This window comes from Bradyrhizobium sp. AUGA SZCCT0283 (genome assembly GCF_018130385.1).
GTDB lineage: Bacteria > Pseudomonadota > Alphaproteobacteria > Rhizobiales > Xanthobacteraceae > Bradyrhizobium.
In genome coordinates this window covers 1-57,671 of sequence record NZ_JAFCLU010000036.1, presented here as the reverse complement: position 1 = coordinate 57,671, position 57,671 = coordinate 1, and the positions used below count along the sequence as shown (strand labels likewise).

Below are 57,671 nucleotides of genomic sequence, written 5' to 3'. Positions count from 1 at the left end.
GAATGTCCGCTCTTGGCACGAACCGGACATGCCGGGGCGGTCCGACGACGTCTGCTGTTGAGGGTAGAACGGACATGCCGTTCAAGCGAGCCAACTTCCGACTTTGACCCAAGCCTGACATCGGTGTCATACGAGGGCCCACCTATTTCGTTCGATTTGCCGCGGGATTACCAACCTCACCATCACGCGAGAAGTCCTGCTTTGCGGAGACCTTTGGCGAACATGGCGAGGTCCTCCGCTCGGCGAAATGGTGCTAAATCTCCGAGATTGGAGGCGTGCAAGTCGGGATCACATTCGAGCGCCCGTGCCATACCTCTATGTGCTGGCTCAAGCCGCCCGGCGAGGGCGCTGCTGGCTGCGAAAATGCAAATTGCCAGCAAGAAAGTTGGCTCGCCCATTGCCTTTTCCGCCCATGACGCCGCCACGTCATAGCGGCTAGCAAGAAAATGAGCGTAAGCCGCGGCTCCTTGCATGCCGGACAGGGAAGGATCGAGCGGGCTTAGACGCATAGCATGCGCAACGTGATCAAGTGCGAGGTCCGGCTCACCTCTAAAAACTCTCAACCAAGCACTGAGCATCCAAGCTTGAGCCAAGTTGGGATTGATCGCCAGCCCCCGATCCATGAAATTCGCGGCGTCATCGAACTCATGGGCTACATGGGCGAGAGCATATCCACCCATACACAGCGCTACCGGGTCGTCTGCTCCTAGATGCACTGCCTTCCGGGCCAGCCGCATCGCTTCCGCGCTCTCTTTCGCGCGCTCGATCATCCAGCCATTCGCCATGCGCCGCATGTAGCACCACGCGGCCATGCCATAGGCTGAGGCTAGATCGGGGTCGAGCTCGATCGCCTTGCAAAAGAGCTGGAGCGCTTCGCTGTTCGCGTCCTTGGTCCACTGATGAAAGGTCGCCAGCCCACGCAGGTAATAGTCATATGCATCCAGGTTCTCGGTCGGTTTGCGCCTAGCCCGCTTGATCTCTTCGTGCTGCAGCATCGGGGCGATTGCACCAACGACGCTGGCGGTTACACGGTCCTGCAGATCGAACATATCTTCGAGCGCACCCTCAAAACGGTCTGCCCAGAGATGTGCCCTGGTTTCGGCATCGATAAGCTGACCCGCGATCCTCATGCGATTTCCGGCCTTGCGCACGCTGCCTTCGAGTACGTAGCGCACACCAAGCTCGCAGCCGATCTGCTTCACGTCCACGGCCCGGCCTTTGTAAGTGAAACTCGAATTGCGTGCGATCACAAACAGCCAACGAAAGCGCGACAAGGCCATCGTGATGTCCTCCACGACGCCATCAGCGAAATATTCCTGTTCCGGATCTGCACTGAGATTCTGGAAGGGAAGCACGGCAATCGACGGTTTATCGGGGAGGGTTAATGCGGGTCTTTGTCTTGCTGCCGTAACGCGATCCGTAACGTTGAAAGCGCGGACTGGCCGCGCAATATTCTTAAGGCGCTGCTCGCCCAAATCGACGAACTCGGCCGCGATCTTACCCTGGACCTGATCGTAGGCTGAAGCAGAGATGCAGATACCGCCCGGTTCTGCAATGCCCTCAAGCCGTGCCGCAATATTGACGCCGTCACCAAAAATGTCGTGCGGCTCAACAATCACGTCGCCGATATTAATGCCGATACGGAAACGAAGGCGCCTGTCTTCAGCGTCTCCGATTGTAAGTTCACAAATACGGGTCTGGAACTGCATAGAAGCTCGAACCGCTTCGACCGCGCTCGGAAACTCTGCCAAGAACCCGTCGCCGGTGTTCTTGACGATGCGGCCGCCGTGTTCCGCGATTGCCGGCTCGACGCCGCCCGCGAGGAGCGCTGTCAGCTTGGCATGCGTGGCCTCTTCGTCATTGTGCATCAGACGCGAGTACCCAGCCACGTCTGCGGCCAATATAGCCGACAGCCTGCGCTCGACCCGGACTGGCCGCTCTTGCACCATGGCCAACAATCCAACCTAGACACCATTGTACAATGGATCACATGTGATGCCCATCCAGGCTGACGTCGGTTATTGGGCCCAAAGCTGACCTGAAGTGTATCCATCCGAGCTAAGCCGCGGACAGTGGACCACCGATTTCACCGCTTGAGGGGTTCGGGGTTTTCCTTGTGTATTCTGATTAGCTCGATCAGGTTTTCGATGCCGAAGTCGGTGAACGCCATGACGCCGTCGTCACCCATGCCATAAACCCAGATGACGCCGTCCTCTGTGTCCATTCCGTTGGCCACGCCCCAGAGCCAGTCCTCGTCTTCGCCGAGGTCGTTTGCGACGCGTCCGATTGTGAAGACGGCATGAACTTTGTTGACGTGCATGGCTATGCCGCCTGAGCGGAGGACGTCGATGTGGTAGGCGTCCAGTTCCACGGCAAAAAATCGTGCAGCCGGCTTTGCGGCACGTCGGCAATGCGAGCGAGGAGGTCGGCCGACCTCAATCATTAAAGCCCAGCCGCCGGCTCCCCGTCTGTTCCGTTGTGACACAAATCGAAGCGGCTCGCGGTTTCTGCGCGACAATAGGCGGGATCAAGGATCGGCCGTCGCTCGCGTGCTTCTTTGGTTGATGGGAACGTCCCACCCAGTCCGCGATTATCTTAGCGGCGACGGAATCTTCGCGAGGAGCGGGACAGTCCCGGCAAAGGCCATGCGGTGTAACGCCCGCATGGCCTTTGTCTTGTGGGCCATTCTTCCTGAGGAACTAGCGGCCTTCATGTGGACTTGAATCCGCCGGCCAGTCTCCAAGCTGGCCTGGCACGGTCCTGCCGATAAGTCCCCAAGCCCCCTGAAAGGCGGGACCGTGCTCCAACCTGGAGCAATCATAATGCCCGAACCGAGCAAACAAGAGATCGAGGCGCGAGCGTATAAACTCTGGGAGCAAGCAGGCCGACCCGAAAATCGGGAAGCTGAATTCTGGCAGTTGGCTGAACAGGAGTTGCGCAATGAGGACAAATCCTCGCCAACGCGCACTCCTGACACGCTGTGACGCTGTCTAGCTGGTGCCTAGAGCCGTCCAGGGACACGTTGAGGCCCTCAGCTCTGAGGCTCTCGTGTGATTGCCGCACCCATCAAAACGCATGTGCGAGCCGTTCTAAGTCACGGTAGGCCTATCCAAAGTCCAACGCTATCAGGCCGCCTCGGAGATTTGCTGAGTGGTAGTGTAGAGGCGTTTCTCAAGGTCGGCGACCGTGACGATCAGGTTGTCGCGCCGGGACGTCAGCGTCCTTGCCAGGACCGAATAGAGCGGGTCAGCCTTATCGAAAATCCGCACGCGATCCTCCTTGGTGCAAATGTCGATACGTAGGACCTGGATCGTTTGCTTGAGATCCTCGACCATGGACCTGATCACGGCGGCTTGTCTTGAAGTGGTAATCCCTGAATGACGCAGCTTGTTCACTGGCGTTCTCCAAAAATGGCTTGTTTCGACACAACGGATCGGCTCCAAATGCCCTTAGGTTATTGATCGCAAGAAGCTTGCCAAGCTGCGGATTAATCGTCTGAGGTCACCCTGATCGTGACCTTAAGGCCGTCGCTAGGGAATTCAGCGTCGGCTTTTTCGTAGGAGAGCCCCGATGAACTATCAGGCCTTCACGAATGACAGCCTCACGATGATGTACGCTGCCGTCCGTGGTGCTTTGGCTGCCGATGACGCGGCCGAACGCCAGGGCGGCGAACCCATGTTCAAGGTCCGCGATACGCCAGAATGGAAGAAACACGCAGCGGACTTGGAATCCGAAATGCTTAGACGGGGCATGGTGTTCGAGATCATCGATTGGGCTGAGGGACAAGGATCTCTGCCGCTTTAGAGTTTCCGGGGCGCGGGCTTCGGTCCCGCGTCCTAAAGTGGAGCTTTCAGCTTTGGCACGACTGGCTTCTTGCGCTCGGTCACGTACTGCCATAGCTGCTGGCCTGTTGACTGAGCGCTCTGGGCCACGCGCTGGACAATGCCGTCCCTGGTGGGCTCTAACCACAGGGCGGCAGCGAGGATGATAACCGCTCCGACTACAAGGACCGCAATGTCGAGCCTGAGCCACTTCGGTATGCGCTTCGCAGGTTCGGTCATGACTTAAGCCCTCCCGCGCCCCTGCATTTTCCGACGGGCCCAGGCAAGGTGCTGTGATCTAGTTCACGAATTCGGGAAAAAATGGCAATTGGCCCGCCGGCCTACGCTGGCGTCGATTGACCGGCACCACGCGCCCCGCGAACCGAACCCGCATCGGCGGCCCTTTGCCATGCTCTAGGAGTCATTGGTCTCTCTTCAGCTTGTGCTTGCCCCAACGATGACTTTTGCGTTCGGGATTAAAGACCCGTTCGACGTGACGATTCAACGATCCAAGCTGCTGCCGGCGGGTCAAACGAACCCGCCTGGCGCCAATCGCAGGCTTCACAGCTGCGTCATCGTCGAGACGTGAAGCTGTGGCCTCCCGCCGCGCCGCGAGCCGGTTCGAGGTTGCTCGCTTGCAGTGCCGCGCGCCTCTCAACCGTGGCGTGATTGAACAGTTCGAGCACCAGACCAAAGGCCGCCAGTTCCTCTTCCTCGATGGCGCCGTCATCGTAGCATTCGAGCGTTTCACCGATGATGGCGTCGACCTCGCGCTGCATCGCCAGCAGCTCCTGGTTGGATTCCGCGGTGCGTGCGGTGGAAACCATGGCCAGGATTCTCTTGCGATGGCTGGTGTTTTCGCCCCTTTCATCCCGATTCAAATAGTGACGCAGCCAGGCGCCGGCCGAACCGACCCCGGAGAGAAGCAGGAGCGCAAACCAGAAGTAATCGCCGTACCTGTCAAGGAAGGTGCGTTCGGTGCCGTCGATGACGGCTGCGGCTCCGCGATGTACCGGCAGCTCGGCGTTTTTCTCGGTGTCCGGCTTGGTGATGTGCGCAGCGCGAGGCACTTGCCGGGCAATCGCCTGACGGATGGCGAATAGTTGCCGGAAGAATGCTGCGACCGTCGTTTCAGACAAAGCCTTTCGCGCCACGATCAGGTGGCTGACGCTGACCGTCTCGACCTTGTCATCCGGCCAGGCCGGATTCGCATTGAAGACGCTGGGTGGAATTTCCTCGGATTCATAACGCGGGTGCTTCAGGGCGATGGCTTCCGATGCCTCGATCGCGAGAAACTTCGGCTCGCCTCGCGCGCGGGCCGTCGCGGCGATGGCATCGGAGGTGATTTTGCTGTCGAGCGGACCGACCGCCATGAATGCATCGAGGGTCGGGTCGCGCGCCAGATCCTCGATTTGGTCCGTGCCAAATTGCGTAACCGCGACCTTGTCCGCCTCCACGCCGGAGGCGTTCAGGATGACCCGCAGCAACGCGGCGTTCGCCGGCGTCCGGCCGATCACGCCGACCCTGTGCCCTGCGAGATCGGCGATCTCCTTGATTTTCGGCGCGGGCTTTCTTTTGGAGCTCTTGCCCGCAAGTCCGGAAGGCGACCACAGCACAACGAAGTTGTTGCGCACGATGGCGACGGTCTGCGCGTCGGCCGGCATCTCCAGATCGCCACGACCGACTGCAACGTCGGCCTTGCCAGCACCAAGCAGGGCGAGGGCTTCGACCGCGCCGTCGGTCCTGATCGGAGACAGCCTGATCGTCCTACTTTCGCTGGCGAAGGCCTCGGACATCGCCTGAATCACTTTCTGATCGTCGCTTCCCGGCGGTCCGACGGCAATCCGGAGAGTGACCGGCTGCAACGCATAATACAGTGCGCCCGCTGCGCCGCCAAAAATAAGAAATCCAACCGCCAAGACCAGCAGTAAGGTATTGCTCCTTCTCCGCTGTCGGCGGGCTGCGTCACTGGTCTCATTTGTACCATCGGACGAGGACATTGCCGCTGCCAGTCGGAGATCAAAAAGCGCTTACTGTTTTGCAGGAATACCACGTTTCCAACGATAACGTCGGAGCAGGCCCCTAGTTTCAAGGAGGAAAACCACCTGGCGGGCGTCGTGTTTGACGGCGGGACATCGACCCGGAGCGATACCGGGCTTCCACGATGTCTCCTAAGTCCCCAGGCTGTGTGAAAACTCAGACGCTGAAATTGCGCGTAGAATTTCCATCGCGATTATGGCGGTTCTGGGCTGGACGGAATTCGCGATCGCGCTGGCCCCCAACGAGCCCGACGGATACCGTGCACTCGGCTGTATTCTTCTTTCGCGCACCGAGTACGATCAAGCGAAGGACGCGGTGAAGCGGGCGATTGAAATCAACCCGAGCGACGCCAGTAACCTAGCGGTATGGGGGTCGGTGCAGTCCTTCTCGGGCGAGGTCGGCGGAGCGACCGAATCGCTCGAGCTGGCCCTCAAGCTCGATCCCATGCTCGAACCGAAATTCGTGTCGCCTATTATCTCGCGCATCGCCACGAGGCCGCGCTCCTAGGCACGATCATAAAGAGATGGCATCACAAACAGATGGCGCACGTTTTATGGCAGCAGCGCTGTCTTGAAGTCGCTTCGCGACTGCACCATGTTGGGGTCGTCGATGAGACGCGTAGGACTTATCGACATCACGGTAGGCAACGCGACGCGCCTCGGCGCATCGCAACGTTCCGCCACGCGACGCTGCGCGTCGCAACACATCGCTACGCAACGCTTGAGCCGCTGGGGAAGCCCGGCGGCTCGCGCGCGTTTGGCGCGAACGGTCCCCCTCAATCGCCTGTGGCTCCGAGACGCCTACTGCAGCCAGCCGGAGGCTGAAACCGAGGAGATCTGACCACGAGGGCGCGAGCTAGACTAGTCCCGCGCCGCCCGACCCGCCTTACTTCGATGGGTGCAAATCGCCTTGAACCCAGCGTCCAAGGCCCTTGGACTTCGTGGGGTCTTCAAACGCGGCAAAGTTCGTAAGTACCTGATTGCAGACAGCGCATTCAAACGTTTGCAAGTCGACGCTCCGGGTGCGTGCTGGCTCGATGCTAACGAGCATCATCTGGGCCTTGCACTTCGGACAGGCAGGGCGCTCAATTGCAGCGAATGGAATGACGGACGAGAGGCGTTGAGATTGGGGCATGATGCTCCCCTCGAAAGGCGGGAGCGCAACACTCTCTGTCACCGGTAATGCCTAGTAGGCTGAGCGGTGATTGCGCCTGAGGGATCTCTAACGCGAGTTAATCCGCAGATATTTAGAAGGAAGGTAAGCGCCCCGCGGAAATTGCGAAACCGGAAGCTCCCGCCCGATGCGGTGGGCGTCCGCCGCCAGGTGCCAGTCTGGGTCCTGTGGCAACGGCGCGGGGAAATGAAACGGGAGAGTTCTGTCCATGATCGAGGGGATCAGCGCGGTCACACTCGGCACCCACGAAATGCCACGAGCCGTCCGATTCTACCGGACGCTGGGGTTTGAGGTCCTGCATGGCGGCGAAGATCGGTCATTCACCAGCTTTCGAGCGGGAACAAGCTATCTCAACCTCATCACCCAGCCTACCGAGCGGCGCTGGTCCTGGTGGGGGCGGGTAATCTTCTACGTTGCCGATGTTGACGCACTTTACGACCGTGCCCTCGCAGCGGGATACGAGCCAGCTACCGTGCCCCACGATGCCGAATGGGATGAGCGCTTCTTCCACTTAGTTGACCCCGACGGCCACGAACTCAGTTTCGCTCAGCCTTTGCTTCCGGTTTCCGTCCAATAGCGGATCGAAGCGGCAAAGCGCTCGACCTTGATCAGGAAGTCGGCGAACTTGCCGAGACGCACGGCCATCACCCTGACATCAGCTTCGGCTCGGGCTATGCTGCTGTCTCTCGAGCAAAGATCAAGGATGGCAACGAACGGTCGCATCGTTACCGTGTTCGGCGGAGCCGGTTTTCTCGGCCGCCGCATCGTGCGGCATCTGCGCGATCGCGAATTTCCAGTCCGGATCGCGTCAAGGCATCCCGATCGGGGGCACAGTCAGCTTGGACGTGATGATCCGCAACTTCGATCCGTCTACGCCGATATTCACGACGAACGGTCTGTCGCGGATGCGCTTGCCGGCGCTTACGCCGTTGTAAACACGGTCAGCCTTTACGTCGAACACGGGCAGGAGACGTTTCATTCCGTACATGTCGAGTCCGCCGAACGTGTAGCGGCCCAAGCGCACCGGGCCGGAGTCAAACGGCTCGTTCACATTTCAGGAATCGGCGCCGACCCCGCGTCTCAATCACGGTACATCCGAACGCGCGGTGAAGGTGAACTCGTGGTCGCGGCTGCTTTCGCCGACGCACATATCATCCGACCGGCCGTCATGTTCGGACCGGACGATGCGTTTCTCATCACCATTCTCAACCTTCTCCGCCGGCTCCCAATCTATCCGATGTTCGGCCGCGGCTTGATGAGACTGCAGCCAGTGTATGTGGAAGATGTGGCGGAGGCGATTGCTCGGATCATCGAGCGAGCCGAGGCGCAACCGGGGATCTTCGAGTGTGGTGGCCCTCGCGCCTACTCTTACGAGGAATTTGTCGGAGTCGTCGCGCGCCAAGCCGGCCTTGCGCCCATCCTCATTCCAATCCCGTTTGTCGTTTGGCGCGCACTGGCATGGGCTTCCGAAATACTCCCGGACCCACTTCTCACGCGTAATCAGGTGGAGCTGATGGAGATCGATACCGTGTCGTCGCCGGAGATGCCTGGCTTCGTTGAACTTGGGATTTCGCCGCATTCGGTTGAGGCAATGCTCCAGGAGATGCTGTCAAAGTACGGATGAATAGGGCCCATCGGTTAACACCCTTCAGATGGCGGGTTCGCGCGCCACACTCGCGCTACATGATGTCCACTTCTGGCGGCGCAAAGCGGACCTTCGCTAAGCGGCTGACGTCGGTTAAGTTCCCAGGAAGAGACATGGCGCGCGCGGCTTGACTGTGAGTAGGTCGCGACGGTCGAAGTGCTACGCGACGTGGCTGACGAGCGCAGACCGTGACAGACGCAAGCTCTTGAAGATCGCCGGCGGCTGGAGGATAATTCCTACTGGACGGCGCGTCGCTCCGCAGTCCGCGCGAGGATGCCGGAGGCATCCAGTACAGGCCTTAATTGCCGTCACGATCCGCTCGGCCAAGCCCCACGTTCCGACCTCATGCGGCTGCTGCGCCTCAGCCCCGTCCGGATGCAAGGACTGTTGCAGCTTGGTACGCCGGCCGCAGCGTCGGCGGCCTCCGCTTGGTGACCGTCGCGGCCACCGACCACCAGACGGTCCCCGACGCTTTAGGGCGGGCGGTGGATTTGAGAAGTCAACCCATTGGTCGAGGGAGGATGTGCTATGAGAGCCTCGCCAGACTATTCGCGTCGTCGCTTCCTTCATGCCGGCGCGGCCGGCGCAGCAGCAACCGTTGTCGCCGCGGCGACAACGCCCGTTCGTGCGGCCGCCGAGGCGGGCATGCAACCGCCACCCTCGACGGCGACGGCGCCGCGGATTCTGCGCAAGCCACCGCTACCTGAATTGGAGCGCATCGCCAAGTCCTACAACTTGGCTCTCAGCCGCGACGATCTGACGTCGTTCCGCAACCTCATGGACGGTGTGCTCGCGTCGTACCGTCGCCTAGACCAGTTCGCGGAGCCGACATTGGCGGTGAAGTACCCGCGGAACGCGGGGTTCCGTCCAGGTGCCTCGGACAATCGGCTCAACGCTTGGTACTGGAGGTGCTCGATCAAAGGCGCAACGTCGGGGCCTCTCGCGGGCAAGAAAATCGCCATCAAAGACAATGTGTGCGTCGCCGGCATCCCGATGATGAACGGTTCCAACGTGCTGGAGGGCTACGTCCCCGACGTGGACGCGACCATTGTGACCCGCATCCTCGATGCCGGTGGAGAGATCATTGGCAAGTCCGTCTGTGAGCATCTTTGCTTCTCAGGCGGCAGCCATACCTCCGACACCGGGCCCGTGCTCAATCCGCACGATCCGAAGCGATCTGCCGGAGGCTCCTCCAGTGGCAGTGCCGCGCTCGTCGTCGCCGGCGAGTGCGACATGGCCATCGGCGGCGACCAGGGAGGGTCGATCCGAATTCCCGCCGGTTGGTGCGGAGCGGTTGGCCACAAGCCCACCCAGGGGCTTGTGCCATACACGGGTGTCTTCCCGATCGAATTAACGCTTGATCACACCGGGCCCATCGCCCGTACCGCCGGCGATGCCGCCCGGCTTCTCGAGGTGCTTGCCGGGGCCGATGGACTCGATCCGCGCCAACCGGCAGGACTGCGTACGGAAGAGTACACCAAGCAGCTCACCGGACACGCCCGCGGCCTGCGGGTCGGGATCGTCACGGAAGGATTTGGCTGGCCCAATTCCGAGCCCGATGTCGACGCCATGGTACGCGAGGCGGCGCAGCGCTTGGCGCGAGCGGGGGCAACCGTGAGCGAGGTATCGATCCCCCTGCACCGCGATGGCATCCATATCTGGAACGCGATCGCCGTCGAGGGCGCCACGATGCTGATGGTCGCCGGCAACAGCATGGGAACCAACTGGAAGGGGCACTACACAACATCGCTCCTGGATTTCTACGGCCGGAGCCGGCGGGTGCGCGCCAACGACCTTTCGGAGACCGTCAAGCTCGTCATCCTGCTCGGCCAGTACATGCAGGACAACTACCAGGGCCGCTACTATGCCAAGGCCCAAAACCTCGCGCGCGTGTTGCGCGCCGCCTACGACGAGGCGCTCAACGGCGTCGATCTCCTGCTCATGCCGACGTTACCTTTGAAGGCCACGCTACTCCCGGCCCCGGACGCGAGCCGCGAGGACTACGTTGCGCGGGCACTCGAGATGATTTCCAACACTTGCCCGTTCGACGTCACTGGCCATCCTGCGGCCTCGGTTCCGGCAGGCATGTCGGCAGGGCTCCCTGTTGGGATGATGCTGATCGGACGCCATTGGGAGGACGGCACCGTGTTGCGTGCGGCTGACGCGTTCCAGATCGTCGGGTAGGCGGCAGCAGCGAATTGCCGGCTAACGGCACCGCTGGGGTCCAAGGTTCGGAAACAGGAGGCCCGCGAGCCGGCGAGCGACGCGGGCTGCCCTGACATCGATGCCAGGCTCGTCTGCCGACGCGGAGTCGGGGCCTCGTGCCGGGATCATGAGGAGGTCAGGCCATGGAGATCGAACGTACTACATTCGGCACCATCACGATTGACAGGAAGACTTATGAACACGACGTGATCATTCGTTTGTCCGGCGAAGTGGCAAGGCGGAAGAAGAAACTGTCGAAGAAGTACTACGGCACCTCGCATGTCCTCTCGAAGGACGAAGCGAAGTTCGTCTTTGAGGACGGATGCGAGCAGCTAGTTCGATGTCCAGTTCGAAGCGTCCGGAAACGAACGGGCCGTTCGCTCGGGGCTCGAGGTGCTCAAGCCGCGCGGCATTCTGATCCAGCTCGGCCTCAGCGGCGATGTCTCGATTCCGCAGAACCTGGTCGTGGCCAAGGAAATCGAAATGCGCGGGACCTTTCGCTTCCATGAAGAGTTCGGCATGGTGTCGACCTCATCAACCAGAAGAGAGTGGATCTAACGCCGCTGCTGACCGCCATCTTTGAACTGGAGGAGGCGATACACGCTTTCGAAGTCGCAGGAGATCGCAGCCGATCCATGAAGGTTCAGCTAAGTTTCTGAAGACGGAAGACATTCGTAAGCGAATCCTGATCAGCCGCTTGCCGGTATTCTCGCCGCGATAAAGACCGGCGATCGCTCCCGGCGCGTGTTCGATGCCTTCCAGTATGTCTCAGGCGGGAATCCCTCGGGGAGCGTTGTGCTGGGCTTCGCGGCCACGGTCAGCGCGTTCTTTCGGGAAGGCTGCTGCTGTCGGAGTATGGGATCTATATCCAGCCCATCAATTATCCGACGGTACCGCGAGGCCTTGAGCGCTCCGGATCACGCCGTCGCCGTACCACGACGACGTCCTGATCGGTCGTCTCGCCGAAGCCCTCGTTGCTGTCTGGGACCGGCTCGGACCTGTGCAGGCCGATCAGGTTGTCGCCGTCGAATAATCCGAAGCCGAGAATCGGCGTTGCGCGCTGGGCTTAGAGCGCGCTGCAGGCGGGCTGGTGGTTCTCAGGAATGGCCGATCGCCGCGATTTGTGCGGTGGCATTCCCTATTGCAGTGCAAAATGGCGGGTCTGCAGACTTTCCGCGCGCTCAGCAATGCCTGCAGGCGGAATCGCCGCGAAGTTTGTGCTTCCACAAAGACGGGGCGGGCAGGTCGTGGACTAAATTTAAAATGGAGAACGCTCATGCCAGTTGGCTCCGACGATCTGGTGAACGACGTCATGAATGACTGGCCGGCGACAATCCGTGTCTTTCTCGATTTCAAGATGGGGTGTGTTGGCTGTCCGATTGCTTGCTTCCACACCGTGGACGACGCGTGCAGGGAGCATCACGTCGATCGTGATGCTTTCCTGAAGGCGCTGATCGAAGTTGTTGAATCACCTTAAGAGGCTGTTCCACGAAATCGTGCCTTTCGCTCTAGCAAATTGATCTACGTCAAATCTTTTCCTGCACAGGCGGTAGTCTTTAAGGTGCAGGCAATGAAGCAGGCGGAGGTACACTACTCAGGGATTGAAACCATGAAAGCTCCGACGCTGGATGATCTGAAAGCCGCTTCACAGACGACCGTGCTCTGCGGTCTCAACCCGCGGACGGTCCAGACCCTTCTTGCGCCGGCAACTGTCGTCGAACTCGAACCCGGCGATGCCCTGTTCCGGCAAGGCGAGCCGGCAGCGGCGTTCTTCATCGTCATCGATGGCTGGGTCAAGCTGTACCGAATCACGCCCGCCGGCGACGAAGCGGTTCTTCACGTTCTGACCAAGGGCGAGAGCTTTGCCGAGGCGGTCGCCTTCGCAGGCGGCCGCTATCCTGCCACGGCTTCCGCCGCCACCAATTCGCGGGTTGTGCTGATACCCGCGCACCATGTGGTGAATTGCATTCGCGAGATGCCGGACATCGCCATCGCAATGATTGCTTCGACGTCGCAGCATCTTCACCGGCTGGTTCAGCGCGTCGAGCAGCTTTCGGCGCAAAGCGGTTTGCAGCGCGTCGCCGAGTTCCTCGCCGCTTTGTGCCCGAACATGAACGGGTCCTGCAGGATTTCGCTGCCTTACGACAAGTCCCTGATCGCCGGGCGGCTTGGGCTCAAGCCGGAGTCGCTGTCGCGCGTGTTCGCGAAACTTCGATTGGTCGGCGTGGACGTGCGTGCATCCGACGTCGTCGTCAGCGAGGTCGCGCAGCTTCGCAGTCTGATCGCCAGCGATCGAATTAAGGCCCGCGGCGGGCTGAATGGAAAGCATCGGCTTGCCGAGGACCGTTCTCAGCATCCCTTGTCGTGAACCGCGAAGCGATCAGCGCAGCAATGATTTGATCATTGGCAAGACGCTGGCGCGCCACTCGGCTGCACCAAAGCGCTGTTCCACGATCTTGTGGTCGGCGACGACCAGCCACAGCGGCACGCCGTCGCTGCGCCGCAGGCTGTCGCGATAGATGCGGAGTTCATCCGGCCAGTTTTCGTCTTTCAGGACGTCGTGAAGGTGCGGTGACTTGACCTCCCGATAGGTAATTCGCGGGAATTCCGCAGATGCAAGGAACGCGGCGCCTTCGCCATTTTGCCAGGCGCGACAGGGCGCGCAATCCTCGGCGCCGACGTACAGCACCGTGACGCCTGCGTCGCGCGCGGGCTTGGCGGCATGATCTGCCCACATCATCGCCATGATCGCTGCGATCGCAACGACGATGCCCGCAGCGAAGATCGCTCGACGAAAGCTCGCAGGACGGCGTGCCGGTCCAGCGACGAGCCGAATTTCAGACATGTCGAATTATTTCTGTTGGCGGTCCGCTCGTCCTTGACCGCGGTCAAGGATGCGACGGGTGCGCGCCAGATAAATTTGAATCCTTTACTGGAAGGTCCGAGGGGTACCGCCATGCCGCCTACCGAACAGCTTCCGAGTTCCGAGCGCATGCCGATGATGCAGCGGATTCTCGACAATCCATTCCTGCTTCTGTTCCTCGGCGTAACGCTTCCGACGGTTCTCTATCTGATCTGGGGCGTAATGGAAATCGCCTCGGTCCCCTTGGCGAAATGAAGACTGCAAGTTGCACCCACCCGCGCTGAGGCGTGAATCCTTTTGAGAAGGGGAGATCGACATGGCCGTCACACCGCCCGAACAACGAATTTGGTGGAACGAGCCTATCGAGAGGGTCGAGCTGGTCTGGGTCATAATTGCCTTTCTGTGGGGCCTGTTCATGTTCGGATTCATGATCGCGTGGCACTTCATCGGTCAGCAAAATCTCAGCAAGGAAGCCTACCGCATCGCGCCGTCGGCCTATGAAGCGAAGGTCGACGAGTTCGCCAAGAAATTCCAGGTGCGCGAGGAGCAGGGCATACCGGTGGTCAAGCCCCAGGCGGGAACCGATGTCTATCTGCTCGGCCGGCTGTGGCAATGGTGGCCGATTCTCGAGCTGGAGAAGGGTGTCAGCTACCGGATCCATCTTTCATCGATCGACTGGCTGCACGGCTTCTCGCTGCAACCCGTCAATATCAACATTCAGGTTCATCCGGGTTACGAGCACGTGATTTCGCTGACCCCGACCCAGAGCGGCGAGTTCGGTATCATCTGCAACGAATTTTGCGGGATCGGACATCACACCATGACCGGAAAGATTTACGTCACGGAACAGAAACGGGCGGAGGCCGAAGCGCGCCTCCCCGGCGGGAGGTAGGCTCATGACCGCAGAAACCGTCATTGGTGCCGTGCCTGCGCAGGCGGAGTTTCGTGCCTGCCAGTATACCGGCCTGAAAGTCGATACCGCGGCGCAGGCGCTGATCAAGGCAAATGCGGTGGCTGCGGTGGTGTTTCTCGCCATCGGCGGCCTGATGGGCCTGTTGGTCGCGCTGACACGCTGGCCGGCGGTGCATCTGCTTCCGGCCGACTGGTTTTATCTGATCCTGACCGGGCACGGCGCCAACGTGCTGTTGTTCTGGATCATCTTCTTCGAAATCGCCGTGCTCTATTTCGCTTCCGCGATCCTGCTCAATTCGCGGATTGCGGCGCCAAAGCTCGCCTGGGTCGGCTTCGTGATGATGGTCGTCGGCGCGATCGCGACCAATGTCGCCGTGCTCCAGGGCGATTCCAGCGTGATGTTCACCTCGTATCCGCCGATGAAGGCCCAGCCGCACTTCTATCTCGGTCTCATTCTGTTCGCGGTCGGCGCCCTGATCGGCTGCGCGATCTTCTTCGCGACGCTCGCGATCGCGAAAGAAGAAAGGACCTACGATGGATCGATTCCACTGGTGACCTTCGGCGCGCTGACCGCCGCGATCATCGCGGTGTTCACGATCGCCTCGGGCGCCATCATCCTGATCCCGACCTGGCTGTGGTCGCTCGGCCTGATCTCCGACATAGATCCCTTGATGTACAGGGTGGTGTGGTGGGCGATGGGCCATTCCTCGCAGCAGATCAACGTTTCGGCGCATGTATCGCTCTGGTATCTGACTGCAGCACTTCTGGTCGGCGCCAAGCCCTTGAGCGAAAAGGTGAGCCGCACAGCTTTCTTCATGTACATTCTCTTTTTGCAGCTCGCTTCCGCGCACCATTTGCTTGCCGACCCGGCACTGGATGCGAGCTGGAAGATCGTCAATACCAGCTACATGATGTATCTGGCGGTACTCGGCTCGATGGTTCATGGATTGACCGTGCCGGGCGCGATCGAAGCGGCGCAGCGGAGGAACGGCTTCAATCGCGGCGTGTTTGAATGGCTGCGCAAGGCGCCGTGGGGTCATCCGGCTTTCGCCGGCATGTTCCTCTCGCTTGTTTTCTTCGGCTTCATCGGCGGCATTTCCGGCGTCGTGCTGGGCACCGAACAGCTCAACGTGCTGATGCACAATACGATCTACGTGCCGGGACACTTTCACGGCACCGTGGTGGCCGGGACGACGCTCGCCTTCATGGGCGCGACCTACCTCGTATTGCCCCTGGTGTTCGAACGCGAAATCCTCTGGCCGAAACTTGCCAAGATGCAGCCCTATCTGTTCGGGATCGGCGCCGCCGGCATCTCGCTGTTCATGATGGGGGCGGGCACGCTCGGTGTCCCCCGCCGGCACTGGGATATCACCTTCAGCGACGCCAGTCTGGGATTCGCCCATTCTGCGGGCGCGTTCTTGATGATGGGCCTCAACGGCATCTTCGCGATCATCGCGGCGATCGGCGGCATCATCTTCATACTGGTTGTCGTGGGAACGGTATTCTTTGGCGAGAAGATCACAGCCGGTCACAAATTGACATTCCCGCTGCACGCCGGTGGCGGCGCAGTGGCTTCGCACTATGGCAGCGAGAAGGCGCCAAAGCTTCCGGGCACAGTGATTCTGGTCGCGATCTTCTTTGTCTGCTTCGTCCTCTATTACTTCATCAACTGGAAATATTTGTCGGAACTCTGGCTGTTTCGTTGACTGCCGTCGATCCACAGGGAGGAAACCACATGCGCGCCGCGGTCGGGATGACCATCTCGCTCCTGAAGCTCAGGATCGGCGTCGCGATTGCGGCGAGTGCGCTCGCCGGCATCGCGGTCGCGAGCGGGCCGGGGTTGGCGTGGTGGCAGATCGTGGGCCTCGCGCTGGCGATCCTGGGCGCGTCGGGCGCGGCAGGCGCCTTCAACCACTATTATGAGCGTGACGTCGACCGGCTGATGCGGCGCACCCGCGCGCGCCCGTTCGCGAGCGGAACGTTCAAGCCAAGCCCGTGGTGGCTGGTCGGATTCCTCGGACTGCTCGCGGCATCGCTCGGGCTTGCCTCGGTCACCGCAGGCAACGTTGCGGCGGCCTATGTCTTCCTCGGCGCCTTCACCTACGGCATCGTCTATACGGTCTGGCTGAAGCGCCGCAGCACCTGGAACATCGTGGTCGGCGGCCTTGCCGGAAGTTTCGCGGTGCTGGCCGGAGCGGCGGCTGTCGATCCGTCGCCGCAGGTAATCCCGACCGTGCTGGCGGTTGCACTGTTCCTGTGGACGCCGCCGCATTTCTGGAGCCTCGCGGCGGCCAAGGGACAGGACTACGCCAAGGCCGGCATCCCGATGTTGCCGGTGGTGGTCCCGGCCTATGCATGGACATTGGCGATCCTCGTCCACGCGGTGGCGCTTGCCGTGGTCTCGCTGGTGCCGCTGTGGTTCGGCGAAGGGCTGCTCTACGGGCTCGGTGCCGGAATCGGCGGCGGCTATTTCGTCTGGAAGAGCGTGAAGCTGTATCGCGCCCCTTCCAAGCAGAACGCGATGGCGAATTTTCTCGCTTCGCTGGTGCAACTAGCGCTCTTGATCGCCGGCGCGCTGCTCGCCAGCGTCGTCAGGCATTGGTTATGACCACGGGGCGCGTTGCGGCATGCGCGGTGACCGCGCTCGCTTGTTTGTTCGCTGCGCCGGTTTTCGCCGCGCCGGCGTCGCCGCAGCTCGATCCCGCGGCAACGATCGCCAAGGGAACGCAGGCGCTTGGACACGCCATCGGCGGCCATACGTTGGTCGACATGAATGGAGCGTCATTGGCGTTGCGCGACTACCGCGGCAAGCCGCTGGTGATCAGCTTGGTCTACACCGCCTGCAGTTCGGTTTGCCCGCCGACCACCCAGCATGTCATCGACGCCGTGAACGAGGCGGGACGGATGATCGGACTGGACCGCTTCAACGTGCTCACGGTTGGCTTCGACGCGCGCAACGATACGCCAGCGCGGCTGACCCAGTTCGCATCGACCCAGGGCATCAGATCGCCGAACTGGCGGGTGGCCAGCGCTGATGCAGCGACCATCGAAGCGCTGCTGGGCGACCTCGGCTTCAGTTATCGCGCCGTGGCCGGCGGCTTCGATCATTTGACGCAGACCACGATCGTTGACCGCGAGGGCAAGGTATACCGCCACGTCTATGGCGAGGATTTTCCACTTCAGATGTTCATGGAGCCGCTGAAGGACGTCGTATACGGCACCACGACCTCGTTTTCGTTCCGCGGAATTGTGGACCGCATCAAGTTCATCTGCACCGCCTACGATCCCGGCGCCGGCCGCTACCGTATCGATTTCGGGCTGGTATTCGGCGGCGTGATCGCGGCTTTCTCTCTCCTCGTCATGGGCGGCCTCATTCTGCGGGAATGGTTTCGCTCGGCGCACGCATGAGCGGCCGGGGCCGAATGAAACGGAGAGCAATGTGATCGGCGCCATCCGCAGCGGGCTTCGGGCAGGATTTTCGCTGATCGAGCGGCCGTTCGAGCGCCTGTTCACGCCGCAGCTAAATCCGCTGGCGCAGCTCGGCGCGCTCGGGTTCTTCTTCTTCTGGATCGTTGCGGTGAGCGGGACCTACCTGTTCATCTTCTTCGACACCGGCATCGAGCGGGCCTATCAATCGGTCGAACATCTGACCCGGGATTACTGGTTCCATGCCGGGGTCATGCGCAGCTTTCACCGCTATGCGTCGGACCTGATGGTGGTGATGGTGGTGGTCCACCTGCTGCGCGAATTCTCCCTCGATCATTATCGCGGCGTTCGCTGGTTCTCCTGGATTACCGGCCTGCCGATTATCTGGCTGCTCTACGCCTCGGGGATTACCGGCTACTGGCTGGTCTGGGACAAGCTTGCCCAGTATGTCGCGATCGTCTCGTCGGAGCTTCTGGATTGGCTGCCGATTTTCGGGGAGCCGATTGCGCGCAATTTCATTTCCACCGGCACGCTCACCAGCCGCTTCTTCTCGCTGATGGTGTTCATGCATGTGGCGGTGCCGTTGTTCCTGCTCTTCATCATGTGGATACATATCCTCCGCATCTCGCGGCCGAAGATGAATCCGCCGCGGACGCTCGCGCTGTTGTCGCTGGCGGCATTGCTCGCGGTATCGATCTGGAAACCGGCGCTGTCGCAGGGCCACGCCGATCTGGCGAAGGTGCCGGCCGAAGTCGGTCTCGACTGGTTCTATCTGCCGCTCTATCCGCTGACCAACATCTGGGGCAACGGCGCGGTCTGGGCCTTTCTCGGCGCGTTCTCGCTGATGATCGCACTGATGCCATGGCTGCCGCCATTGCGGCGGGCGAAGGCGGCGCGGATCGATCTGGCGCACTGCAATGGCTGCGCGCGATGTGCCGAGGATTGCCCTTACGAGGCCATTCGCATGGTGCGTCGCACCGACGACCTCCCGTTTCCGACCCAGGCGGAGGTCAATCCGTCGCTCTGCGTGTCCTGCGGCATCTGTGTCGGCGCTTGCCCTTCTTCGACGCCGTTCCGCCGCTCGGAGGATCTCAAGACCGGTATAGATCTGCCTGACTACTCGCTGAAGGAATTGCGCGAGCGGGTCATCGCCGCCGCCGGAACGCTGACGAAGCCGGGCCGCGTGCTAGTGCTCGCCTGCGAACACGGCGCCGCCGGCGGGCGTCTCGATGGAACGGTCGTCATGCCCTGTGTCGCGATGATGCCGCCGTCGCTGATCGACTTCGTCCTCAGCCGCGACCTCGCCGACGGCGTGGCGGTGGCGGGCTGCGCGGAAAGCGCCTGTTACAACCGCCTCGGCATTCAATGGACGGAGCAGCGTTTTGCCGGGCAGCGCGATCCCTATTTGCGCAAGCGGGTTCCGCGCGACCGGATTGCCACGATCTGGGCTTCCGCGCTCGAGGTGACCAAAGCCCAATCCGCGATTGCATCATTCGCGGCCACCATCGCCGGCCTGCCGCCGCTGCGGCTGCGTTCGCCGCTGCCGGTGAGTTCCCTCTCCAGGCCCGGCAAGGATCGTGAGCCCGCCGAAGTGAAGGGGGATTCATGACGAGGGGGCTGCGGTTGGCAGGTCAGTTCGTGGTCATTGCAGCGCTGTTCGCCGGTGTGGCGTGGCTGTCCGATCGGCCGGTCTACCGGCAAATCCCCGAGGGGGCCGGCATGATGATGCTGACTTTCGTGCATGGCGCAGACCGCAAGGGGGAATGCCGCAGGCTGTCCCCCGAGGAAATCGCCAAGCTGGCGCCGAACATGCGCCGGGTGCAGGATTGCCCGCGGGTACGCCGGTCCCTCTATGTCGAACTCGATATCGATGGCCGCAAGATCTATGCTGCGGACCTTGCGCCGACCGGGATTGCGGGCGATGGCCCGTCGCGGGTCTATCAGCGTTTCGTGATGCCGGCCGGGAAATACGATGTCGCGGTGCGCATGCGCGACACCGCGCGGGCCGATGGCTTCGATCACGAGCGCCGTGGCACGATCGACTTCGCGCCTAGCCAGATGTTCGTCATCGATTACCGGCCGGAGAGCGGCGAGTTCATCTTTCGCTGAGGGTAACATCATGGGCCTGCTGCATTGGGAGAGCCGCTACAGCGTCGGGATCGCCGCCGTCGATCACGAGCACCGGGAACTCATCGAACTCATCAATCGTCTTTACGACAAGGCAACGTCGGAAGGATCGAAGGACGCCGTTGTCGATTTCTTCGGCGATCTGTTTAAGGCGATCTCGGCGCATTTTGCGCTCGAGGAGCGTTTCATGCGCGAACGCAGCTACGACCAGTTGGTTCAGCACAAGAACGATCATGAGCGTCTGCTGGACGAGATACGTGACATCATGGAGGATTTTGAAGCCAGTGCCGGGTTCGATGAACGTTTGCTTGCGCAACGGCTCGATGCGTGGTTCTCCCGGCATTTCGAGACCCATGACGCGAGGCTGCACAGCGCGCTCGGGACGCATCCCGAGTGAGAAACGGGTTTTCCGGACTCCGGTTAATCAAAACCGGATAGGTGACATCCAGCAAAAGGAGACGGTAATGTTGAAGAAGCTTATGATTGCGATGGCGGTCTTGGTCGTATCGGCGGGCGTTGCTGGCGCACAGGACGTGACCGCCGGTGCAACCGCGTTCAAGAAGTGCGTCTCCTGTCATGATGTCGGACCCACGGCGAAGAACAAGGTCGGCCCGGTATTGAACGGTATCGATGCTCGCAAATCCGGAACGGTGGCCGGGTACAACTATTCCGATGCCAACAAGGGCTCCGGCATCACCTGGAACGAGGAAGCCTTCCTCGATTACATCAAGGATCCCAAGGCCAAGATCCCGAACACTAAGATGGTGTTCGCCGGCATCAAGAACGAGGCCGAGGCAAAGAATCTCTGGGCCTACCTCAAGCAGTACGACGGCGACGGCAAGACCAAGTAACCGGCGTGTCACTGCGGTGGATAGATTTCAGCCGACGGTCCCCCCGACCGGCGGCGAAATCCATCGCCGTTCGCATTGGTCGTGGTCGGTAGCCCATATCACCGTTCCTGCAAATCGAGGCAGCAGAGCTTCGATTTCCTCCGATGAAGCGACATAGAAGGCTGTCGACAGCGCATCGGCGACCGCTGCCGAACGATGATGCACCGTGATTTGTTTCCAGTGTGTGGCGCTGCGGCCGTTGCGCGGGTCGAACAGATGATGCGCCGCGCCGGATGCGCCGAGTACGCAGCCTGAGCCTTCCGATGTTGCAAGCGCGCCGTCGGTCAGTGCGAACGGCGCGGCATTGGTGCGGGCGACCAGCCATGGCGCGCCGTCCTGGCGTGCACCGATCGCGCGCTGCTCGCCGAGATCGACGAAAACATGCCGCAAGCCGCGTGAATACAGCAGGTCCGCGATCCGGTCGGTGACATACCCCTGGCCGAGGCCGTTGAGCGTGAGGCGCTGATCTGCTCCGGTACGGATCGTGTCTGGCTCGAGCAGAATTCGGCGCCAGTTGACTGCCGCACGCGCCCTGTCAATGACCCCCTCGGGGGGAAGACCGGCATCGGGTGCCACGGCAAACCAATCCACATGAGCTTCCCACAACGCCTGCACGCTGGGGTCGAACAGGCCGCCGCTGCGGTCGGCGATATCAAGCGCGAGCGCCAGCGCGCGGCGCAGGTCGCCGCTCGGTGAATGCAGCACCTTGTCCCGGTTCAGGCGCCGCAATTCTGAACTGTCGCGGAACAGACTCAAGGCATCTTCGAGACGATCGATTTCCGCGGCAGCGGCGGCAATGCGGCTTCGGGCGGTCTGTGGATCAATCCCGTTGAGCAGGATGGTGGCGTCTGCCCCCATCGCTGTGCCGTTCCAGGCGTAGTCGGCCTCAAGGGGTCGAGCAGGGCCGGTCACGGCGCTGGCTGCAGCCGCTGCGAAAATCGTGATGACGCGGCGTCGCGTCGGAGCGTCAGGTCGCATCGCCGGCTCCTGTCGATCGCACATTGGCGCTGTTCGGAACTGGCGCAGTCACCAGCGGTTGGCGCCGCGCCGTGCGCCGCTTCAGATGCATGCAGACGTCATGATCGAAGTAGTTTGCTTGGCATTTCAGGCAGTAGATGCACTCGTTGGGGTTGATCTGCCCGAGCGGATGAATCGCCTGAACGGTGCAGGTTCGCGCACAGACATGACATTCGGCGCCGCATTCGCGGTAACGCTTGAGCCACTCGAACATGCGCATGCGCGCCGGGATCGCCAGCGCTGCGCCGAGCGGACAAAGATAGCGACAGTAGAACCGTTCGATGAACAGTCCGGCCAATAGCAGGATCCCCGCATAGAGTACGAACGGCCATTCACGGAGGAATTTCATCGTGATCGCAGTCTTGAACGGCTCCACTTCGGCGAACTGGAACGCCGTGATGATCGAGCGCAGCGAAATCGCCAGGATACCGACGAAAGCCACGTATTTGATCATCCAGAGCCGCTCGTGCAGTCCGAAGGGAATTTCGATCTGCCTGATGCCGAGCCGCCGCGCGAGCTGGTTGGTTAGTTCCTGCAAAGTCCCGAACGGGCAAAGCCAGCCGCAAAATACGCCGCGTCCCCAGAACAGTATGCTGATCGCGACGAAGCTCCAGAGCAGGAACACCATCGGGTCGAGCAGGAATAGCTCCCAGCGGAATCCCGACAACAAGGCATGAATGAAGGTTAGGACATGGACGACCGACAGCTGCGCGTTGGCGATCAGGCCAAGGAAGACGAAGGTCAGCAGCAGATAGCCCGTGCGCAAGCGGTAATAGAGGCGGCCGTGCGCGATCACCGTATCCTGGAAGATCAGGATGCCGCCGAGCAAGGCAAGCATCGCGCCAAGTACGCCGATTTCGTAACGTCGGGCCCACCAGATATCCTGCCATAGCGGCACCTGGTCAGGCGTGGACTGCGCGGCCTTGTCCGGTAGTACCGTCGCCGGCGCTACCACCGGTGCGATCAGATAGCGATCGGGTATGCGGTAATCCAGCGACACCACCGCCGGGCCAGCCGCGGCCGCGGGAGTGCCGAGATCGAGATCGAGCCGGAACGGCCTGGTCGAATCGAAGCCGCTCGTTCGCGCGATACGAAACAGCGCGATCTCGCGCAGTTCGGGCGCGCCCGCCGCCCGCAGCGCTTCGACCGGCGTATGATCGGCCGGCTTCAGACGGATCGTCCGGCCGCCCTGAATGATTTCGATGCGATTGAACGAATCGGATCGGCGCCATTCGGCACCCTTGAAAGAATAGAGGCCGGTCGCGCCGATCAGGACGAGATCGTCGTCGGGGCCGATCTTGGCCAGTTCACTCTCGTAGATGCGCTGCCCCAACAGGCTTTCGCCGATCGGCGGCGGCGTGGCGAGCGCCAGCCAGAGATCGATGAACGGCTTGTCCGGTTCATCGTCTTTGGTGCCGAGCAGTTTCGCCGCGTCACTTCGGGAGACCAGCATCCGTTGCACCGCGCCCTCGGCGAGCAGGGACGGCCAGGAAGACCGGCGCAGGGTTTCGCGGTCGAGCCGCGCCACATTTTTCGCTGCACTGCTTCGGCTGCGCCAGATCATCCGGGCCGAGCGGACGATGGCATCGCGAATGACGGTGCTTGTAATGGTCGCGCCCGCCACGGCGTGCGGGCCGCGCGCAAGGTCATTGGTCTGCTTGAGCCCGGCGCTGGCGCGGATATCGAATCCCTTGAAGCCCGCCACATAGGCGGCGAGCGCGTCGCGCGGAATGCCGATCACAAGGATCGGCTCCTCGTGGGCCACAATCTGGGCGCCGGCAATGATGCCCTCGGGCGTGATCGCGGCGACGATATCGAGCGGGCGGCCGGCATAACCTACCGAACCGGAAACCTCGTAGGTCGAGAACGCATGGCCGAGGATGCGGCCGTCGGCGCCGCGGACGATGGCGGCGCGCGGAGTTCCCTGCGGCTGCTCAATCGTCGCGGAACTGTCCGACGAAAAAAATTGTCGGGCAATTCCAAGGTCGGCGGCTCGGGCGCCCCCGCTCGCCATCAGCACCAGCGATACGAAAATGCGCAACATCCAGCGCGTCTTAGAGAGCCTGCTCACGATGACGTTGCTTCGCATGGTTTCGGATGAGGCAGTTTTTGGCCACGGCCGCATTGAGCTATGTCAAACCGCGACAAACCGCGTCCTTAACCGCGGTCAAGGCAACGCATCCGCGGCATGGAGCATAAGGCCTGCACCGAGATTCACGCGGAGGGGATGCAATGCGACGTCACGCTTATGTGCATGCAATGCTCAAGGGCGGTATCATCGCCGCGAGTATCGTCTATTTTGGCTCGACCGTGCTTGGACAGGCGCAGCAGCAACCCGCCAAGCCAGCGCCCGCGGATCTCCAGCAGCACAAGACCACACCGGGCGGTCAGTATCAGCCGAGCCTGGATACGCTCGGCGGCAAGGCCACCGAACAGCCCGGCACCAAGCCCGGCGATCCCGTGCTCAGCAAGGCGGAGTTCGACAAGGCCAACCAGATCTATTTCGAACGTTGCGCGGGCTGTCACGGCGTGCTGCGCAAGGGCGCGACCGGCAAACCGCTGACGCCCGACCTCACCAAGAAGCTCGGCTTCGACTATCTGCGCGACTTCATCACCTACGGATCTCCCGGCGGCATGCCGAACTGGGGTACCTCCGGCGACCTTCAGGCCACTGACATCGAGCTGATGGCTCGCTATTTGCTCAATGATCCGGCGCAGCCGCCGGAATTCGGGCTCAAGGAGATCAAGGAGAGCTGGAAGGTTCTGGTACCGGTCGCGCAGCGGCCGACCAAGCAAATGAACAAGCTCGACATCGATAACCTGTTCGCGGTGACGCTGCGCGACGCAGGTGAAGTCGCTCTGATCGATGGCACGACCAAGAAGATCGAGCTCATTCTGAAGACGGGTTATGCGGTGCACATCTCGCGGATGTCGGCCTCCGGGCGGTACCTGTTCACGGTGGGTCGCGACTCCAAGATCAACCTCGTTGATCTCTGGATGGATCCGCCACAAACCGTGGCTGAACTGAAGGTCGGCACCGAGGCGCGCTCGATCGAGACCTCCAAGTTCAAGGGCTACGAGGACAAGTACGCGATCGCCGGTGCCTACTGGCCGCCGCAATATGTCATCATGGACGGCGTGACGCTGGAGCCGTTCAAGGTCGTCTCGACGCGCGGCATGACCTACGACACCCAGGAATATCACCCGGAGCCGCGCGTCGCCTCGATCGTGGCCTCGCACTACAATCCGGAATTCGTCGTCAACATCAAGGAGACCGGCCAGATATTGCTCGTCAACTTCAAGGACATCAAGAATTTGAAAGTGACGGCGATCGAAGCCGAACGCTTCCTGCATGACGGCGGTTTTGACAAGACTGGACGCTACTTCCTGGTGGCGGCGAACGCTCGGCATAAGATCGCGATCGTCGATACCAAGGAGGACAAGCTGGTCAGCGTGATCGAGTCGGGTGGCCAGACCCCGCATCCCGGACGCGGCGCCAATCTGCTGCATCCGAAATACGGTCCGGTCTGGGCGACCAGCCATCTCGGCAACGAGACGATTTCCTTCATCGGGACCGATCCGGAAAAGCACAAGGCAAACGCCTGGAAGGTCGTGCAGACGGTCGACGGCCAGGGCGGCGGGTCGCTGTTCATCAAGACGCATCCGAAGTCGGAAAACCTCTACGTCGATACGCCGCTCAATACCGATGCCGAAATCTCCTCATCGGTCGCGGTGTTCAAGATCAAGGATCTCGCCAAGGAGAAACCCGAATACAAGGTGCTTCCGATCGGCCAATGGTCCGGGATCTCGGAAGGCGCGCGCCGTGTCGTGCAGGGCGAATTCAACAAGGACGGCAACGAGGTCTGGTTCTCGGTCTGGAACAACAAGGCCCAGGAATCGGCGATCGTCGTGGTCGATGACAAAACGTTGGCCCTGAAGACAGTCATCCGCGACAAACGGCTGGTAACGCCGACTGGCAAGTTCAACGTCCATAACACGCGTAACGACGTCTATTGAGGACCTGACGACAACGAGGCGGCGCGGCAAGCAAGCTTGCCGTGCCGCCTCGACGCAAGAGCCGAAACTCAAAAGTCAAAACCGGGCGGAGCGCGCATGAGCGTTGGAAAAGTCTACCTGGTCGGGGCAGGCCCGGGCGATCCCGAACTGCTTACCTTGAAGGCGGCGCGGGTGATACGGGAGGCCGACGTGGTCGTGTACGATCGCCTGGTACCCGACAGTATTCTCGCCACGATCGGGGAAGGCGCGGCCCGGATCAATGTCGGCAAGCAGGCAAGCTTTCATCCGGTGCCGCAGGAAGAGATCAACGAAATGCTGGTGCGGCTCGGTCGCGCCGGCCGAACCGTGGTGCGGCTCAAGGGCGGCGACCCCTTCATTTTCGGGCGCGGCTCCGAGGAGGCGGCCGAACTCGAGCGCGCTGGTATTCCCTACGAGGTCATCCCCGGCATCACCGCGGCGCAAGGGTGTGCCGCGTCGGCGCGAATTCCGCTGACCCATCGTGGGCTTGCGACAGGCGTCCGCTACGTCACCGGCCATCGCAAGGCAAACGAGCCGCTGGATCTGGACTGGGCAACGTTGGCCGATTCCGAAACCACGCTCGTTGTCTACATGGGGCTGGCTAATATCGAGGAGATCGCTGGCAACCTTATCGCCAACGGATTGCCGCCGGACACCCCGGTGCTTGCGGTGTGTCAAGGCACGACCCCGCAGGAGCAGCGAATATGCGCTTGGCTCTCCGCACTTCCCGCGGTGGCCCAGGAGGCAGGCTTTGCCGGTCCCGTTCTGTTCATCATCGGTCGGGTCGCAGCGATCGCCATGCACCGCAATGAGGACGTCGATGCAAGGGACTCCCGCGCGATCTCGGTTGTGGCCTAACGCGGCGCTGGCGTTGATCGCGATGATAGCGCCTGCCACGGCCGGAGAGACCGCGCCAGATCCGGTGAAATTGGCCGATCTGGTGCGGCAGGACTGCGGCTCATGCCACGGGCTGACCCTGAAGGGGGGACTCGGAAAGCCGCTGACCGTCGATCAACTCAGGTCGTGGGATCGCGACCAACTCGTCCACATCATTCTCGACGGCATCCCGGGCACGCCGATGCCGCCATGGCGTCCGCTGCTGTCGGAGCTCGATGCGCGCTGGATCGCCGACCGGCTCAAGCAAGGAACTCTGCCATGATGGTCGTCGCGCGATGGCTTGCTGCACTGTTGGTATTGACGATTCCGGTAACCGGATTTGCCGAAGGATTGCGCGGTACCGGCAATCTCGGCTTGGTCATCGAGCGCGCGAAAGGTTCGGTGCTGATCGTCGATACCAGCGCACGGCAGACGATCGGTCGCGTCGAGGGCGTCGGCGATCTTTCGCACGCGTCGGTCGTGTTCTCGCCGGATCAGCGCTACGGCTATGTATTCGGACGCGACGGCGCACTGACCAGGATTGATCTGCTCACCGCGTCGATAGCCGGGCGTGTGGTCCAGGCGGGAAATTCGATCGGTGGCGCCATTTCCGATGACGGCGAGCTGATCGCGGTCTCGAACTACGAACCGGGCGGGGTGCGTGTATTCGACGCCAAAACGCTGGCGCTCGTCGCGGACATTCCCGCCACTGGCGCCGACGGCAAGGCTTCGAAGACTGTCGGCCTCGTCGATCTGCCGGGGCGCCGTTTTGCATTTGCGCTCTATAACGCCGGCGAGATCTGGATCGCGGATCTTTCCACGGTCGAGACCCCGGCCATCACCAGACTGACGGGCGTCGGCAAGCTGCCCTATGACGGCAACGTCACGCCCGACGGCCGGCATTACCTGGCCGGCCTGTTCGGAGAGGATGGCGTGGTACATGTCGACATGTGGCAGTCACCGCTGAAAGCCGAGCGAATCCTTGACCATTACGGGCACGGCGAGGAGCCGATGCCGGTATACAAGATGCCGCACCTCGAAGGTTGGGCGGCAATCGGTGACAGGTTGCTGCTTCCCGCGGTTGGTCGCCATGAACTGATCGCTGTGGATACGCGAAGCTTTGCCGAGGCCGGCCGCATTGCTACCCACGGTCAGCCCGTGTTCGCGGTAGCGCGCCCCGACGGCCGCCATGTTTGGGTCAATTTCGCGCACCCGCTCAATGACACGATCGACATCGTCGATACGCTGACGCTGAAAGTGATCCACCGCTTCGCGCCGGGACCTGCGGTGCTGCATATGGAATTCACGCCGCGCGGAAACGAGGTCTGGGTCTCGCTGCGCGACGCCGACCGCGTCGAAATTTACGACGCTGCGACCTTCGCGAAAAAGGGCGAGATCTCCGCGCAAAAGCCTTCCGGCATTTTCTTCACAGCGCGCGCAATGAGGATTGGACAATGAGCCCGGATCCCGTCGAACTGTCGCTGGTTGATCGCTGGCAGCATAATTTCCCGCTCGTCGATAAACCCTTCGAAGTCGTTGGCCGCTCGGCGGCGCTCAACGAACGCGAAGCCATTGGAGTTTTTCGTCGCTTGCGCGAGATCGGCGTAATCTCACGCATTGGAGCGGTGGTCCGGCCGAACACCATCGGCACAAGCACATTGGCGGCGCTGCAGGTTCCTCCCGAACGGCTGGAAGAGGTGGCGGCGATCGTCAGTCGCGAGCCGCTCGTCACACATAACTACGAGCGAACCCATGCGCTGAACCTGTGGTTCGTGATCGCCGGCGCTGATGCCAACGCGATCGCCGCGACGAACGAGAGCATCAGGCATCAGACCGGGCTGGAGGCGATCGATCTGCCGATGCTGAAGGCTTACCATCTCGGTCTCGGCTTTCCGTTGGGCACGGTGCGTCCCTCGATGCGGAAGGCCACCGATCCGTGCGGAGACTACCATCCCGATCCGCGTGATCGCCGCATCCTTGCGGCAATCCAGGACGGCTTGACATTGGTCGAGCAGCCATATCGCGCGGTCGCCGAGCAACTCGACCTCAATCAGGCCGAAATCATCGACCGGCTCGACCATCTTGCCGCGGCCGGCGTCGTCACGCGCTTTGGCTGCGTCGTGCGCCATGACAAGCTCGGCTTCAACTCCAATGCCATGGCGGTGTGGGACGTGCCGGATGACATGGTCGATTCCGTCGCGGCCAGTTTCACGCGCAATCCGCACGTCACCCTGTGCTACCGCAGGCCGCGGCACCTGCCGCTATGGCCTTACAATATCTTTTGCATGATCCACGCCAAGGCGAGGCACGAGGCCTTCGCCGTCATCGATGAAATCAATCTCTTGGCCGATACCGGCTTGAACAGGCAGGCGGTGCTGTTTTCGACGCGCCGCTTCAAGCAGCGCGGCGCGGTGTTCTCCGATGCCAGGCAAGGATTGAATTGATGCCCGTCATCAGTCCCACCGAGAAGGCGATCATCAACGGTCTGCAAGGCGGATTTCCGCTGACGCCGCGCCCGTTCCGCGATGCCGGCGCGACGCTCGGATTGAGCGAAGGCGAACTGCTCGAAGGCGTCCGCGATCTGGTCGGAACGGGGCAGTTGAGCCGCTTCGGACCGCTGTGGAACGCGGAAATGCTTGGCGGCGATGTCTGTCTCGCGGCCATCGCCGTGCCGCCGGAGCGGTTCGACGAGGTGGCGAAACTGGTCAACGCCCACCCCGAAATTTCGCAGAATTACGAGCGCAGTCACGCGCTCAACATGTGGTTCGTCGTGTCGGCCGAAGACCCGCGCCGCATCGCGCGGGTTATTTCCGAAATCGAAGCGGAAACGGGCCTTGGCGTGCATGCCATGCCGAAGATGCACGAATTCTTTGTCGGATTCCGCGTGGAGGTGTAGGGATGCTCGATGCCATCGACCGCAGGATCGTAGCGGCTACGCAAGCCGGCCTTCCCCTGGTGCGGGAGCCCTATCGGGCGATCGCCGAAAAGCTCGACCTCGATCAGGCCGAGGTCATCACCCGCCTGAAACGGTTGCTCGATGCGGGCGCGATCCGGCGGATCGGCGCGATTCCCAATCATTACGCGCTCGGCTTTACGGCCAACGGCATGTCGGTGTGGGACGTCGAGGACGAGGCGGTTGCCGGGATCGGCACCAGGATCGGCGCGCTCGACGAGGTAACCCATTGCTATGAGCGCCCGCGCCATCTGCCGCTGTGGCCGTACAACCTGTTCGCGATGGTGCACGGCCAAACGCGGGACGAGGTCAGGGACAAGGTCCAGCGCATTGCGCGATTGATTGGCCCTGCCGCGCGCTCGCACGACGTCCTGTTTTCAACCCGGATCTTGAAGAAGACCGGATTGCGCATCGCTGCGTGAACGCCAGACGCCAAGGGAGCGCCGCAAGATGTTTCGCCTTAGCCATTACCTGCACGAACTGCATGCGCCGACGCCGCTCGGCCTGGGCCATAAGCCGCCCGGCCCGGTGGTTATCTGGAACCTGATCCGGCGCTGCAACTTGACCTGCAAGCATTGCTACTCGATTTCGGGCGACGTCGACTTTCCCGGCGAGCTGTCGACGCCGGAAGTCTTCTCCGTCATGGATGACCTCAAGGCGTTTCACGTTCCAGTCCTGATCCTGTCAGGTGGCGAACCCCTGATGCGATGTGACATCTTCGAAATTTCAGAACGCGCCAAGGCCATGAAGTTCTATGTCGGGCTCTCCAGCAACGGCACCTTGGTGGACGCTCCGCTCGCCGACCGCATCCGCGGTATCGGTTACGACTATGTCGGAATTTCGCTCGACGGTATCGGCGACACCCATGACCGCTTCCGCCGCAAGGTCGGGGCCTACGACGAGGCGCTCGGCGGGCTGCGGCTGTTACGCGACCGCGGCATCAAGGTCGGCGTGCGTTTCACGATGACGGAGGACACTGCCGCGGAGCTGCCGCGGATGCTGGACCTGGTGGAGCGCGAGGGCTTTCACAAATTCTATCTGTCACATCTGGTGTATGCCGGCCGCGGCAACAAGAACCGCGGCGACGATGCGATGTGGCAGACGACGCGAGATGCCATGGACATGGTGATCGATCGCGCCTGGCGATGGGTGCAAAACGGCAGCGAGATGGAAATTGTTACCGGTAACAACGACGCCGACGCGGTCTATCTGCTGCAGTGGGCTGCACGTATCATGCCGCAGGCGGTGGAAGATTTGCGCACGCGGCTGGTGCAGTGGGGCGGCAATTCCTCCGGCGTCAACGTCGCCAATATCGACAATCTCGGCAACGTACATCCGGACACGATGTGGTGGCACTACACCCTCGGCAACGTCAAGGCGCGGCCGTTCTCGTCGATCTGGAGCGACCTGTCCGATCCGATCATGGCTGGGCTGAAGCAGAAGCCGCGCGCTATCGGCGGACGCTGCGGCCAGTGCGCCTATTTCGACGTCTGCAACGGCAACACAAGGGTGCGCGCCATGCGCATCACCGGCGATCCCTGGGCGGAGGACCCCGGTTGCTATCTCAACGATGCCGAAATCGGGCTCGCCCAGCCGGTCGAGCGCGTGATGGTCAGCGCCTACCGCGGAGCACGCCATGAAGCGCAGCTTTCGCTCTGAGTTGGCCGGCGCGCTGCTGGCCGCGATCGGATTTTGTGTTCCGGCGGCGGCGGATCCGGACGCCGTCAGGCTATTCGCTGACCACTGCGCGGCGTGTCACGGCGCTGACCGGCTCGGCGGGCAGGGGCCGGCGCTGCTGCCGGAAAATCTCGGCCGCCTGATGGGGCCGCGGGCGGCAGCCGTCATCGCTGAGGGCCGTACCGCCACGCAGATGCCGGGCTTTGGCGCCAAACTGGACAAGGACGAGATCGCCGCGCTGGCCGCCCATATCGCGAAGCCACTGCCGCAGATACCTGCCTGGGGAACTGCGAAGATTGCCGCAAGCCGCGTCATCCATGCCATGGCGCCGGCGCTCGACCGGCCGCGCTTCGAGGCCGATCCGTTGAACCTGTTCGTCGTGGTCGAGACCGGCGACCACCATGCCACCATCCTTGACGGAGACCGTTTTGAGCCCCTGGCGCGGTTTCCGACCCGCTTCGCGCTGCATGGCGGACCGAAATTTACCCCCGACGGCCGCTACGTCTTCTTCATGTCGCGCGATGGCTGGGTCAGCAAATATGATCTCTGGACCCTGACCATGCTGTCCGAGGTGCGCGCCGGCATCAATTCGCGCAATATCGCGATTTCCCGCGACGGCAAGCATATAGCCGTCGCGAATTATTTGCCGCACAGCCTCGTGATGTTGTCGACCGACGACCTGTCGGTCGAGAAAATCTTCGAGGCAAAGGACAAAAACGGAAACTCCTCACGGGTGTCGGCGGTGTACCAGGCGCCGCCGCGCGACAGCTTTATCGCAGCACTGAAGGACGTGCCGGAAATCTGGGAGATTGCAACCGACCCGAATGCGCCGCCGGTTTATCCGGGTCTCGTGCATTCGCATGAGAAGGGCATGATCGAGGCTTTGCCCTCGTCGCAGGGGCTGTTCGCGCTGCGGCGGATCGAGGTCCCTGAACCGCTCGACGACTTCTTCTTCGATCCGCCTTACCGCAATCTGGTTGGCTCCGCCCGGGAGGGCAAGGCGATCGTGGTCAATCTCACCGTAGGCCGCGATATCAAGCAGCTTTCGTTGCCAGGCCTGCCGCACTTGGGTTCGGGAATTTCCTGGACCTGGAACGGGCGACCGGTGATGGCGACCCCTCATTTGAAGGAGGGCAAGATCAGCGTGCTGGACATGCAGGACTGGTCCCTGATCAAGGTGATCGACACGCCGGGGCCGGGCTTCTTCATGCGCAGCCATGAGAATTCGCCCTATGCCTGGACCGATGCCATGATGGGTGCGAAGAAGGATACGATGTCGATCATCGACAAGCGTACCCTCGAGATCGTTCGTACCGTGACTCCTGCGCCGGGCAAGACCGCTGCGCATGTCGAATTCGACAAGAACGGGCGTTACGTGCTGGTTTCGATCTGGGAGAACGAGGGCGCCCTGGTAATTTACGATGCCGTCACCTTTGCCGAGATCAAGCGCATTCCGATGTCGCGGCCGTCAGGCAAGTATAATGTATGGAACAAGATCAACTTTTCCGACGGGACCAGTCATTGAGCGCAAAGGATAACGCCGCCGAAGTTGCACTACTGATTGCGGCCCATGGCGAACGGAGCCCGAACGCCACCAACGAAGGCGTCAAGCGGATCGCGCGCGCGGTGTCTGCCTACGGACTGGTTTCAGAAGTGGCCGTTGGCTTCATCAACGGCGTGCCGACCATCGGCGAGGCGTTCGCCGCCCTGGCAGCCCCCAGGGTCATCGTCTATCCGCTGTTCGCGTCGAGCGGTTACTTCACCCGCGACCGGCTGGTTCAATTGCTAGACGTGGCCAATGAGGAGGGCCGCGATGTCGATGTGCTGCCGCCACTCGGTCTCGATCCCCGATTTCCCGATCTGGTGCTAGACCGCGCCGCCATCGTCGCGCGCGAAGAGCGCTTTGCGCTGGACGCGTCGACCCTCATCCTACTGGCCCATGGCTCGCGGCGGAATTCGGCTTCACGCGAGGCCACCGAACAGGTTGCTCGCGCTATCGAACATCGTGCAGTCTTTCGAAGCGTCGGCATCGCCCTGCTGGAGGAGCGACCTTTCCTGGATGAGGCTATGGCACTAGTTCAAGGTCCTGCCGTCGTGGTCGGGATGTTCTCCGGCGAAGGCATGCACGGCGCCAGCGATGCTCCGAGACTGATCGCAGAACTAAACCGCAACGACATCGTCTATGCCGGCGCAATCGGCGGCGTAGTGGGGGTCGACGATCTGGTCGCGGGTTCAGTTACAGAAGCCGTCCGAAGGGTGGCTCCCGACGCTCGCGATGGACCGACAACATCATGAGGCCTGTGCCGTTCGCTTGCTGGCGCGCAGGCGACCAGCGCTCGATTTGCCCCTGCGATGAGTAAAGCGTCGTCGACCTCGATCCCAAGATATCGAACGGTGCTCTCTAGTCCGGCTGCGCGATCCAACTTCATCATGCGGCTCACGCTCTATTGAGACGCCTCCTGAACTAGGCTGACGTTGCGGCGCGCATGATCTTGTCCGCGACGCCTTTGATCACTACGGACCTCGTTGCCAAGGCTCACACCTATTTCGATTGAATGTGCATCGTACTCGGTGTTTTCATCGCTCTGACGTTGCGATGTGAATGGTGAAAGGCTCGAGCGAAAATCTACGTTGCCGGACCCGAACGCGTCGATTTTCAGAACGCAACTCAGTGAAGGTCGTCGTGTGTGTGCACTCGGGCTTTCGTGTGCGCCATGTGTGCACTGAGAATGCAGATGTGATGATTTGGCTTCTAATCGGAGGGGATATGGCTCTAGAAAGATCAACGTACGGAGGCTCGCTCGCGCCAGATTTGCCATTTTGGCGACCCAGTCAGGCGGTAATTCGCCGACATGCTGGTGCGCGAAGGGCAGAGCCGGGGCAAGCTCGGTGACCCAATTCGGTGGCGGAATTCCATATAGTTTGGTGATGATCGCGTAGGAGGCTGGAGCGGCCAGATCACTGACCAGATCTATCCTTCGCGCGGAGGCCGTTCGGCGCAGCGCTGTGTCCGAAGCGGATTCGGCTATCTCATGTAAACGGACGGCCAATCGCCCTCATTCGACAAGTCTTTGGCATAGAGCGCTTTCATGTCTTCTCGGCCTTCATTCTGATCGGGTGATAGAACGAGCGGCACACCATTGGGCCACCGTCCGACAAATTAATGCCGGCAAGCTTCGTAGGCTCGCCGCCCTTGGCCTGGATGTACCAGGTCTGGCTTCTGATCTCGCTCCTGCTGGGACCGCACGCGTCTTTCTCCACCCTGCAGGAATTCATAACGGTGGTTCTCACGACCAAAGAAGGCCTACTGTTCCTCGCCATCGGCAACGCGGTCGGCGCGCTGTTGTCGCTGAGCCTTTTCTCGCTGACGGTGGTGTCGTTCCCACTTTTGCTCGAGCGTGAGGCTGATTTCGTCAGCGCCATGGTGACCAGCGTGCGAGCGGTGGTGACGAGCCCCTTGCCGATGATCGGCTGGGCCGCGGTCATTGCGATGCTGCTGGTTGTCTCGGCGCTGCCGTACTTTCTGGGCCTCGTGGTGATACTGCCGTGCTCGGCCATGCGACCTGGCACTTGTACAGGCGGATCGTGGAGCCATTGCCGGTTTAACTCCCGGTCAATCCGGTCGCGCGTTAGCCAAAAGAGGCTACCCCGCCGGGCTTCTCAGATTGGTCGATGAGGTGATGAAGAGCATTCTGTTCGCTTCGACGCATGAGTCTGAAATTGGCACCTTTGAGACATGCCCGCCTATCCTGAGCATGTCCGTTCACCAGGGTAGACCGGAAGTCGCCGTGGTCCAGCCAAACCGACGCGTTTGACCCAAAGCGGTCCTTGCGGATCGGATCATCCATCGAGAGTTTGAGTCCTGTTTACCGATCGTTAATTATTTAGATCGAATCCTAGTAAGAGCGGATCAGCAACTTCCAGGCCCGGGCGACAAACGGCTGTCGCTTCATTCGGAGAACGCAGATGACTTTGCGGGGCACAGTACGCCAGCCAACTACGTGGGCGTTGGCAGTGAGCCTGTTGGTGTGGAGCGTCAGCCCGACCAGAGCGGAGAACGGTCAGATTGCAGCCGGGATTGCCGGCGGACTGATCGGGGGTGCCTTGATCGGAGGTGCTTTGGCCAGTCGTCCGGTCTACGCGCCGCCACCGCCGCCGGTCTACTATTATCCAGCGCCTGTTGTAGTGGAAGAGCCAATTTGCCGGATCGCGCGCCGAAGCTATTGGGACGGATATGGCTACAGAATACGGGAAGTCCGCGTCTGCGACTGAATCTCCTTCGTTGCGCCAACGAAGTGATCGACATACCCGCAGTGGCCCCAAGCCGAGGACAGTACGGACTTCGCATCAGCGATCCTTCGACCGCCGCTTGTGACCCGAAGCTGTCGTCACAACGCTCGCTGGGAAGCGAGCGTTGTGGTCAATCACGTCCATTTGCCCACATGTGGGAGCCTCACGGCGCAGGTCAGGCCGAAGCTTGATCGATCGGCCAAATGCTCCCGCGTCCTAACCCACATAATCGATCCAGGACGAATCGACGATCACGTACTCAGCTGGGAACCAATAGTAGTAATCAGTCAGATCGTCATAGACCCAATAGCCGTAGTAGTAGATGTCGGCTTGTGCGAGTTGCATGCTCGCAAGCGTTATGCCAGGGGGCGTGTCGGCCAACTTTTGACGTGACCTCACTTTCTTAACCTGCATTCCAGCGGCGGTAACGGAGGTGACCTTGCCGTTGCTCACTTCGGCAAAGACATCAGCTTTCTTCCCAGTCGTATGGATCTTGTGCTTGCCATTCTTTTTGATTTTTTCGCCAAGAAGGTCTTTTCCGTTGAGATGATGTTTCTCCTTCGCGAAGGCGATGCGAGACGCGTCGATCGTGGTGGCTGTCGCGATCAGTCCCAGTGCGAGACGCCGATTGATCATCGAACTTGCTCCCTTTGGAAATCAGCAACGATTTTGCGCCTACAACGTCGTCAGGAATTTCCTGCAGCCGTTGTGACCACTACAGCTTTGAACATTTGGACTGAACCCCTGGTGAATGGGCCGGCCACAGATAAGCTCCAAAGGTCTCCAATTACCGACATATCCCGCTCCCGCCCGGTGGTGATTCGGTTTAGGGGTACAGGCAAAGGTCTCGTTTGAGCAGCTACCGTTAGTTTGCTCTCGTACCGAAAGAAAACGTCCGGTCTTGGCACGTTTGAGACATGCCGATGGACTCTCAGAATGTCTGTATATCGGGGTAGACCGGAAGTGATGGGCGCACGGTTAAAACGACGCTTCTTACCACAAGCGGGCATGCTTTTAGCTCGCTATGCTTGGACCGAGCCCAAGCCCGTTTCTCAACTCGTGGCCTATTTCGCCGGACACGGCGCCCCGGCCGCGTCCCATTGCTTTAGAAACTCGACCACCTGAGCGACGGAATGGGGCGCCGGCTCCCGCCCGGGTCCCGGCGTCCATCCCCAGTGCACCAGCGGCTCGTCCTCGATGTGCTTTGCGACCGCGGCGATGGTGCGGTTGCCATTGCGCGCTGGATCCTTGATCTGGGAGCAGATCTCGGCGCTCGACTTGCCGAACCATTGCATCGTGACCGGCGCCAGCAACCATTCATGAGCGCCAGGCGGGCCATGCGGCAATTGCGAGTTCTGGAGGGCATGGCAGGAGCTGCAGGGGATGGATTCGGCGCCGATGCGGCTTGCCCCGGCACTGGTGTTCATTCCATGCGGCCGCGGCTTGGCCCCATAGCTGGATCCAGACCACATCGGCACGTTGTCCGGACCGACATGGCAATTTGCGCAACGGGGGTGCGAGAAGACCTCGTAGACAGCAGTCCACGCCGCGGTGCCCGCATCTTGAGCGAAAGCGGGGCTGGCCATCAAGAGGATGACAACAGCATAACGGATCATCATGCCGGTGCTCCTCATACGAAATCGATGTGCTTGTTCAGCGGCAGCTCGCGGATACGCTTGCCGGTCGCGGCAAAAATGGCATTGGCGAGCGCCGGGGCGGCAGGCGGAACAGTTGGCTCCCCGATGCCGCGAACCTCGTTGGTGTTCGTCAGTGCTCGAACCTCGATCAGCGGCACCTGGTAAAGCCGCATGGCCTCGAACGCGTGGTAGTTCGTCTGCTGGGCGATTCCGTCTGCATGCGTCAGCTCGGCATTCATCGCATGACCGAGCCCCCAAATGACGCCACCTCGAACCTGATTGTCGAAGTTCTTGGGGTCCAAAACTCTGCCAACTTCAACGGCGACAAAGACTTTGTCGATCCTGATGCCGTGCGGCGTATTCGTGACCTCGACTACCTCGGCGGCGGGCACGCCAAACGAGAGCGTGAAGGCAATTCCGCGCCCGCGATCCTTGCCGGGATCACTTCCCCAACTCGACATCTCGCCGACGGCCTCGAGAACCTTGCGTGAGGGCTCGTGCCAGCAGAGCCGCAGCCTTTCCTTTAGCGGGTCCGCGCCGGCGGCGTGGATCAGCTCGTCGAGGAAGCCGTCGTGCAGGAAGCCATTGCCGGATGCGCCGACCGACCGCCACGAGCTGACCGGCACCAGTTCAGGTACGCGATAGCCAGTGACACGATAGTTCGGAATCTTGAAGGGCTGATCCCAGGCGCCAGCCACGATGGCAACATCAGGTCCGGGAATCGACAGATTCTGTCGGCCAAGTTGCGAGGCCGTCACCGACGGGCAGGCAATGCTGAGATCGTAGGCGTCGACGTGGCCATCCTTCACGGCTCCCCGCATGCGCGCCATGGCAAGCGGGCGCGGAAAATCATGAGTCATGTCCTCCTCTCGCGTCCAGGTCATTTTGATCGGTGGCCCTGGAAATGCCTTCGCAAGCTCGATCGCCTGGCGGACATAATCGTCCTCTAGGCGCGCCCCGAAACTTCCCCCAGACATCTGAGCATGCAGATGAATGTTCTCAGCTCGAAGCCCCGTCATGGACGCGGCCATCGCCATCATGAACATCGGAATTTGTGTGCCGGTCCATATGTCCAACCGACCGTCCTTGAGCTGGACCACTGCGTTCATCGGTTCCAGCGGCGCATGGGCGAGGTAAGGCACCTTGTATTCGGCCTCTATCACGCCGGTGCCCGTGAGTGCCGCCTCAATGTTACCCTCGTTTTTGAAGCGGCTGTCCTGGCGAGCTGGAACGAACGAGGTCCCCACGGTCTCGAACATGGCCGCCGTCGTCGGCGGGTAGGGAGCCGGGCCCCAATCAAATTTGATCACGTTCGCGGCCTTGAAGGCGCGCCAGGTGTTGTCGGCAATCACGCCGACACCGGCGGTGATCGGCACGATCTTGAGAACGCCCTTCGATGCCGCGGCGGCGCTGGGGTCATGATTCTTCATGCCGCCGCCTAGACGTGGATTGGTGCGAACTGTGGCATAGACCATGCCGGGCATTCTGAGGTCGATGCCGAACACAGCCGTGCCGGTGCACTTCGCTACCATATCGATGCGCCGCATCGATTTTCCGAGGTAGCGCCACTCTGACTCGGGCTTCAGCGTAGCGGTCGCCGGCGGATCGATCTGTGCCGCCGTCGCGGCGAGAGATGCATAGCTCAGTGACCTGCCGTCCGGCGTGACGACGGCGCCGTTCCTCGTCCTCAGATCGGCTTTGGCGATGCCCGTTTGCCTGGCGGCCGCCAGCAGTAGCACCTCGCGCGCCACCGCGCCGGCCACACGCAGCTTCTCGTAGGCGTCCGGAACCGTCGACGAGCCGCCGGTAATCTGCAGGCCCAGGAATTTGCCACCGACATCACCCAGGACGCGCGCGTTACGCGCCAGGGGACCGTTGTCGGTGGCGGCGAACGGCAGGCCTTCCGCCAACACCTTTCCGTTATAGTAGGCTGCGCTCGGCGGCCCAGGATCGACCTTGATCTGCTCCCAGGGAAGGTCCAGTTCCTCCGCCACCAGCGCCGCCTGCACTGAGTAGGCGCCTTGGCCGACGTCCGCTCTTGGCGTGATGATCGTCACGCCACTTTGGTCCAGGCGCACGTAGGGCGTCAGTGCGGCTTGTCCATCTCCGAGATTCCTAAGCAGAGGGTTCGTGGGCGTCCGCTTGTAAGCGTAAATGCCGAACGCAACGCCGCCCGCCACGGCGGCCGAGCCGATGAGGAATGTGCGGCGCGCAATTTTTCCTGCACGGCTCATGACCTGCGTTCTCTCAGCTTGGCGGCAGCGGCCTTTACGGCTGCCCGTATGCGCGGATAGGTGCCGCAGCGGCAGAGGTTGGCTGACATCGTGCGGTCGATATCCTCATCGGTCGGCTCACCATTGACCATCAACAGCGAAGCTGCCGCCATGATCTGTCCGGATTGGCAATAGCCGCATTGCGCCACTTGATGCTCGACCCATGCGGCCTGCACGGCGTGCATCGCCTCTGGTGACCCTAGTCCCTCGATGGTGGTGACTTCGCCGCTTACATCACCGACCCGCAGTGAACAGGACCGCACCGCACCGCCGTCCACATGCACAGTGCAGGCGCCGCACATGGCTATTCCGCAGCCATATTTCGGACCCGTTATCCCAAGCTCGTCTCGCAAGACCCAGAGTAGAGGCATGTCGTCTTCGACATTCACCTCGTGCGTCTTCGCGTTCACCTTGAGGCGCATGGGGCCCTCCGGAACTTAGCCGAATTGGACGAAGCTCGGCTGATCATCACACCGCCTCGCTCATTATTTTAGCCCTATTGGCCCATTCTCAAAAGTCGGGAGATGCAAATGTAGTAGCCTGATTGAATCGTAATGCGAAAGCAGCGGGAGATCCCGGCTCCGTTGCTTTCGGCGGGACAACCGAGGTGTCGCCGTATCTCGTCCGTCTAGGCACAACCTATCTCGACGCGGGTCCGGCAGGCCAGAGCCCGGCTCCGTCACGGAGTATGATCGTCGAAAGCCTATGGCCTTTCGCCAGACTATGCTAGCGAAGCAATGGCCGCTCACCGCAAATATTGACGTGACCGTATTCGCTACACGATTGAACCGTTAGAACGTGCAACTTCCATCACAATCGCAGTCAGTTTCCGAACGCCGTATCGAGAACGCGGGCAAGCCGGACGCCGGCCTTCTGCAGCTGCTCCCTTACAACAGGTTTGTTCGTCTCAAGATAAGTCGCATCAACGGTTGCGTGTGCAGAGTTGGGCAAATCACACGAAGCTTCATGCATCACGCAGTAACCGGTCTTGACCGCCTCCGCGATGGCAAATGACTCGTTTGCCCATTCACGCGGGTCGGAAGCGTTCCACTTGGCCATCATCTCCGGAGTGATCGCGTCGATGAGTTCGTCAACGGCATCCGCAACGTCCGTGCCGACCGCATTTTCTACGAGGCAGGTATCCCACGTTGAATGCAGCTTTCCCGAACATTGCCCGCTGACCGCGATGTTGTTGCCTCCGCGATCGTCTTCGAACGATACGTGTAACGGTTGATGAATATCTCCAACCCAATGGCCCAGGAACTTGAGCGCGCGCAACCTGTCGGCCTTTTTCTCGGATTTTGACGCAAGGATCTTGCTGTCGTTCAGGATGGCGCCGAGTACGCACTTCTCCGCTTGCGGACACTCGTCCGAAGCCAGGCCCTGCGAATTGCGCGCCAGGTTGATGAAATGCTCGGAGGCTCGTTTTCTTGGATGATCGGGAAATACGCAGGATTCACTGAACGTATCGAACTCTGTGTCGGATCGTATCAGCTTACGTACCGCCGCTCGCGTATCCGGCTGCGCCAGGCGGAAAGCGATTTCGCAAACGATCTTGTGACCTTCATCTCGCGTTCGCATTGCTGCATTGGGATACGAGAGCCAGCATAACAAGCAAAATATAGCGCATTGGCGCATCCTCCCCCGATTGAGGATGATTATCGCCTCATTTTGTGATTGCGCTGTGAATTGCTTCACAATAGGCGCCGCTTTCGGTGCTGCCGGGTAGGTTTACTGAATGCCCTCGATCGACAAGGAGCCTTGCAAAAAAGTCGGCCATTGGCCGGCTTCTTCCACGGCGTATTTTGGAAAGGCCGTGCGAATTAAGGTCTCATTTTTTCCCAGCCCCGGAAACGCGCCAGATCGGTGGTCTAATGCTGTTGGATGGTGCATTGACCTTTCATCTCGACGATAGAGGCAAAATAATATGGCACTCCCACCGACCGAACTTGTAACCGTTATTCTGGATAATCCCACGACCTGGATCAGGTGCCCTCACGTGGCTGCCAACCCAGAATCCGGTCCAATCGTAAATAGCAGCACGCACGGCAGTGTTGCTCGATAGGGTTTTCCGCAAGACAGTCGCGTTCGCAAACGAACAGTTACAGGGAGGCGATGTTCTGATTCCGAAAGCGAAAAACCATTTCTTGGAATGATTTAGCCCCGAGAATCTCTGCAGCGATTTTCCTAGGCGACGATGGCGATTCTCGGTGAGGACAACATCCTTGCATTCGCAACAACGCGGGCGATCATGGGTTCGGCGCGTCCGCGGATCTCTAGTTCTTGCTCTGGCCGCAAGTTAACCGGTAGACCCGCCGTCTTGTAAACCTCCTCTGACAGAATAACCTCGCATTCGAGGCCCTTCGTCGTGTCCTGCAGGCGCGCAGCCACGTTGACGGCGTCTCCAAGTGCGGTGAACACCTGGTGATCGCGATAACCGATGTCGCCGATGATCACTTCGCCACCATGGATGCCGATCCCGAAACGGACCGGCTCGAGCAAGTCGTGGTTTAGAAATTGATTCAACTCATCGATATTCGTAGCAATCAGTGCTGCTGCCTGAAGGGCTTGGCGGCAGGCGGTTTGCGGGTCGGCATTGAGCCCGAATAGGGCCAATTCCCCATCCCCGACAAATTGGTTCGGTTGACCGCCGCATTCGATCACGGCCCGGGAGACGGCGCTCAGGAACCGGTTGACAATGAATACGGTATCGAACGGCAATCGCTGCTCCGCAAGTGTGGTCGATCCGCGCATGCCCACGAACATACTGACAAGATAACGTTCCTGACCAATACGAACAGAACCTGCTTTCCGGACAGAAGCCGCTGTGACATGGGGCATAAAAATCTGGAAGAAGGACAGATCAGTGTTCGGCCGCAATTGGCAGGCGAGGCGAATTGCCGGATCGGCACCGGCGCCCACACGGTTGAGCACGAAGGCTTCTCGCTTTGACGGCTCCGGCAGCGCACTGCAATCGCCTATCACACGAATACGACAGGTAGAGCACCGAGCGCGACCGCCACAAACGCTGGCGTGCGGCACGTTATTGCGAAGGCTGGCTTCGAGCACGCTCAGGCCCTTCGGCACGCGAACCGTCCTGCCGTTGCCGTACGACAGATTGATCATGCCGACGCGGCGCTCATTCAACGTGCGCACGCCGCGCGCGATCAAAACAAATCCGATCAGGCCGACATATCCAATCAGGAAATAGTCGACGATGCCGTCGATGATGTCCTGCTCCGCAGCGGTCCCGACCTGACGTCGGGAGAGATTATCCGCTTTCCATTGCATGGTGCCGCTGTCATGCACTACCCGTCGTCCGCCTTGATAGAGGCCGAGCATGGCAAGCGTCGGAATGAGTACCGCTGCGGCCAGCAGAAACGGCGCCGCCGTCTCGAAGAACGCCTTCATGCGGAGCCAGAAATACAGTCCAATGCAGCCGTGAACCCAAGATACGATCAAAACAATGAACATTAGCCACATCTTGTATGGCCATATGATCCAGTACGAGTAAAACACCTGCGGATAGAGCTTTTGATGTTGGAATAGTACGTCGTCAAACCGCACACCGGCAAGATGGGTGATGATAAGGGCAGGGATACTTAAACCTAGTACAAGTTGTATCGGCTCGATCGCTTTCCAGTGAAATTGACGGCGCTGGTAAAGCGCCCAGATCCCGAGGCCGGCATGGGCGGTTGCCGCGGCATAAAACACCGTCGAGACGGGTAAACTTTTCCAGAAAGCGGTGTGATATTTGACACCTGTGGCAAGGGCATCCAGCGAAATATTGCCGAGCGCATGGTTGATGAAATGGTTTAGCAAGTAGGCGAACAGAACCAGCCCACAAACCAGACGGATCTGCCGGACGCCGACGCTGCGGATATATTTGTCTAGTGATGCGCGATTGAGCTCAGTCATGTGCATAATTGACGATTCGGCACAACCGAGAGCGGTTCCGACGCGGGCATGTTGCGCTCCTTTGATCGATGTGGCTGATAACAGCGCGCCAAATAGCAAAGGCGTCCGTTAGACCGCCTTTGCTACTGATTGAGCCGCGACATATTGGTGCGGCCTTTTCACTTCTTGTGCTTTGCTGAAATGCGGTTCGCCGGCACGCTCGCATACGAACCGCGTGCCGACGCCATGGCGCTCGCTGTCGGGCTGTCATGGGATCCAACACCCAGGCTCTGGAAAAACGCCTGCATGCCGGGTTCGTCGACAGCTTGCTGCGCGAATACCGGGGTCACAATCGCTGTTGACAAAATCGCGGCCAAGCTGAGAAGTTTGAAGTTAGTCATTGCCGAATCCCTCCACGTTGTTGACCCCATGCACACCATGCGCGGGCCTCTGATAGAAAGACTCGAATCTGTTTTATGATATTCCCGAGCACGCGAGATCGTGAAGTCGCGTTCAAGCTGTCGGGTCTTTGCGCACCTTACTGCCTTCGATGCCATTCGGCATCAGTCATGCGCGCCTGCGGTTGGTTGTTCTATGAGCCTCGTGAACCGGACGAATGTCAGCTTGCGCACGAATATACTATTGCTTCAAGAAATATACATTTCTGGATGGCAATTGAGCCCGCTTGCCGGCTTGGTCTGCGGCGGGCGACTAGATAAAGTCAGTTCGACCTCACTAGAGGTGGTCAGATTCAGATACAACAATTTGAGACTGGAATGGTCATGAAGAGCCTCCCAGCGTTACTCGCGACGACTATCCTGCTCGCGGGATTTGGAGCAAGCGACGCGGCGGCTCGGATTGTGGAGGACCCGGCGGCCGGATCGAAACATACGTCGAGAATATTAGGGCGTACGTAGCTTGGGCGAGATGGTGATCATCGACGGTTTTGTGCCTCGGCCTGCACCATCATCAACGGTTCCTCATGACAAAATATGCGTGACCTCCCGCGCTAACTCGAATTTCACGCAGCCAGGGTGATGCGTGCAGCCGGCCTCCACAACCTCGTCGCCACGGTGAGGGGCCTCGATACGGATGCGGTGGACGGCGCGGCCGAGCCGCCTTACGCGCTTGACAACATTCAGGTCGACTATGTCCGCCAGGAGCCGCCGGGGATTCCGACTGCGTTCTGGCGCGGCGTCGGCCCACACACAACATCTTCGTGGTCGAGAGTTTCATCGACGAGCTCGCCGTGGTCGCGAAGCAAGACCCGTTCGAATACCGCCGGGCTCTGCTCGACAAGTCGCCGCGCGCCAACGCGGTCCTCAAACTTGCCGCGGCTGGGGCCGGCCGCTGCTGTCGCCCGACAGCGGTCGGGGCATTTCGCTCTTGCACGCGTTCGGCGAGACCTACATCGCCGAAGTCGCCGAAGTATCAGTCTCGAACGACGGTGAGGTCCGCGTGCAGCGCGTGGTTTGCGCCGTCGATTGCGGGATGATCGTGAACCCGGACACGGTAAAGGCGCAGATGGAGAGCGGGATCATCTTCGTATCACGGCCGCCCTGTTCGGCGAGATCACGATCAAGGACGGCTCGCGTCGAGCAAGGCATTTCGATGACTATCGGATGCTGCGCATTGACGAGGCGCCTTTGATCGAAGTTCATCTGGTGAAGAGCACGGAGGCTCGGGGTGGCATTGGTGAGCCGGGTACGGCGGTGATACCTGCGGCGACCAATGCAATCGTCGCGGCAACGGGCAAGCGGATCCCGAAGCTGCCGGTCAACAGCGCGCAACTCAAATCGACCTAGACGGCATGGGCCGCTTGAGGGCGCATCGCCGGAGCGGCAGAGTCTGGAATGAGGTCAAATACTGACTTGGAGGAAATGTCCGATTCTGGGCGGATTGTGTTGAAAAACTCCCCTGTTGAAGCCGAAGCAGATCACTGATTCATTCGCCCTTGTGGGCGGGAGACTTGAATCGATGATGGGTCCGCGGTCACGCGGCGCTGGTAATGGATGCACGCGCGGGACACCGCTCCGCATGATGGACCTAGAGTAAACTTCTCGAGGACCGGACGGTGATAATGGTTCTGTCCGCCTCGCAGAACGGACTTTCCACAGCAAACCCGGTCGGAACCAAACTGGAGCGTCGCAGTGATTGTTGCATGGTGCTGATTCCTCCCGAAAGAACACCACGCGAATCTCAAACTGCTTCAAATTCGAGTTAGAGCCAAAATTGGACGCCGATGCAGGGTCAAATTTGAACGCCGATTGACACCCCAATGATAACGAAAGTGGCCAACGCCGCATAACCGCTGCATCGTCACAACAGCAGCAGCAGCAGCATGACAATGCGACCAGGCGTAGGTTTCCCTCCCTAACACCACCGCTATGAGCCGCCCTGGCAGGTCGTCCTTTGGCCGGGTCATCGCGGCATAGACCAGGCGGCAGTCCTCTTCGCTCTCAACAGAAACTCCGCTCCAGGGGTCCGAGCACATTCTGCGAAAAGGCGTTTGAATCAGCGACACCGGGATGGAGCTGACCCGAGTGCTGAAACGCTACATGCGCTCGTCGGGTTCGTTACAAATGTAACGCGATTGCCGCTGGTTGAAATATTTCTGTAGCGCGGCGCCGGGATCCTCGCAGCTGACACAAAAGCAGGAGGACGAAGCGATCATGACCCTCATTCCACCGATTTTCCACCAATCATCCGGCTGCGCGCTAAAGCCGGTCATTCATCCCTTTTCATAGCTAACGCGCATCCGCGCCGCGGCCACACATTTGGAAGGACTACGACCATGGCGACCAAGGCAACATTTTTCCCAGGCGCCGGCTTGCTGTCAGTGTTTGACGATAGCGTCGGCGATACCATTGTGATCAGCCGCGACCCGGCCGGAAACATTCTCCTCAACGGCGGCGCCGTATCCGTCACGGGCGGCCAACCGACGGTCGCCAACACCGCCGAGATCGACGTGTTCGGCCAAGGCGGCAACGATACGATCACGCTCGACGAAACCAACGGCGTGCTGCCCGCCGCACACCTATTCGGCGGCGCGGGCAACGACACGCTGACCGGCGGCTCCGGCAGCGATATGTTGTTCGGCCAGGCCGGCAACGACATCCTTAACGGCAAAGCCGGTAATGATCAGCTGTTCGGCGGTTCGGGCAACGACACGCTGACCGGCGGCGACGGCGACGACCAGATGTTCGGCGAGGCCGGAAACGATCGCATGATCTGGAATCCGGGCGACGACAGCGACCTTATGGAAGGCGGCGACGGCAACGACACCGCCGAGGTCAATGGCGGCAACGGCTCCGAGGTGTTCACGCTCACGCCGAACGGCACCCGCGTGCGCTTCGACCGCACCAACCCGGCTCCGTTCTTCCTTGACATCGGTACCACCGAGAACTTTGTGCTTAACATGAATGGCGGCGACGACGTTTTCACCGCGGGAAATGGCCTCGCCACCCTCATCAGCCTCAAAGTCGATGGCGGTGACGGCAACGACACCATCACCGGCGGCGACGGCAACGACATTTTGCTCGGCGGCACCGGCAATGACGTCATCAACGGCGGCCGCGGCAACGACAATGCACAACTCGGTAGTGGCGACGACACCTTCGTCTGGAATCCTGGCGACGGCAGCGATGTGGTCGAAGGTCAGGACGGCACAGACACGCTCGTGTTCAACGGCGCGAACCTCAACGAGAAGGTCGATATCACCGCCAACCAGGGGCGAGTGAAGTTCACCCGCGACGTTGCCAACATCACCATGGATCTGAACGGCGTCGAGCACATCCAGTTCAACGCGCTCGGCGGCGCCGACAATATCACGGTCAGCGATCTGACCGGCACCGGCGTCACTCAGGTCGCGCTCGACCTGGGCACCGACGGGTTGACGGACACCGTGACGGTCAGTGGCACCGCCGGCAATGACACGATCAACGTCGTGGGTGCAGGGACCTCGGTCTCGGTCACCGGGCTTGCCGCGCAGGTCGATATCACTCATGCCGAAGCCGGCGACGTGCTGACGATCAACGCGGGCGCCGGCAATGATACGATCAGTGCCGCGACCTTGCCGCCCGGCATCATGGGCCTTGTCATCGATGGCGGCGCCGGCAACGACAGTATCACTGGAAGCCAGGGCAACGACACGCTGATCGGCGGTGACGGCAACGACATCGTCAACGGCGGCCGTGGCAACGACGTCGCGCAGCTCGGTAACGGTAACGACACGTTCGTCTGGAATCCCGGTGACGGCAGCGATGTGGTCGAGGGCCAGGCCGGCACCGATACGCTGGTCTTCAACGGCGCCAATATCGACGAGATCATGGACGTCTCCGCCAGCGGCCAGCGGGCGAGGTTATCCCGCAATGTCGGCAGCATCGTCATGGACCTCAACGGCGTCGAGCACATCCAGCTCACCGCGGCGGGCGGCGCCGACACCATCAATGTCAACGACCTCACCGGCACCGGTGTCAGTCAGGTCGCTATCGACCTGTCGGCGATGCCCGGCAGCGGTCACGGCGACGGTGCCGCGGATACCGTCAATGTCAGCGGCACCGCCGGCGACGACAGGATCAGCGTCGTGAGCAGTGGATCGTCGGTCGTGGTCAACGGGCTGCCCGCGCAGGTGACGGTCAGCGGCGCGGACGCAGGTACCGACGTTCTGGCGGTCAATGGAGGCGTCGGAAACGACAACATCAATGCCTCCGGAGTCCACGGCCAGGTCAATCTCTCGCTGAACGGCGGCGATGGCGACGATAGCATCACCGGCAGCGCAGGGAATGACGTCGTCAATGGCGGGCGGGGCAACGACGTTGCCGTGCTTGGCGCCGGCAACGACACGTTCGTCTGGAACCCGGGCGACGGCAACGACACGGTCGAAGGCCAGGCCGGCAACGACACGCTCGTGTTCAACGGTGCCAATATCAACGAGAAGTTCGACATCTCGGCCAACGGCTCGCGGGTCAGGCTGTCCCGGGACGTCGCCGGTATCACCATGGACCTGCACGGCGTGGAGACGCTTGACGTCAACACGCAGGGCGGCGCCGACGACGTCACGGTGAACGATCTCACCGGAACCGATGTCAGCGAGGTCAAGATCGACCTCGGCGTAAACGGGGCCGCTGACGGCGCGGCCGACACCATCACCCTTAACGCGACCAACGGCGATGACGCGATCACGATCGTCAACGACAATGGCGTGATAACCGTGAGGGGTCTCGGCGCCGACGTGACGATCACCGACTTCGACGCCAATGACAAGATCGTCATCAATGGTCTTGGCGGCGATGACGTCATCGAGGCGTCGGGACTGAGCGGCATGCAGCTCGTTGCCAATGGCGGCGACGGTGATGACGTCCTGATCGGCAGCGCCGGTAACGACGTGCTCAACGGCGGCGCCGGGGACGACGTGCTGATCGGCGGTCCCGGCCTGGACGTCCTCGACGGCGGAACCGGCAACAACATCAGCATCCAGTTGGCCACGACTCCGCCGGGCAACGTCGCGCTGCTCGGTCAACTCATGGCATCGAGCTTCGTCACCGCCGGAGACGGTCATGGCGGAATGCAGATGGCGGAGCAGTCTCCGACCCAGCAGCCGCTGCTCGCGCAGCCGCACGCCTGACGCAACGTCGCTCCTGGAGAACACCGATGAGCATCGAAACCCATCCTGCGAGACCAACCGATCCCGGTCTCGAAGTACTCGTGACGCTGCTGCATCTCCAGGGCGTTGCCGCCGATGCCGGACAGATCCGGCATCGGCTGGGCACCGACAAGATAGGCGCACCGGAAATGCTCCGGTGCGCCAGGGATCTCGGGCTCAAGGCGCGCACCTGTCGAACCGACTGGTCGCGCCTCGCCCGCACACCTCTGCCGGCCATCGCGGCGCTCAATGATGGCGGCTTCCTGCTGGTCGCCAAGGCCGCGGAAGACAAGGTTCTCGTCCAGTCACCGCTGGCGCTCCGGCCGGTCCTGATGACACGGGAGGAGTTGACCGCGGTGTGGGACGGCGGGCTGATCCTGATGACACGCCGGGCCGGATTGTCTGATATCACCCGCCGGTTCGACATCACCTGGTTTCTGGGAGCGATCCACAAATACCGCAACCTGCTCAGCGAGGTGCTGCTCGCATCCTTCTTCCTGCAGATGTTCGGTCTCGTCTCGCCGCTGTTCTTCCAGGTGGTCATCGACAAAGTGCTGGTGCACCGCTCCTTGAGCACGCTCGACGTCCTAGTCCTCGGACTGGTAGCGATCTCGGTCTTCGAGACCGCGCTGGGAATCCTGCGTACCTATCTGTTCTCGCACACCACCAACCGCATCGACGTCGAACTTGGTGCGCGCCTGTTTCACCACCTGCTGGCCTTGCCGATGGCCTATTTCCAGTCGCGGCGCGTCGGCGACTCGGTGGCACGGGTGCGTGAATTGGAAAACATCCGCAATTTTCTCACCAGTTCGGCCCTGACCCTCGTAATCGACCTGTGCTTCACCTTTGTGTTCCTGGCGGTGATGTTCTTCTATTCGCCGCTGCTGGCCGGGATCGTCGTCGGTTCTTTCCCGTTCTATGTCGTGATCTCGGCCGGAGCGACTCCGCTGTTTCGCCGGCGTCTGGACGAGAAGTTCCAGCGCGGCGCTGAAAATCAGGCCTTTCTGGTCGAGAGCGTGACCGGGATCGAAACGCTCAAGGCGATGGCGGTCGAGCCGCAGATGCAGCGCCGCTGGGAGGAGCAACTCGCGGGCTACGTGGCCGCGAGCTTTCGGGTCCTGAGCCTCGGCAACAGTGCGAGCCAGGCGGTTCAGCTCATCAGCAAGGTCGTCACGGCGAGCATCCTCTATTTCGGTGCCAAGCTGGTCATCGACGGCAGTCTGTCGGTCGGCGAACTCGTCGCCTTCAATATCCTGGCCGGGCGGGTGAGTGCGCCGGTGCTTCGTCTGGCGCAGATCTGGCAGGACTTTCATCAGGCGCGCCTGTCGGTCGCGCGGCTGGGCGACATCCTCAACACCACCGCCGAGCCAACCTACGCGGCAGGGCGGGCGCGGCTGCCTGCGATCCGCGGCGACATCAAGTTCGATCACGTCACGTTTCGCTACCGCATCGATGGACAGGAGGTCCTGAGCGATGTCAGCTTCGAAGTGCCGGCCGGACAGACGGTCGGCATCGTCGGCCCCTCGGGGTCAGGCAAGAGCACGTTCGCGAAGCTCGTGCAGCGCCTCTACGTCCCGGAGCGCGGCCGCGTGCTGGTGGACGGCATGGATCTCGCCATGGCTGATCCGGCTTGGCTCCGGCGCCAGATTGGCGTCGTCCTGCAGGAGAACGTATTGTTCAACCGCTCGGTGCGCGACAATATCGCACTCGCCGATCCGGCTATGCCGATGGAGCGCATCATTGCGGCGGCGAGCCTTGCGGGAGCGCACGAGTTCATCCTCGAACTCGCCGAGGGCTACGACACCGTGGTTGGCGAGCGCGGCTCCACACTGTCGGGCGGCCAGCGCCAGCGCATCGCCATCGCGCGGGCGCTTGTCACCGATCCGCGCATCCTGATTTTCGACGAGGCGACAAGCGCGCTCGACTACGAAAGCGAACGCATCATTCAGCAGAACATGATTGATATCGCCAAGGGACGGACGGTGCTGATCATCGCGCACCGGCTCTCGACGGTCCGGGCGGCAGATCGCATCGTCACGCTCGATCGCGGCCGCCTCGTCGAGGATGGCACCCATGACGCCCTGATCAAGACCGGCGGGAGATATGCGTCATTGCATCGATTGCAGGCGGGAGGGATCCATGAAGTCGGCTAATGCAGCGGTACCCACCGAACCTGCGCAAGGCGTTATCCCGTTTCGGCGTCCGCCACAGAGGCGTCGCGAGGAACTGGCGTTCCTGCCGGCGGCGCTGGAAATTGTGGAAACGCCGCCGTCGCCGATCGGCCGTACAATCATTGCAACCATCATCCTGCTGTTCTGCGCGGCGCTGGGCTGGGCCTGGTGGGGCACCATCGACATCGTTGCGTCGTCAACTGGAAAGATCGTGCCGAGCGGTCGCACCAAAGTTGTCCAACCGTTCGAGACCGGCGTGGTGCGCTCCATCCGAGTACAGGACGGCCAGACGGTCAAGGCCGGCGACCTTCTGATTGAACTCGATCCCACCGTAAACGCGGCAGAACGTGACCACCTGCACAACGACCTGCTCGCCGAGCAGCTCAACATCGCGCGGCTACGCGCGGCACTCTCTGACGAAGACAATCGTGTGGCCGACTTCACGCCGCCGGCCGGTGCAGACCCGATACTGATTAGCACCCAGCGTCAGCTTTTGCTCAGCCAGGTGACCGAACACCGCGCCAAGATCGCCGCGCTCGCGCGTCAGCAGGCGCAGAAGGAAGCCGAGCAGGCCACGACCGCGGCCACCATCCATAAGCTCGCTGCGATGATTCCCGTCGTCCAGCAGCGCGTCGATATTCGCAAGACGCTCATGGAAAAGGAGCTGAGCTCGAAGCTCACCTATTTCGAGATCCTCCAATTGCTGGTTGAGCAACAAGAGGAACTCAGTGTTCAGAAGAGCCATCTGCACGAAGCGGAGGCGGCCGTGGCCGCGATTCGCGAAACGCGCGGGCAGGCGATGGCAGAATACAGCCGCACGATTTCCGACGAACTCGCCAAGGCCGAGCAAAAGGCGAATGGGCTAACGCAGGATCTGATCAAGGCCGAGCAGAAGGCTAGGCTTCAGCAGTTAACTGCTCCGGTAGATGGCGTGGTGCAGCAACTCGCGATCCACACGGTCGGCGGCGTTGTGACAGCTGCGCAGTCCCTGCTGGTCATCGTACCGAGTGACAGCCGGTTGGAAATTGAGGCTATGGTGTCAAACCGCGATATAGGTTTTGTCCATCCCGGGCAAGAAGCCGAGATCAAGATCGACACCTTCAATTTCACCCGCTACGGCCTCCTGCACGGCGAGGTGCTTAGCGTCTCGCAGGACGCCATCGTCCGTGACCAGCAACAAGATCGCTCTAGTAACCGCCGACTTGGAACCCAGAACGATACCAGCGAACCGAAGGGCCAGGAGCTGAACTACAGTGCGCGCATTTCGTTCGACCACACCAAGATGCAGATCGACGACCGGATGGTCACCCTATCACCCGGCATGGCTGTAACGGCGGAAATCAAGACGGGATCGCGCACGATCCTGAGCTATCTTTTGTCGCCGCTGATCCGCTACCGACAGGAGACGTTGCGCGAGCGTTGAAGCAGCGCTCCAATTCCGCCATAGAGCCAGACCGCATGGGACCAGACTTCGCAATACAAAAGTGGCGGTGAAATCGGTCCCCGGCGAGGAGCCCCTGTCAAACTCGCTCGACCGGAACGGCGAACACGTATCCGACGCCGCGCTCGGTTTGAATGATGCGCGGCGCGCTCGGATCGCGTTCGAGCTTACGTCGGAGGCGAAGAATTTGCACGTCGATACTGCGGTCGAAGACGTCTTCATGCAGGCGCGTGGCTTGCAACAAGTGCTCGCGGCTAAGCGGGCGCTGCGGCGCTTCGAGAAAAGCGAGCAAGAGCGCGTACTCACCTTTCGTCAATGCGACCGGAGTGCCGGTCGGATCGGTGAGCCGCCGGGCCTTGCCGTCGAGATGCCAGCCGGAAAATCGGAACCGGCCGCGCTCGGGATCTCGTGCCGGCGCGACGTGTCCGACATCGAACCGGCGCAGCACGGCGCGCACACGCGCGAGCAATTCACGCAGATTGAACGGTTTGGTCAGATAGTCGTCGGCGCCCAGTTCAAGCCCGATGACGCGATCGATTTCGTCGCGGCGGTGACCGGTAATGATGATGACCGGCACGTCGGAGTTCGACCGGACTTCTCTTAGCAGATCGAGGCCGTCTTCCCGACCGAGCCGAAGATCGAGGATCACCAGGTTCACGTCCCTGCTGCCAAATTGACGGAACATTTCCTGGCGGCCGGACGCCAAGAGAGTGCGGATGTTATTCTCCACAAAATAGTTTAGGATCATCCGCTGCAAGGCGGGATCATCCTCCACGACGAGGACGCACACCTGATGATCGCTCTCGCTAACGCTCGGGGTATGTGACGATGGTTCGCCCATGCCGTTCGGCTCCCGCATTGATGCTACGGTCGGCATTCGCGCCCGGAGGTTCCAGTAGGATAGCATGCATTCTGCTGGTGTTCGTCTGGTTTGGTGCCGCCTCACCGATGGCCGCGCAATCACTTACTCTTGAGGTTCGCGTCGGCTCGGAGCCGATCACACCTCTCCCGGCCACGCTCACCCAAGACCCGCAGCGGGTGGTCCTTGGGGAACGTTTGTTTAACGACCGACGTTTGTCTCGCGATAACACACACGATTGTTCGTCGTGCCACGACATACGAACGAACGGTGCCAGCGCCAACCGCCACGACGTCACGCTCAACGGGCAACTACTTCCGCTAAACACGCCGACGGTGTTCAATGCAGGCTTGAATTTTCGTCTGAACTGGGAGGGAAATTACCGCTCGCTCGAAGAGGGGGCCGAACAAATTCTTCGCAACCCCGCAATCATGGGCTCAAGCGCGGACGAAGTGGTGAAAAAGCTGCGCGCCGATCCCGAAATGGTGAAACAATTCCGCGATGCGTATGGGCGGGAGCCAGACGTCGTAGCCCTTCTGGATGCAATCGCAACCTACGAGCGCTCGCTCGTGACGCCTGGTAGCCGGTTCGACCGTTGGCTTGCGGGCGATTCCAGTGCAATCACTCCGGAGGAACTCGCCGGTTATCAGCTATTTAAGTCGCTCGGCTGCATCTCCTGTCATCAAGGCGCCAACGTGGGTGGCAATCTCTTTCAACGGCACGATATCTTTCATCCGCTCGGTTCTACTGAGCCGCAGTTGTTACGTGTTCCGAGCTTGCGCAACGTGGCGACTACGGCACCCTATTTCCACGACGGCAGCGCGCCGACGCTGCCGGAGGCGGTCAAGGCCATGGGCATTGCTCAGCTTGACCGCGAACTGACCGATCAGCAAATCACCGCTATCGTCGCCTTTCTCCAGACGCTCACCGGCGCTTACCGGGATAAAATAGTCGGACCTGCCACGGCCACATCGCGCGCAGGCGGAACGATCCCATGAGGATCTGGCCGGTTGCGCTCGGGATTCTCCTCCTGCTGGCGTTGCTCACCTGGCTCCTGCTGGGCGGAGGAGGTACGAAAGCGCCGGCGTATGAAATGACGCTCAAGGCCTTCGACGATTTCGCCCTTGCCGAGGCCTCGCTTCAGCGTGACGTCGTGCAAGCGCGTGCAGGTCTGCTTCGTAACTATGATACCCTCGTCAAGTCCGTTGAAGCGATCCAGGATGCACTGGCCCGACTTCGTTCCTATGCGCAAACGGAGCGGCTCAATACTGGACCGCTCGATCGCTTGGCTGCAATGGCCGCGCAACAGGAGGAACTGACCGAGCGGTTCAAGAGCAGCAACGCGCTCCTGCAGAATTCGCTGTCCTATGTCGGTCTCTTAAGCACAGGACCGATGTTTGGCGCCGAGGACTCGCGGCTTGCACCTGCAACCGGCGCGATAGCCGCGGCGCTTCTGAATCTCAGGCGCGACACATCAGCGGACGCGGTCAACGCGCTGAAGGAGCGCATCGACCGCTTTGCGGCGCAAGCGCCCAGCCTCGGTCCGGACGCGGAGGCGGCCCGGGCGTTACTCGCGCACGCTCGCCTGCTGCATGATCTTCTGCCTGCAATCGATGCAACGCTTAAGACCATCCTCGACCTGCCGAGCCAGCCGGCGCTTCAGGATACCCGCGCTTTGTTCGCAAGGCACCAGGCGATTGTCGAAGCAAAAGTGCAGCGGTCTCGGCTGTGGTTGTACCTCGTGTCAGTACTGTTGCTTGCTCTTCTCGCGAACCTGGGCCTGTTACTGCGCGGTCGGGCTCTAGCGTTGGCGCGGCGAGCGGTGTTCGAGCATGTCATTGCTCAGAGCTCGACACGACTGATCAATTGTCCCCCGGCCAAAGCGGGGGCGCGGCTACACCAAGTCCTCGGCGAGCTTGGCCGGGCGATCGCCTTTGAACGCGCCTACGTGGTGCTCGATCAAGTCCCGGCCCGCGTGCATACATGGTGCGCCGATGGAGCATCCTATTCGGCCGGATGGCCAGATCAGGTACTGGCACTATCGGCACAGCTGGGCGCAACCGGGCCGGACATCATCACCGTCCCCGATGTCGAAGCCTTGCCGTCCGGAAACCTTAAGAACGCGCTCTCGGCGGCCGGCGTGCGCGGCTGGGTCTGCGTCCCGCTAATCCAGCAAGACTGTGTGCGAGGCATCATGGGGTTCGACACCTTCGACGCCGTCCGTCCAGGATGGGACAGAGTCTTTCCGCCGCCCGTCCTGCGGCTCGCGGGCGACGCGGTATCTAATTCCATTGAGCGCGAGTTCCTCGAGCGCGATCGAGCGAGACTTACGACGCGGCTGGAACGAGCGCGCCGCATGCAGATGATTGGATCGCTGGCCAGCGGCATAGCGCACAACTTCAACAATATAATCGCCGCAATCCTCGGCTTTTCGGAGATGGTCGAGCCACTACTCACGCCTGGGACCAAACTGGCGCTACATGTCGACGAGATACGGCGAGCTGCTGAGCGTGGCCGGGATCTGGTCGACAATATTCTTACGTTCGGGCGGCGGCGCGACGCGCGTATCCGGCCGGTGCAGGTGCGCACCTTGTTCGAGGAGTCAGCTTCGATGCTACACGCCTCGCTCCCCGCCGAAATCAAGCTCATCATTGAAGATGTCGCGGCGGATGTCACCGTGTCCGGCGAACCCGCGCAACTGCAGCAGATCATCCTCAATCTATGCACCAACGCGGCCCAGGCGATGCAGGGAAGCGGATGTATCCGTGTAACCGCCGAGCAACGAGACGTGCCCGCTTTCTTGTCGTTAAGCCATGATGAGCTCACGCCGGGTCGCTATGTGTGCTTGGCTGTCAAAGATACTGGCCGCGGCTTCGACGAAAGCGTGGCGCAACGATTGTTCGAGCCGTTCTTTACGACCCGTTTGGCGGGAACAGGACTGGGCCTCGCAACCGTGCGCGAGATCGTTCGTGACCATGAGGGCGCGATGAATGTGCAGAGCCAACCAGAACACGGAAGTCGCTTCGAAGTATGGCTGCCCGCGACGAGGGCAGGCGGCACCGGGGTGGCCGGGGCGGCAATGCTGCCCCTGGGGCATGGCGAAACGGTACTGGTCGTCGAGAGTGAACAGGAGCGGTTGCTACGGGACGAGGAGATGCTGGCGGCGCTTGGATACGAGCCCGTCGGATTCCAGCGCCTGGCAGACGCGCTCGCGGCGTGCAGTTCGACGCCCGGCCGGTTCGATATCATCCTGGTCAGCCACCCATCGCATACCCAAGGCGGCCTCTATCTGGCGCGCACGCTACACGAGATTGCGCCACGGCAGCCCCTGATCCTCGCCACAGGGTCCACGATCGATATAAGCGTCGACGCGCTGGCTGAAGCAGGAATATCCGAGGTACTACCCCGGCCATTGTCCAGCACCGAACTCGCCGCGGCCTTGGCGCGCTGGAGAAAGAACGCAGATTGATCGGCGCGTTCAGAAGCCGATTGAGCCGCCGCTGGCATCTTGCCGACGCGATGATCTCTCAGACTTTGAGAGCGAGCCGCAGTCTGTCGACACCGGAACAAGCTCGATCCTGAACTGAGCAAGAAACTGGATGAGTGAAGGTTTGCGCTTGAAGTGAATTGCAGTCGTGGCGACGGCGCCTGGACGCCATGAGGTGCGGTGAGGATGCTTAACTGCCGTCGCCGGTGAGTTTGCAGTATTGGCGGCCGATCCGAATCGGTTCAAGGTCGCCGACTTCAAGCCGAAACGCCATGGTTCGCGCTACTTTTCTGGTCTGGTGGTTCTCTGCTT

The 57,671-nt window shown here is 61.1% G+C and carries 50 protein-coding genes and 3 pseudogenes; 37 read left to right on the top strand and 16 right to left on the bottom strand.

Translation table 11 applies throughout. The features are described from left to right. Window positions 1–182: 182 nt before the first annotated feature. Both JQ624_RS32280 and JQ624_RS32275 read right to left on the bottom strand, forming a co-directional pair. Window positions 183–1,949: an adenylate/guanylate cyclase domain-containing protein gene (locus tag JQ624_RS32280; protein WP_212422938.1), complete on the bottom strand. Its 1,767-nt coding sequence runs from the start codon at window positions 1,947–1,949 to the stop codon at window positions 183–185. 137 nt (window positions 1,950–2,086) lie between these two features. Then, a complete protein-coding gene (locus JQ624_RS32275; RefSeq protein WP_212422944.1) occupies window positions 2,087–2,320 on the bottom strand; it encodes a hypothetical protein in 234 nt (77 codons plus the stop codon). Window positions 2,321–2,822: 502 nt separating this feature from the next. On the opposite strand from JQ624_RS32275, the gene JQ624_RS32270 reads away from it, so the two are divergent. Beyond that, window positions 2,823–2,984, top strand: coding sequence for a DUF2934 domain-containing protein (locus JQ624_RS32270; protein ID WP_212422937.1), 162 nt, complete (start codon window positions 2,823–2,825; stop codon window positions 2,982–2,984). Between the two features lie 141 nt (window positions 2,985–3,125). Here JQ624_RS32270 and JQ624_RS32265 read toward each other — a convergent pair whose 3' ends face one another. Next, window positions 3,126–3,395: a hypothetical protein gene (locus JQ624_RS32265; protein WP_212422936.1), complete on the bottom strand. Its 270-nt coding sequence runs from the start codon at window positions 3,393–3,395 to the stop codon at window positions 3,126–3,128. Between the two features lie 175 nt (window positions 3,396–3,570). Here JQ624_RS32265 and JQ624_RS32260 point away from each other — a divergent pair, with 175 nt between their 5' ends. After that, complete coding sequence (locus tag JQ624_RS32260; protein ID WP_212422935.1) at window positions 3,571–3,804, top strand: hypothetical protein; 234 nt, start codon at window positions 3,571–3,573, stop codon at window positions 3,802–3,804. Window positions 3,805–3,836: 32 nt separating this feature from the next. Here the strand turns inward: JQ624_RS32260 and JQ624_RS32255 are convergent, their stop codons facing one another. Together JQ624_RS32255 and JQ624_RS32250 are read right to left on the bottom strand one after the other, a co-directional pair. Continuing rightward, window positions 3,837–4,061, bottom strand: coding sequence for a hypothetical protein (locus tag JQ624_RS32255; protein WP_212422934.1), 225 nt, complete (start codon window positions 4,059–4,061; stop codon window positions 3,837–3,839). A 332-nt stretch (window positions 4,062–4,393) separates the two neighbouring features. Next, window positions 4,394–5,821 carry a TAXI family TRAP transporter solute-binding subunit gene (locus JQ624_RS32250; RefSeq protein ID WP_212422933.1) on the bottom strand — a complete coding sequence of 476 codons (1,428 nt, stop codon included), beginning with the start codon at window positions 5,819–5,821 and terminating at the stop codon, window positions 4,394–4,396. Between the two features lie 235 nt (window positions 5,822–6,056). Here JQ624_RS32250 and JQ624_RS32245 point away from each other — a divergent pair, with 235 nt between their 5' ends. From JQ624_RS32245 to JQ624_RS32210, 8 genes and pseudogenes are all read left to right on the top strand, one after another. Next, a complete protein-coding gene (locus tag JQ624_RS32245; RefSeq protein WP_212422932.1) occupies window positions 6,057–6,368 on the top strand; it encodes a tetratricopeptide repeat protein in 312 nt (103 codons plus the stop codon). An 874-nt stretch (window positions 6,369–7,242) separates the two neighbouring features. Further along, window positions 7,243–7,611, top strand: a complete 369-nt coding sequence (locus JQ624_RS32240) for a VOC family protein (RefSeq protein WP_212422931.1) — start codon at window positions 7,243–7,245, stop codon at window positions 7,609–7,611. Between the two features lie 126 nt (window positions 7,612–7,737). After that, window positions 7,738–8,658 carry a complex I NDUFA9 subunit family protein gene (locus JQ624_RS32235; RefSeq protein WP_212422930.1) on the top strand — a complete coding sequence of 307 codons (921 nt, stop codon included), beginning with the start codon at window positions 7,738–7,740 and terminating at the stop codon, window positions 8,656–8,658. A 666-nt stretch (window positions 8,659–9,324) separates the two neighbouring features. Continuing rightward, window positions 9,325–10,863, top strand: coding sequence for an amidase (locus JQ624_RS32230; protein ID WP_409334399.1), 1,539 nt, complete (start codon window positions 9,325–9,327; stop codon window positions 10,861–10,863). Between the two features lie 357 nt (window positions 10,864–11,220). Further along, window positions 11,221–11,543, top strand: a pseudogene (locus tag JQ624_RS32225) (L-idonate 5-dehydrogenase); the annotation flags it as partial. Between the two features lie 180 nt (window positions 11,544–11,723). Further along, window positions 11,724–11,917: pseudogene (locus tag JQ624_RS32220) on the top strand (5-aminolevulinate synthase); the annotation flags it as partial. Between the two features lie 243 nt (window positions 11,918–12,160). After that, window positions 12,161–12,361: a DUF1858 domain-containing protein gene (locus JQ624_RS32215; RefSeq protein ID WP_212422928.1), complete on the top strand. Its 201-nt coding sequence runs from the start codon at window positions 12,161–12,163 to the stop codon at window positions 12,359–12,361. A gap of 132 nt (window positions 12,362–12,493) precedes the next feature. Further along, window positions 12,494–13,252 carry a Crp/Fnr family transcriptional regulator gene (locus JQ624_RS32210; RefSeq protein ID WP_212422927.1) on the top strand — a complete coding sequence of 253 codons (759 nt, stop codon included), beginning with the start codon at window positions 12,494–12,496 and terminating at the stop codon, window positions 13,250–13,252. A 12-nt stretch (window positions 13,253–13,264) separates the two neighbouring features. Here the strand turns inward: JQ624_RS32210 and JQ624_RS32205 are convergent, their stop codons facing one another. Continuing rightward, a complete protein-coding gene (locus JQ624_RS32205) occupies window positions 13,265–13,729 on the bottom strand; it encodes a hypothetical protein (RefSeq protein WP_212422926.1) in 465 nt (154 codons plus the stop codon). A 111-nt stretch (window positions 13,730–13,840) separates the two neighbouring features. Here JQ624_RS32205 and JQ624_RS32200 point away from each other — a divergent pair, with 111 nt between their 5' ends. From JQ624_RS32200 to JQ624_RS32160, 9 genes are all read left to right on the top strand, one after another. Beyond that, window positions 13,841–14,002 (top strand): hypothetical protein, encoded by a 162-nt coding sequence (locus tag JQ624_RS32200; protein WP_212422925.1) that lies wholly within the window; start codon window positions 13,841–13,843, stop codon window positions 14,000–14,002. Between the two features lie 61 nt (window positions 14,003–14,063). Further along, window positions 14,064–14,639 carry a hypothetical protein gene (locus JQ624_RS32195; protein ID WP_212422924.1) on the top strand — a complete coding sequence of 192 codons (576 nt, stop codon included), beginning with the start codon at window positions 14,064–14,066 and terminating at the stop codon, window positions 14,637–14,639. Window positions 14,640–14,643: 4 nt separating this feature from the next. Further along, window positions 14,644–16,365 (top strand): cbb3-type cytochrome c oxidase subunit I, encoded by a 1,722-nt coding sequence (locus JQ624_RS32190; RefSeq protein WP_212422923.1) that lies wholly within the window; start codon window positions 14,644–14,646, stop codon window positions 16,363–16,365. A 29-nt stretch (window positions 16,366–16,394) separates the two neighbouring features. Then, on the top strand, window positions 16,395–17,267 hold the full coding sequence (gene cyoE / locus JQ624_RS32185) for a heme o synthase (RefSeq protein WP_212422922.1): 873 nt from the start codon (window positions 16,395–16,397) through the stop codon (window positions 17,265–17,267). Next, window positions 17,264–18,067, top strand: coding sequence for an SCO family protein (locus tag JQ624_RS32180; RefSeq protein WP_212422921.1), 804 nt, complete (start codon window positions 17,264–17,266; stop codon window positions 18,065–18,067). Before cyoE ends, JQ624_RS32180 begins: the two co-directional genes overlap by 4 nt. 31 nt (window positions 18,068–18,098) lie before the next feature. After that, entirely contained in the window at window positions 18,099–19,694 is a 1,596-nt protein-coding gene (locus JQ624_RS32175) for a cytochrome b N-terminal domain-containing protein (RefSeq protein ID WP_212422920.1), read from the top strand. Further along, window positions 19,691–20,194, top strand: a complete 504-nt coding sequence (locus tag JQ624_RS32170; protein ID WP_212422919.1) for a hypothetical protein — start codon at window positions 19,691–19,693, stop codon at window positions 20,192–20,194. Before JQ624_RS32175 ends, JQ624_RS32170 begins: the two co-directional genes overlap by 4 nt. Before the next feature lie 10 nt (window positions 20,195–20,204). Next, window positions 20,205–20,609, top strand: a complete 405-nt coding sequence (locus JQ624_RS32165) for a bacteriohemerythrin (protein ID WP_212422918.1) — start codon at window positions 20,205–20,207, stop codon at window positions 20,607–20,609. 67 nt (window positions 20,610–20,676) lie between these two features. After that, window positions 20,677–21,063: a cytochrome c family protein gene (locus JQ624_RS32160; RefSeq protein WP_212422917.1), complete on the top strand. Its 387-nt coding sequence runs from the start codon at window positions 20,677–20,679 to the stop codon at window positions 21,061–21,063. A gap of 27 nt (window positions 21,064–21,090) precedes the next feature. Here the strand turns inward: JQ624_RS32160 and JQ624_RS32155 are convergent, their stop codons facing one another. Both JQ624_RS32155 and JQ624_RS39580 read right to left on the bottom strand, forming a co-directional pair. Beyond that, on the bottom strand, window positions 21,091–22,080 hold the full coding sequence (locus JQ624_RS32155) for an FAD:protein FMN transferase (protein WP_212422916.1): 990 nt from the start codon (window positions 22,078–22,080) through the stop codon (window positions 21,091–21,093). Beyond that, entirely contained in the window at window positions 22,070–24,190 is a 2,121-nt protein-coding gene (locus tag JQ624_RS39580; RefSeq protein WP_212422915.1) for a NosR/NirI family protein, read from the bottom strand. Before JQ624_RS39580 ends, JQ624_RS32155 begins: the two co-directional genes overlap by 11 nt. A 161-nt stretch (window positions 24,191–24,351) precedes the next feature. Between JQ624_RS39580 and JQ624_RS32145 the strand changes: the two genes are divergently transcribed. The 11 genes and pseudogenes from JQ624_RS32145 to JQ624_RS32095 form a co-directional block, all read left to right on the top strand. Next, window positions 24,352–26,136 carry a nitrite reductase gene (locus tag JQ624_RS32145; RefSeq protein ID WP_283816985.1) on the top strand — a complete coding sequence of 595 codons (1,785 nt, stop codon included), beginning with the start codon at window positions 24,352–24,354 and terminating at the stop codon, window positions 26,134–26,136. A 96-nt stretch (window positions 26,137–26,232) separates the two neighbouring features. Then, complete coding sequence (gene cobA / locus JQ624_RS32140; RefSeq protein ID WP_212422914.1) at window positions 26,233–27,012, top strand: uroporphyrinogen-III C-methyltransferase; 780 nt, start codon at window positions 26,233–26,235, stop codon at window positions 27,010–27,012. A gap of 22 nt (window positions 27,013–27,034) precedes the next feature. Continuing rightward, entirely contained in the window at window positions 27,035–27,313 is a 279-nt protein-coding gene (locus JQ624_RS32135) for a cytochrome c (RefSeq protein ID WP_249130235.1), read from the top strand. Continuing rightward, the gene (locus tag JQ624_RS32130; protein ID WP_249130234.1) at window positions 27,310–28,488 is read left to right on the top strand and encodes a cytochrome D1 domain-containing protein; all 1,179 of its coding nucleotides are present in this window, start codon (window positions 27,310–27,312) and stop codon (window positions 28,486–28,488) included. Before JQ624_RS32135 ends, JQ624_RS32130 begins: the two co-directional genes overlap by 4 nt. Then, entirely contained in the window at window positions 28,485–29,474 is a 990-nt protein-coding gene (locus tag JQ624_RS32125) for an Lrp/AsnC family transcriptional regulator (protein ID WP_212422912.1), read from the top strand. The genes JQ624_RS32130 and JQ624_RS32125 overlap by 4 nt, the downstream gene beginning before the upstream one ends. Beyond that, window positions 29,474–29,926, top strand: a complete 453-nt coding sequence (locus tag JQ624_RS32120; protein WP_212422911.1) for an Lrp/AsnC family transcriptional regulator — start codon at window positions 29,474–29,476, stop codon at window positions 29,924–29,926. Before JQ624_RS32125 ends, JQ624_RS32120 begins: the two co-directional genes overlap by 1 nt. A gap of 2 nt (window positions 29,927–29,928) precedes the next feature. Further along, window positions 29,929–30,405 carry an AsnC family transcriptional regulator gene (locus JQ624_RS32115; protein WP_212422910.1) on the top strand — a complete coding sequence of 159 codons (477 nt, stop codon included), beginning with the start codon at window positions 29,929–29,931 and terminating at the stop codon, window positions 30,403–30,405. Window positions 30,406–30,433: 28 nt separating this feature from the next. After that, on the top strand, window positions 30,434–31,642 hold the full coding sequence (gene nirJ / locus JQ624_RS32110) for a heme d1 biosynthesis radical SAM protein NirJ (protein ID WP_212422909.1): 1,209 nt from the start codon (window positions 30,434–30,436) through the stop codon (window positions 31,640–31,642). Beyond that, window positions 31,620–33,185: a cytochrome D1 domain-containing protein gene (locus JQ624_RS32105; protein ID WP_212422908.1), complete on the top strand. Its 1,566-nt coding sequence runs from the start codon at window positions 31,620–31,622 to the stop codon at window positions 33,183–33,185. Before nirJ ends, JQ624_RS32105 begins: the two co-directional genes overlap by 23 nt. Then, window positions 33,146–33,955 (top strand): CbiX/SirB N-terminal domain-containing protein, encoded by an 810-nt coding sequence (locus tag JQ624_RS32100; protein ID WP_212422907.1) that lies wholly within the window; start codon window positions 33,146–33,148, stop codon window positions 33,953–33,955. Before JQ624_RS32105 ends, JQ624_RS32100 begins: the two co-directional genes overlap by 40 nt. A gap of 904 nt (window positions 33,956–34,859) precedes the next feature. Beyond that, window positions 34,860–35,266 (top strand): annotated as a pseudogene (locus JQ624_RS32095) (DUF2189 domain-containing protein); the annotation flags it as partial. 900 nt (window positions 35,267–36,166) lie between these two features. On the opposite strand, the gene JQ624_RS32090 reads toward JQ624_RS32095, so the two are convergent. The 7 genes from JQ624_RS32090 to JQ624_RS32060 form a co-directional block, all read right to left on the bottom strand. Next, the gene (locus tag JQ624_RS32090) at window positions 36,167–36,586 is read right to left on the bottom strand and encodes a hypothetical protein (protein WP_212422906.1); all 420 of its coding nucleotides are present in this window, start codon (window positions 36,584–36,586) and stop codon (window positions 36,167–36,169) included. A 428-nt stretch (window positions 36,587–37,014) separates the two neighbouring features. Further along, window positions 37,015–37,569 carry a hypothetical protein gene (locus JQ624_RS32085; RefSeq protein WP_249130232.1) on the bottom strand — a complete coding sequence of 185 codons (555 nt, stop codon included), beginning with the start codon at window positions 37,567–37,569 and terminating at the stop codon, window positions 37,015–37,017. Window positions 37,570–37,580: 11 nt separating this feature from the next. Further along, window positions 37,581–39,821: a xanthine dehydrogenase family protein molybdopterin-binding subunit gene (locus JQ624_RS32080; protein ID WP_212422905.1), complete on the bottom strand. Its 2,241-nt coding sequence runs from the start codon at window positions 39,819–39,821 to the stop codon at window positions 37,581–37,583. Further along, a complete protein-coding gene (locus JQ624_RS32075) occupies window positions 39,818–40,282 on the bottom strand; it encodes a (2Fe-2S)-binding protein (RefSeq protein WP_212422904.1) in 465 nt (154 codons plus the stop codon). The genes JQ624_RS32080 and JQ624_RS32075 overlap by 4 nt, the downstream gene beginning before the upstream one ends. A gap of 400 nt (window positions 40,283–40,682) precedes the next feature. Further along, window positions 40,683–41,441, bottom strand: a complete 759-nt coding sequence (locus JQ624_RS32070) for a S1/P1 nuclease (protein ID WP_212422903.1) — start codon at window positions 41,439–41,441, stop codon at window positions 40,683–40,685. 606 nt (window positions 41,442–42,047) lie between these two features. After that, a complete protein-coding gene (locus JQ624_RS32065) occupies window positions 42,048–43,778 on the bottom strand; it encodes an adenylate/guanylate cyclase domain-containing protein (protein ID WP_212422902.1) in 1,731 nt (576 codons plus the stop codon). A gap of 158 nt (window positions 43,779–43,936) precedes the next feature. Then, window positions 43,937–44,158 carry a hypothetical protein gene (locus JQ624_RS32060; protein WP_212422901.1) on the bottom strand — a complete coding sequence of 74 codons (222 nt, stop codon included), beginning with the start codon at window positions 44,156–44,158 and terminating at the stop codon, window positions 43,937–43,939. 691 nt (window positions 44,159–44,849) lie between these two features. Between JQ624_RS32060 and JQ624_RS32055 the strand changes: the two genes are divergently transcribed. The 5 genes from JQ624_RS32055 (at window position 44,850) to JQ624_RS32040 (ending at window position 52,995) form a co-directional block, all read left to right on the top strand. Beyond that, window positions 44,850–45,407 (top strand): molybdopterin cofactor-binding domain-containing protein, encoded by a 558-nt coding sequence (locus JQ624_RS32055; protein WP_312014530.1) that lies wholly within the window; start codon window positions 44,850–44,852, stop codon window positions 45,405–45,407. After that, window positions 45,380–45,562, top strand: a complete 183-nt coding sequence (locus JQ624_RS39575) for a hypothetical protein (RefSeq protein WP_312014529.1) — start codon at window positions 45,380–45,382, stop codon at window positions 45,560–45,562. Before JQ624_RS32055 ends, JQ624_RS39575 begins: the two co-directional genes overlap by 28 nt. Window positions 45,563–46,551: 989 nt before the next feature. Continuing rightward, the gene (locus tag JQ624_RS32050; protein WP_212422900.1) at window positions 46,552–49,383 is read left to right on the top strand and encodes a calcium-binding protein; all 2,832 of its coding nucleotides are present in this window, start codon (window positions 46,552–46,554) and stop codon (window positions 49,381–49,383) included. A 26-nt stretch (window positions 49,384–49,409) separates the two neighbouring features. After that, a complete protein-coding gene (locus tag JQ624_RS32045) occupies window positions 49,410–51,554 on the top strand; it encodes a type I secretion system permease/ATPase (protein WP_212422899.1) in 2,145 nt (714 codons plus the stop codon). Then, entirely contained in the window at window positions 51,541–52,995 is a 1,455-nt protein-coding gene (locus tag JQ624_RS32040; RefSeq protein ID WP_212422898.1) for an HlyD family type I secretion periplasmic adaptor subunit, read from the top strand. The genes JQ624_RS32045 and JQ624_RS32040 overlap by 14 nt, the downstream gene beginning before the upstream one ends. Before the next feature lie 97 nt (window positions 52,996–53,092). Here JQ624_RS32040 and JQ624_RS32035 read toward each other — a convergent pair whose 3' ends face one another. Next, entirely contained in the window at window positions 53,093–53,854 is a 762-nt protein-coding gene (locus tag JQ624_RS32035) for a response regulator (RefSeq protein WP_212422897.1), read from the bottom strand. A 77-nt stretch (window positions 53,855–53,931) separates the two neighbouring features. Between JQ624_RS32035 and JQ624_RS32030 the strand changes: the two genes are divergently transcribed. Next, window positions 53,932–54,870: a cytochrome c peroxidase gene (locus tag JQ624_RS32030; protein ID WP_312014528.1), complete on the top strand. Its 939-nt coding sequence runs from the start codon at window positions 53,932–53,934 to the stop codon at window positions 54,868–54,870. Continuing rightward, window positions 54,867–57,341 carry a two-component system VirA-like sensor kinase gene (locus tag JQ624_RS32025; protein WP_212422896.1) on the top strand — a complete coding sequence of 825 codons (2,475 nt, stop codon included), beginning with the start codon at window positions 54,867–54,869 and terminating at the stop codon, window positions 57,339–57,341. The genes JQ624_RS32030 and JQ624_RS32025 overlap by 4 nt, the downstream gene beginning before the upstream one ends. The last annotated feature ends 330 nt before the right edge of the window (window positions 57,342–57,671 follow it).

Excerpts from the sequence above, each read along its gene's own strand:
- JQ624_RS32080 (WP_212422905.1), bottom strand. The coding sequence starts at position 39,821 with ATGAGCCGTGCAGGAAAAATTGCGCGCCGCACATTCCTCATCGGCTCG.
- cobA (WP_212422914.1), top strand. The coding sequence starts at position 26,233 with ATGAGCGTTGGAAAAGTCTACCTGGTCGGGGCAGGCCCGGGCGATCCC.
- JQ624_RS32210 (WP_212422927.1), top strand. The coding sequence starts at position 12,494 with ATGAAAGCTCCGACGCTGGATGATCTGAAAGCCGCTTCACAGACGACC.
- JQ624_RS32070 (WP_212422903.1), bottom strand. The coding sequence starts at position 41,441 with ATGCGAACGCGAGATGAAGGTCACAAGATCGTTTGCGAAATCGCTTTC.
- JQ624_RS32215 (WP_212422928.1), top strand. The coding sequence starts at position 12,161 with ATGCCAGTTGGCTCCGACGATCTGGTGAACGACGTCATGAATGACTGG.
- JQ624_RS39575 (WP_312014529.1), top strand. The coding sequence starts at position 45,380 with ATGCTGCGCATTGACGAGGCGCCTTTGATCGAAGTTCATCTGGTGAAG.
- JQ624_RS32280 (WP_212422938.1), bottom strand. The coding sequence starts at position 1,949 with ATGGTGCAAGAGCGGCCAGTCCGGGTCGAGCGCAGGCTGTCGGCTATA.
- JQ624_RS32045 (WP_212422899.1), top strand. The coding sequence starts at position 49,410 with ATGAGCATCGAAACCCATCCTGCGAGACCAACCGATCCCGGTCTCGAA.
- JQ624_RS32190 (WP_212422923.1), top strand. The coding sequence starts at position 14,644 with ATGACCGCAGAAACCGTCATTGGTGCCGTGCCTGCGCAGGCGGAGTTT.
- JQ624_RS32180 (WP_212422921.1), top strand. The coding sequence starts at position 17,264 with ATGACCACGGGGCGCGTTGCGGCATGCGCGGTGACCGCGCTCGCTTGT.
- cyoE (WP_212422922.1), top strand. The coding sequence starts at position 16,395 with ATGCGCGCCGCGGTCGGGATGACCATCTCGCTCCTGAAGCTCAGGATC.
- JQ624_RS32105 (WP_212422908.1), top strand. The coding sequence starts at position 31,620 with ATGAAGCGCAGCTTTCGCTCTGAGTTGGCCGGCGCGCTGCTGGCCGCG.
- JQ624_RS32250 (WP_212422933.1), bottom strand. The coding sequence starts at position 5,821 with ATGTCCTCGTCCGATGGTACAAATGAGACCAGTGACGCAGCCCGCCGA.
- JQ624_RS32060 (WP_212422901.1), bottom strand. The coding sequence starts at position 44,158 with ATGACTAACTTCAAACTTCTCAGCTTGGCCGCGATTTTGTCAACAGCG.
- JQ624_RS32065 (WP_212422902.1), bottom strand. The coding sequence starts at position 43,778 with ATGACTGAGCTCAATCGCGCATCACTAGACAAATATATCCGCAGCGTC.
- JQ624_RS32145 (WP_283816985.1), top strand. The coding sequence starts at position 24,352 with ATGCGACGTCACGCTTATGTGCATGCAATGCTCAAGGGCGGTATCATC.
- JQ624_RS32055 (WP_312014530.1), top strand. The coding sequence starts at position 44,850 with ATGCGGTGGACGGCGCGGCCGAGCCGCCTTACGCGCTTGACAACATTC.
- JQ624_RS32085 (WP_249130232.1), bottom strand. The coding sequence starts at position 37,569 with ATGATGATCCGTTATGCTGTTGTCATCCTCTTGATGGCCAGCCCCGCT.
- JQ624_RS32230 (WP_409334399.1), top strand. The coding sequence starts at position 9,325 with ATGCAACCGCCACCCTCGACGGCGACGGCGCCGCGGATTCTGCGCAAG.
- JQ624_RS32205 (WP_212422926.1), bottom strand. The coding sequence starts at position 13,729 with ATGTCTGAAATTCGGCTCGTCGCTGGACCGGCACGCCGTCCTGCGAGC.
- JQ624_RS32090 (WP_212422906.1), bottom strand. The coding sequence starts at position 36,586 with ATGATCAATCGGCGTCTCGCACTGGGACTGATCGCGACAGCCACCACG.
- JQ624_RS32245 (WP_212422932.1), top strand. The coding sequence starts at position 6,057 with ATGGCGGTTCTGGGCTGGACGGAATTCGCGATCGCGCTGGCCCCCAAC.
- JQ624_RS32200 (WP_212422925.1), top strand. The coding sequence starts at position 13,841 with ATGCCGCCTACCGAACAGCTTCCGAGTTCCGAGCGCATGCCGATGATG.
- JQ624_RS32235 (WP_212422930.1), top strand. The coding sequence starts at position 7,738 with ATGGCAACGAACGGTCGCATCGTTACCGTGTTCGGCGGAGCCGGTTTT.
- JQ624_RS32165 (WP_212422918.1), top strand. The coding sequence starts at position 20,205 with ATGGGCCTGCTGCATTGGGAGAGCCGCTACAGCGTCGGGATCGCCGCC.
- JQ624_RS32125 (WP_212422912.1), top strand. The coding sequence starts at position 28,485 with ATGAGCCCGGATCCCGTCGAACTGTCGCTGGTTGATCGCTGGCAGCAT.
- JQ624_RS32115 (WP_212422910.1), top strand. The coding sequence starts at position 29,929 with ATGCTCGATGCCATCGACCGCAGGATCGTAGCGGCTACGCAAGCCGGC.
- JQ624_RS32260 (WP_212422935.1), top strand. The coding sequence starts at position 3,571 with ATGAACTATCAGGCCTTCACGAATGACAGCCTCACGATGATGTACGCT.
- JQ624_RS32160 (WP_212422917.1), top strand. The coding sequence starts at position 20,677 with ATGTTGAAGAAGCTTATGATTGCGATGGCGGTCTTGGTCGTATCGGCG.
- JQ624_RS32155 (WP_212422916.1), bottom strand. The coding sequence starts at position 22,080 with ATGCGACCTGACGCTCCGACGCGACGCCGCGTCATCACGATTTTCGCA.
- nirJ (WP_212422909.1), top strand. The coding sequence starts at position 30,434 with ATGTTTCGCCTTAGCCATTACCTGCACGAACTGCATGCGCCGACGCCG.
- JQ624_RS32035 (WP_212422897.1), bottom strand. The coding sequence starts at position 53,854 with ATGGGCGAACCATCGTCACATACCCCGAGCGTTAGCGAGAGCGATCAT.
- JQ624_RS32195 (WP_212422924.1), top strand. The coding sequence starts at position 14,064 with ATGGCCGTCACACCGCCCGAACAACGAATTTGGTGGAACGAGCCTATC.
- JQ624_RS32240 (WP_212422931.1), top strand. The coding sequence starts at position 7,243 with ATGATCGAGGGGATCAGCGCGGTCACACTCGGCACCCACGAAATGCCA.
- JQ624_RS32135 (WP_249130235.1), top strand. The coding sequence starts at position 27,035 with ATGATAGCGCCTGCCACGGCCGGAGAGACCGCGCCAGATCCGGTGAAA.
- JQ624_RS32130 (WP_249130234.1), top strand. The coding sequence starts at position 27,310 with ATGATGGTCGTCGCGCGATGGCTTGCTGCACTGTTGGTATTGACGATT.
- JQ624_RS32275 (WP_212422944.1), bottom strand. The coding sequence starts at position 2,320 with ATGCACGTCAACAAAGTTCATGCCGTCTTCACAATCGGACGCGTCGCA.
- JQ624_RS32120 (WP_212422911.1), top strand. The coding sequence starts at position 29,474 with ATGCCCGTCATCAGTCCCACCGAGAAGGCGATCATCAACGGTCTGCAA.
- JQ624_RS32075 (WP_212422904.1), bottom strand. The coding sequence starts at position 40,282 with ATGCGCCTCAAGGTGAACGCGAAGACGCACGAGGTGAATGTCGAAGAC.
- JQ624_RS32100 (WP_212422907.1), top strand. The coding sequence starts at position 33,146 with ATGGAACAAGATCAACTTTTCCGACGGGACCAGTCATTGAGCGCAAAG.
- JQ624_RS32025 (WP_212422896.1), top strand. The coding sequence starts at position 54,867 with ATGAGGATCTGGCCGGTTGCGCTCGGGATTCTCCTCCTGCTGGCGTTG.
- JQ624_RS32050 (WP_212422900.1), top strand. The coding sequence starts at position 46,552 with ATGGCGACCAAGGCAACATTTTTCCCAGGCGCCGGCTTGCTGTCAGTG.
- JQ624_RS32270 (WP_212422937.1), top strand. The coding sequence starts at position 2,823 with ATGCCCGAACCGAGCAAACAAGAGATCGAGGCGCGAGCGTATAAACTC.
- JQ624_RS32255 (WP_212422934.1), bottom strand. The coding sequence starts at position 4,061 with ATGACCGAACCTGCGAAGCGCATACCGAAGTGGCTCAGGCTCGACATT.
- JQ624_RS32170 (WP_212422919.1), top strand. The coding sequence starts at position 19,691 with ATGACGAGGGGGCTGCGGTTGGCAGGTCAGTTCGTGGTCATTGCAGCG.
- JQ624_RS32040 (WP_212422898.1), top strand. The coding sequence starts at position 51,541 with ATGAAGTCGGCTAATGCAGCGGTACCCACCGAACCTGCGCAAGGCGTT.